Consider the following 45,170-nt stretch of genomic DNA (forward strand, 5'->3'; position numbering starts at 1 on the left):
GCCGTAGCCGTTCATCTCCCGCAGGCTCTTGGGGATGCCGCGATCGCTGAACAGTATGGTGACCTGATGCAGGGATTCCGGATGGCGTGACCAGAAGTCCCAGGCGGCGGTGGCGCTGCGCAGGTTGGTGCGCGGATCCCGCTTCTGGGTGTGGATGAAGTCAGGGAATTTCAGCGGATCGCGGATGAAAAAGACCGGGGTGTTGTTGCCCACCAGATCCCAGTTGCCCTGCTCGGTATAGAACTTGAGAGCGAAGCCGCGCACGTCGCGTTCGGCATCGGCGGCGCCTTTCTCACCGGCCACGGTGGAGAAGCGCAGGAAGATCGGGGTCTGCTTACCGATGGCGCTGAACAGATCGGCCTTGCTGAACTGGCTGATGTCGTGGGTCACGGTAAAGGTGCCGTAGGCGCCCGAGCCCTTAGCGTGAACCACCCGCTCGGGAATGCGCTCGCGGTCGAAGTGGGCGAGTTTCTCCATCAACCAGATATCTTGCATCAGGATGGGGCCGCGCGGGCCGGCGGTGAGGCTGTTGTTGTTGTCGACGACGGGGGCGCCGTTGGCGCTGTGCAGGGTCTTGTCAGTCATGGCTTCTCTCCTTTTGTTGATATGGGGTCAGCCTACGGATCTGCGCCGTGCTCGGCCAATGGGCCTTTCCTCGCCCTTTGATAGGCAAGACAAATGGGTGTTGCTGGGGGATGTGTAACCGCGCCGGATATTGCATGATGGTGGTTTCGAGAAGGAGCCTCATATGCAGATTACTATCCGTCATGCCGAACCCGCTGATGCCCCCGCCTTGCGGGATCTCTATGCCATGCCCAATGCTCAGGCGGGCACTTTGCACCTGCCCACACCTCCCCTTAGCCAGTGGCAGAAGCGGTTGGAGAGCGACAGCGTGGTGGCACTGGTCGCCGACGTTGACGGCCTGCTGGTAGGCCAGCTATCGCTGCTGGTTGAGCCCAATCCGAGACGCAAGCATGTGGCCTGTATCGGCATGGGAGTGCGGGATGACTGGGCTGGCAAGGGGGTTGGCTCTGCCCTGATGGCCGCGGCGCTGGATCTGGCCGATAACTGGCTCAACCTGCATCGGATTGAGCTGACCGTCTATACCGACAATGAGGCCGCACAGGCGCTCTATCGCAAGTTCGGTTTCACGCAGGAGGGGCGGGCCCGTGACTATGCCTTCCGCCAAGGGCGTTATGTGGATGCGCTCTATATGGCCAGAGTTGCGGGGAGCGTCAGTCGCTAACGGCATGGTCGACTATCAGGCCAGATTGCGCCCGGTGATCCGGGCGCTGGAGCAGAATCCCGATCTCTCCATCGAAACGCTGGCAAGCAGTGCCTGCTTGTCTTTCTACCATTTTCACCGGGTGTTTACGGCTGTGGCGGGGGAGACGCCCGGGGAGATGTGTCGTCGTCTGCGCATCCAGCGGGCTGCTTGGCAGCTCTGCTATACCGATGCCAGTGTCACGGCCATTGCGTTGGGGGCGGGGCTCGCCAGCTCCCAGGCGTTTGCCAAGGTATTTCGCCGTTACTATGGTTGCACGCCGGGAGAGTTTCGCCGCGACAAGAGCAAGAATGGACACTTGATGAGCAAGGATGGACACGCACTTGTGCAGCCGAATCCTTATGCTGAGGGTCACTCATCAGCAAGGAGCAATACCATGAAAACCATCGAGATGGACGCCCGTACTCTGGCCTATATGCGTGTCACCGGCCCCTATGGCGAGGGGTATGACCCCGTCTGCCGCCAGCTGCATCAGTGGGCCAGCGCCCGCGGTCTGGAAGGTGGGGAGTGGATCTTCATCTATCACGATAACCCCGAGGTAACCCCGCCAGCCCAGTGTCGCACTGACATCGGGGTAACGGTGCCTGCTGGGACGGTGGGGATGGGAGCGGTCGAGATCCAGCTTATTCCCGCCGGTCGTTACGCCCAGTCCCGTTATCTTATTACCGACCGCAGTCAGTATGGTCCGCGTTGGCAGGAACATATCGGCGACATCGTTGCTGCCGGGCTGGAGTTTGGCAATGGTCCCTGCTTCGAGCTCTATCACAGCATGAGCGATGATCCGGTGCGGGACGATGTCAGCTTTTGCTCCAGCCTGAAGGGGTAGGGCGCAGAAGGGGAAGCAGAGCGGTACATCATGTCGCGCAGAAATTAGAGAGCCGGACAGTGTCCGGCTCTTTTGCATCTGGCTGCTGGGCGGCGGTTAGCGCTGGAACCCCTTCTGGGCGAACTTGGGTCTGGCATTCATGATCTGCTCCACCTGCTCGTCGCTCATCTTGCCACGCGACAGCCCCAGCACCTTGTAGGTGAGCAGCGGTCGGGCGGGCAGGGCGATCATCAGGGCGCGGATCTGGTTCTCGTCCTCTTTCTCGCGCGTCGGTTTGCCGTAGGCGTAAGTGAGGACGCCGGCATCCATCAGGTTTTTGACGGCGGGCTCGGTGATCGGCAGGTTTATGACGCTTTTGCGCTGCAGTACGAACTCGCGCAGCACCGCCTTCTCGTTGAAATCGAGGAAGCTGATCATCTGGGCCAACTGATCCTGCTGGCGGCGTGCCTGCCACTCGTCACAGGCCCACTCCCAGGCGATCAGGAAGCCCTGACTGCAGAAGTAGGAGATGGCGATCAACATGCCGACACCCAGCCAGGCCGCGTGGGTCGTGGCCCACTGGCTGACTGCACCCTTCATCAGTCCGGCCGGAAACAGCAAAATGATGCTGCAACAGAGCAACAACCAGACCATCATCCAGTTGAGGCGGTTCAGTTGATAGAAATGTTGGATCCACCGTTTCATTGTTCATCCTTCCCAAACTGTTGTGGATAGTGAACTACCTACAGCAATCGGTGTGCCAACAGCGCAATGGCAGCGGGGAGGGGAGGCTGGCGAGGTTACATTCCCTTACAACTTATTGAATAAGTTGTCATTAATTTGCCTTGTGAGGCGGCGGTCGAGTTGGTAAAACGTCCCCTCAGTCATTGGGGAGTAGCAACCCGCCCGCATTCCGGGCCGGGCCCATGTCAACACTCTTGGATCCTCGTATCCATGGCATGGGCGGCGATAGGCACTATCGCTCTGCAAGACCTTTGGCCTCGATATGCACGCCAGCCGGGCGAGCCATGTCGGGTCCATCGGTTATTCTGCTCGCCTGGCGGTATCTGTTATGTTGATTACCCTGCTGTTATTTCTCGTCTCTGCGGTCACCATCTACCTTGCCTGCGAATACTTCGTCAACGGCATCGAGTGGACCGGCCACCACTTCAAACTCTCCCAAAGCGCCACCGGCTCCCTGCTGGCGGCACTGGGTACGGCACTGCCCGAGTGCATCGTCACCCTGACCGCCCTGCTGATGGGCAACACGACCGCCCAGCAGGAGATCGGCATTGGCGCCGCCCTTGGCGGGCCGCTGGTGCTGGCGACCATCGGCTATGCAGCGGTCGGCCTCACCCTGCTGCTTTGCATGGGGCGTACCGAACGCGCCATCGACGGCGAGGTGCAGCGCGAGATTGGTCGGGATCAGCGCTGGTTTATCGGCATCTTTCTGGTGGCAACCGCGCTGGGGCTGGTCGCTTTCACCGGCAAGAGCTGGCTGGCACCGTTCTTCCTGCTGGTCTACCTCGTCTATGTAAGGCGTGAGCTGAAACAGGCGGACAGCCACGAAGTCGAATTGCCGGAGCCCCTCAAGCTCGCCCCAGATGCGGGGATCCCGCCCCTTGGCAAGGTGTTGCTGCAGACACTGGTTGCGTTGGTGGTGGTGGCGTTGGCGGCCCAGCTGTTTGTTCATCAGCTTGAGAGCATGGGCGAACTGTTTGGCCTCTCGCCGGTGCTGGCGGCCCTGCTGTTGAGTCCGGTGGCGACCGAGATGCCGGAGCTGATGAACGTGCTGATCTGGGTGCGGCAGGGCAAGAACCGGCTGGCGCTGGCCAATATCTCCGGGGCCATGATGATCCAGGGCACCATCCCCAAGGCGTTCTGCTTGCTCTTTACCCCCTGGCTGCTGGATGGCGCCATGATGGCCTCCTCGCTGGTGACGTTGCTGGCGGTGGGGTTGCTCTGGTGGTGGTTCAGAAAGGGAGCCATGACCGCCGGACGGCTGGCGCTGGTCGGTCTGCTCTATCTCGGTTTCTGCGGCTGGCTGCTGGTGAGCTGAAGCGGGAAGCGTGGATATGAAAAAGCCCCCTTGGCAGGGGGCTTTGTTGTATCGGTTGGGGCGGTGCTTACAGCGCGGCGATCTCGGCCTGCTGGGCTTCCAGCTTGGTCAGCTGGAGACGGTAATCTTCCAGCTTCTCGCGCTCTTTGGCGATGACCGCTTCCGGCGCCTTGGCGACGAAGGCTTCGTTGCCGAGCTTGCCTTCGATCCGGCCGCACTCGCCCACCAGACGGGCAACCTCTTTGGCCAGACGGGCCAGTTCGGCATCCTTGTCGATGAGACCGGCCATCGGGATCATCAGCTCGGTCGCACCGATCAGCTTCTTCACTGACAGCGGGGCGGTTTCACCGTCCGCCAGTACGCGGATGGACTCCAGACGGGCCAGCGACTTGAGGAAGGCCTCGTTGTCAGCGGCGCGCTGGGCATCCTTGGCATCGCACTGGAGCAGCACGTTGAGGGGGACGCTCGGGGCCACGTTCATCTCGGCGCGGATGTTGCGGATGCTGACGATGAACTCCTTCACCCACTCCTGATCCGCCATCGCGGCTTCGTCCACCTTGGCGGCGTCGAACTCCGGGAAGGCCTGAATCATGATGGTGTCGGCGTGTACGCCAGCCAGCGGAGCGACCGATTTCCAGATGGTCTCGGTGATGAACGGGATGATCGGGTGTGCCAGACGCAGCAGGGTCTCGAGGACGCTGACGAGCGTGTGGCGGGCAGCGCGCTGCTCGGCCTCGGAGCCCTTGGTCAGCACCGGCTTGGTCAGCTCCAGATACCAGTCACAGAACTGGTTCCAGATAAATTCGTACAGCACGCCAGCCGCGATGTCGAAGCGGTAGGTATCGAGGGCGGTACGGAAGTCACGGATGGCCACTTGCAGCTGGGACTGGATCCAGCGATCCGCCAGACTGAACTGCATCTCGCCGCCGTTGAAGCCACAATCCTGATCTTCGGTGTTCATCAGCACATAGCGGGAGGCGTTCCACAGCTTGTTGCAGAAGTTGTTGTAGCCGTCCAGGCGCTTCATGTCCCAGTTGATGTCACGACCGGTAGAGGCCAGCGCGGCCAGAGTGAAGCGCAGGGCGTCGGTGCCGTGGGCATCGATCCCTTCCGGGAACTGCTTGGCGGTACGCTTGGCGATCTTCTCGGCCATCTGCGGCTGCATCATATTGCCGGTGCGTTTCTCCAGCAGATCTTCCAGCGAGATGCCGTCGATCATGTCGAGCGGGTCCAGCACGTTGCCCTTGGACTTGGACATCTTCTGGCCCTCTTCGTCACGGATAAGGCCAGTGATGTAGACGGTCTTGAACGGGACTTGCGGCTGGCCGTTTTCGTCCTTGATAAAGTGCATGGTCATCATGATCATCCGGGCAATCCAGAAGAAGATGATGTCGAAGCCGCTCATCAGCACGTCGGTCGGGTGGAAGGTCTTGAGTGCCTCGGTGTTGTTCGGCCAGCCCAGGGTGGAGAAGGTCCACAGGGCGGAGCTGAACCAGGTGTCGAGCACGTCTTCGTCCTGACGCAGGGTAGCCACGGACGGGATGCTGTGCTTGGCGCGCACTTCGTCTTCGCTGCGGCCAACGTAGACGTTGCCGGCATCGTCATACCATGCCGGGATGCGGTGACCCCACCACAGCTGACGGGAGACGCACCAGTCCTGAATGTCGCGCATCCAGGAGAAGTACATGTTTTCGTACTGCTTCGGCACGAACTGGATGCGGCCATCTTCCACCGCTTCGATAGCGGTCTTGGCCATCGGTGCCACGCGCACGTACCACTGGTCGGTCAGCATCGGCTCGATGGGCACGCCACCGCGATCGCCGTAAGGCTGTTGCAGCACGTGATCCTTGATCTCGTCCAGCAGACCCAGCTCTTCCAGCTTGGCCAGAATCGCCTTGCGGGCAGCGAAACGCTCCAGACCGGCGAACTCGGCCGGCAGGGCGGCGTCGTAGGCAGTGCTCGGGTTGCCGTTGGTATCGACCACTTCGGCCTCGGCACGCACGTGGGCGTCCAGGGTGAAGATGTTGATCATCGGCAGGCTGTGGCGCTTGCCCACTTCGTTATCGTTGAAGTCGTGGGCCGGGGTGATCTTCACGCAACCGGTGCCCTTCTCCATGTCGGCGTGTTCGTCGGCGACGATGGGGATCAGACGGTTCACCAACGGCAGCAGGATGTGCTGGCCGATCAGCGCCTTGTAGCGCGGGTCTTCCGGGTTCACGGCCACGGCGGTATCGCCCAGCATGGTCTCCGGACGGGTGGTGGCGACGATCAGGTAATCTTTGCCTTCGGCGGTCTTGGCGCCGTTGGCAAGCGGATAGCGAAGGTGCCACATGTGGCCCTTGATCTCGCGGTTCTCCACTTCCAGATCGGAGATGGCTGTGTTGAGTTTCGGATCCCAGTTCACCAGACGCTTGCCGCGGTACATCAGGCCATCTTCGTAAAGACGGACAAACACTTCCTGCACGGCGGCGGAGAGACCCTCATCCATGGTGAAGCGCTCGCGCTCCCAATCCACGGAGTCGCCCAGACGGCGCATCTGGCGGGTGATGGTACCGCCAGACTCTTCCTTCCACTGCCAAATCTTGTCGATGAAGGCATCACGGCCGTAATCGTGGCGCGTCTTGCCCTCTTCTGCCGCGATCTTGCGCTCAACCACCATCTGGGTGGCGATACCGGCGTGGTCGGTACCTGCCTGCCACAGGGTGTTTTTGCCCTGCATGCGGTTGTAGCGGATCAGAGTGTCCATCAGGGTCTGCTGGAAGGCGTGACCCATGTGCAGGCTGCCGGTGACGTTCGGCGGCGGGATCATGATGCAGAAGGAGTCTTTGCTGGTGTCGCCGTGGGGCTTGAAGTAGCCCTGAGCTTCCCAGTGCTGGTAGAGCGCCTGTTCGATGGCGTTGTGATTAAAAGTCTTTTCCATGGTCTCGCCGTAATCTGGATGGATGGATTCTGATGTTGATTCGTCGTGGATCACAGGCGGCGCAGTCAGGGCTGCGCCGGATCCGGTGCGGCAAGGACGGGCTGATCCCTCATCTCGAGGGCATGGCCTGCCTGGCGATAGTGCTTGTAGCGCTCGCGGGCTTGCTGCTTTTGTGTTTCGTCAGTGGGGACAAAATCTACCACTTGAGCGAAGTGTCCTGCAAACAAAGGTGTCTGTTTGGCCAGATTGATGAGGCGGGCGTAGCGCCGGCGTGGCGGCTGGTGGCCGATTTCCACCGGCGCCTGACCGCTTTCGCCCTGCAGCTGGTGCGGCACGAAGCGCTCCGGCGGCTGCTGCCACAGCAGCTCGTCGAGGCGCAGAGCCTGAGCCTCATCGTCGCAGAACAGGTAGATATGGCCCGCCCCCCAGCTATCGGCTACGAGCTGGCAGGCGAGCCGTTCGATTGCCGAAGCCTGCGCGTCATCCTGTTCACTCATCAGGTAAAAGGTCACTTGGCTCATCAGGTTGATCCCGTGTTGCAGTGACGGACTATTGACCGCCTCATGAGGCTTGCGGGGTGTTTCCCCACTTGCAACTCACTGATTCAAGAATGAAACAAGGAAGAGGCGGGCCTCTTCCTTGTGATTCAGGGTAACGCCAACCCCGTTGATGCACGCATCAGACAGGGCGAAAGGGTTACTCTTTCTCTTCGATATCCACGCCAGCCCTGTTCAGCAGGAACTGGGTCAGCAGGGGCACCGGACGACCGGTGGAGCCTTTATCCTTGCCACTCTTCCAGGCGGTCCCGGCGATATCCAGGTGGGCCCAGTTGTACTTCTTGGTGAAGCGTGACAGGAAGGCGGCGGCGGTGATGGTACCGGCCGGACGACCGCCGATGTTGGCCATGTCGGCGAACGGGCTGTCGATCTGCTCCTGATACTCGTCGAACAGCGGCAGACGCCATGCGCGATCACCCGCCTGCTCGGAGGCGTTGAGCAGCTCGTGGGCCAGCGGGTTGTGGTTAGCCAGCAGACCCGAGGTGTGGTGACCCAGCGCGATGACGCAGGCACCGGTCAGGGTTGCCACGTCGATCACGGTATCCGGCTCGAAGCGATCCACATAGGTGAGGGCATCGCACAGCACCAGACGACCTTCCGCATCGGTGTTGAGCACTTCGATGGTCTGGCCGGACATGGAGGTGAGGATGTCACCCGGACGATAGGCGTTACCACCCGGCATATTCTCGCAGCCTGCCAGCACGCCAACCACGTTGATCGGCAATTGCAACAGGGCCAGCGCATGCATGGTACCGAGCACGGAGGCGGCGCCGCCCATGTCGTACTTCATCTCGTCCATGCCGTCGGCCGGCTTGATGGAGATGCCGCCGGAATCAAAGGTCAGACCCTTGCCGACCAGCACGATGGGCTTGGCATCCGGATGGCCCTTGTATTCGATGATGGCCATCATGGCTTCGTTGTCGGAACCGCGAGCCACCGCCAGATAGGAGTTCATGCCGAGCTCAGCCATCTCCTGCTCACCCACCACCTTGGTGGTGATGTTGTCGTAGGCATCGGCCAGACGACGGGCCTGAGAGGCGAGATAGGCAGGATTGCAGACGTTGGGCGGCATGTTGGCCACGTCGCGGCAGACCCGCACACCCTTGGCCACGGCCAGACCGTGAGCGATGGCTTTTTCACCAATGGTCAGTTCCCGACGCGTCGGCACGTTGAATACCAGCTTGCGCAGCGGGCGACGTGGCTCGGCCTTGTTGGTCTTGAACTGATCAAAGCTGTAGAGGCCCGCCTTGGTGGTTTCTACCGCCTGGCGCACCTTCCAATAGGTATCCCGACCCTTGACGTGCAGCTCGGTCAGGAAGCAGACCGCTTCCATGGAGCCGGTTTCGTTCAGGGTGGTGATGGTCTTGTTGATGATCTGCTTGTACTGGCGTTCGTCGAGTTCCCGCTCCTTGCCGCATCCGACCAGCAGTACGCGCTCACTGAGCACGCCCGGTACTTGATGCAGCAGCAGCATCTGGCCTGGTTTCCCTTCCAGGTCGCCACGGCGCAGCAGCGAACTGATATAGCCATCGCTGATCTTGTCCAGTTGTTCGGCAACCGGAGAGAGGCGACGAGGCTCAAATACGCCGACTACGACGCAGGCGCTCCGTTGCTTCTCTGGACTGCCACTCTTTACACTGAACTCCATGGAATCTCCTACATCCTAAAGACAAAAGGCACCTTTTATTGAATAATGCGGTGCTTGTTGGGGTATCAGAGGCGGAGCGAACAGCCACAGGCTCCGCAGTTCAAACTGGTAAAAATCCAATATACGGCCCTATTTTTCAGGCATTCGACTAAAAACACAAGTTTACTTGGGAATGACTGTGATCGTTTTCCGATATTTGTTCAGGGAAACCCTGAAAACCCAGCTGGCAGTGTTATTCGTATTGCTGCTTATCTTTGTCAGCCAACAATTTATCAAGATCATCGGCGACGCCGCCGATGGCGAGGTGCCGACACGTCTGGTCTCCACCCTGCTGTTGCTCAACTTGCCCAATATGGCGCTGTTGATGCTGCCTATCAGCCTCTTTTTAGCCATTTTGTTTGCCCATGGTCGCCTCTACGCCGAAAGCGAGATGACGGTGATGCATGCGGTCGGCTTCAGCCACCATTTCGTGATGCGCAGCGCCATGTTGCTGGCCTTGCTGACGGCGGTGGTCGCGGCGTTCAACACCGGCTGGATCGCCCCGCAAGCCAAGGAGCGCGAGTATCAGGTGATCGACGAGTTCAAGGCGGACCCGGGTATCTCCTTCCTGCAGGCGGGCCGCTTTATGGATCTCGATAAGGGGCGTCTGGTTGCCTATATCCAGGATTTGAACGACAACGGCTCAAAACTGCAAAAGATCTTCGTGCTGCAGCGGGCGGAGGGGAACAATCCTCCCTCGGTGGTGGTGGCGACCGAAGGGGTGGTGACGGTCGACGAGAATGGTCTGCAGTGGCTGACCCTGATGGATGGCTCCCGCTACGAAGGGAACTTCTCCGGCAAGCAGTTCCAGATCTCCGATTTTCGCGAATATGGTCTGGTGATCCGCCAGCAAGAGATGGAGCGTTCCAACCGCAAGGCGGCGGCCAAGCCGACCATGGAACTGTTCGGTACCCAGGACAACGCCATGATGGCGGAATTGCAGTGGCGTATCTCGCTGCCTCTCTCCATTCCGGTGCTCACCCTGCTGGTGGTACCGCTGGCGCGGGTCAATCCCCGTCAGGGGCGCTACGCCAAGCTGTTGCCGGCCATCATGCTCTATCTCTCCTACTTCCTGCTGCTCAGCGCCGCCCGTTCGGCTATCGATAGCGGTCGGCTGCCCTACTGGCCGGGGATGTTCCTGGTGCCGCTCGGTTACCTGCTGTTTATCGGCCTGCCCCTCAATCTGCAGGGCACCAGCTGGTGGAACGGGGTGAAAGGGCGATATTTCAACAGAAAATCAGCATGATGCTGCAACATAGGAACTTCTGCTGATGTTTGGCATTCTCGATAGATATATCGGTAGGGTCATCTTTATGTCGATCCTGCTGTGTGAAATCACGCTCGTTGGTCTGGCGGGGCTCATCAAGTATGTGGAGCAGCTCAAGTCGGTCGGTGACGGCAACTACGACATGATCAACGCCCTCTACTATGTGCTGCTCTCCATGCCCAAGGAGGCGGTGCTCTTCTTCCCGCTGGCCGCGCTGCTGGGTGGCCTGATTGGTCTGGGTCAGCTGGCGACCAGCTCCGAGCTGGTGGTGATGCAGGCGGCGGGTCGCTCCAAGATCAGTATTGTAATGGCGGCGCTCAAGACGGCGATCCCGCTGATGATCATGGTGGGGCTGATGGGGGAGTATGTGGCCCCCATCGCCAAGCGGATGGCCGAAGATATTAGAGCTGGTGCGATTTCCGAAGGACGTCTGACTATCTCTGTTTATGGGGTGTGGGCTCGCGATGGCAACAACTTCGTCAATATCAACGGGGTGCGTAACGATGGCGCCCTCACCGGCATCACCCTCTATCGCTTCACCCCCGAGCGCAAGCTGATCGATGTGGTGCAGGCGCAGGAGGGTGTGTTCGAGCGCCACCACTGGCTGCTCAAGCAGACTCAGGTTACCCGCTTCGACGACCCGGCGCAGATCCGCAGCGAACAGCATGACAAGATGGAGTGGAGCTCAGAGTTGACGCCCAAACAGCTGGGGGTGGTGAGTATCGACCCCGAAAACCTCTCGGTCTCCGGTCTGCTCGATTACATCGGCTATCTCGATGCCAACAAGCAGGATGCCGGTCGCTACAAGCTGGAGATGTGGCGCAAGCTGCTGTCACCGCTCTCGGTGGTGGCGATGATCCTGCTGGCCTCCTCCTTCATCTTCGGCCCGCTACGCTCGGTGAGCATGGGGGCACGGATGCTGATGGGGATCATGACCGGCTTCGCCGTCTACGTGAGTGATCGGGTGTTTGGCCCCATCAGTCTGGTCTATGCGGTACCGCCCATTCTGGCGGCTATCGCGCCCAGCCTGCTGTTTGGCGGTATCTCCTTCTACATCCTCAGCCGCAAGCAGTAATCCACACGAGGTTATGAGGAAATGCAAAGAGGGCACCTGTTGGTGCCCTCTTTCGTTATTGCATTGATCCGGGATTACTTGTTCAACAATTCCAGATTTGCCTCTTTGCTCAGCACAATCACTTCGCACTCGGCCCAGATATCCTGAAACGCCCGCGGGCGCTGGCGGTTGAACAGGCACATCAGGTTGCCCAGACCAAAGGCGGCAGTGGCGAGACGGATCAGCGCCTGGGTAACGCGGATGTGGCTGCCATCCTCGTTCTGAATGAGCAGCCGCCAGGCGCGCATACCGACGGTCTGGCCAGCGCGGGTCCAGAACCAGGTGTAGAAACCGCAGATGACGAAGGCGAGCCACAGGGTGTAGATCAGGCTCAGGTGGTGGCGGGTCAGCAACCAGACGGTATCTTCACCCGCCGGTACGCTGGCCATGCCGGTGACCAGCAACAGCTTGGCGACACCCATGCCGATAAAGCCGGCGATGATCAGCAGCGAAGTCACCACCAGCGCATCATAGATCAGGGCGCCGAGGCGACGCAGCAGACCCGCTGACGGGTATGGCTGAGTGGCGGGAGAGGGGGATTTTTGTTGGACTTTTTTAGGCTTGGCCATCGTTTTTATTCCATTAAGATGATGGCGGCATTCTATGTAACTGGCCCCGCATCGGCAAGGCGTTGAATAAATGAACAAACGGGAGTGTTCAATCGAAAAACACCTTGCATGGCATCGCGCCATTCGTATAATCCCTCGCAGTTGCCCGGGTGGCGAAATCGGTAGACGCAGCGGATTCAAAATCCGCCGGTGAATAACCGTGTCGGTTCGAGTCCGACCCCGGGCACCATTAGAATTCAATGACTTAAGGCCATCCTAGCGGATGGCCTTTTGTTTTTCTGGTGGTGAGTGGCGACAGAGTGGCGACAGCGATTCTGGTGATCGGTTTCCTTCGGTGTTCGCTCCATCAACCGTGACCGGACACAAACAGTTAAAAACCGCTTTTCCGTGGCGCGCTCGTCTCCGCTCCCTCCCTGCTCAGAGCCGTTTCAATATTTCAGTTTCCATAATGATTTAGCCTGAGTCTAACCAACTGAAATAATAGAGATTTTGCAAAGAATGCCGCGCTCCACGAGATCCCCCTAGATCGTCCCAATCTCCACGGAAAACACGCACATCCAAGCAAAATCAACATCTTACATTTCTTCACCTGCTTAAATCCGGTGGCGATAACTGCAAAACAGTGAAAAAAAGATCCTTCTTTGCAGATCCTCAACGCTCCCGAGATCCTTTATCTGGCGCGGCCTGGGCATATGGTTTTGCGGTAATCCACTTTTGCAAAAAATTTATTTGATGAGCCGCGCAGGCGGGAGCGGAAGAGCGCGGATTCCGTGACGCAGACGCCGCCGTGGGCTTCTCCGTCACGCGCTGGCGGCTGTGCGAGGCCATGTGCTTCACGTATGCTGTGCGCCTGCCTGATGGCGCCCCTAACATGCGGCGCCCTTCCCTGGCCATGCTCAGGCGCTGTCAGGCAGATATAAGAAGGCCCCGCATGTGCGGGGCCTTCTTCGCTTTGTTGTCCGGTTGGCTATTCGATGATGGGTGAGAGGGTTGCAGCCAGCTCTGCGGCCTGCTGGCTCTGGCTGCTGAATGCGGTGGCATTGGTTGGCCCTGGTCCACCGTGGTTGTGACTGGAGGCAGAGGCGGCCAGCTGCTCCACCAGGTTCATCAGCTGGAGCAGCAGCCCGAAGATGTTCACCCCCTCGCTGCCCATCCACGAACGTGGCGCCTCGAAGTGCTGGAGCTCACCAGCCACACTGCGCCGCAGTTGCCCGATCACCTCCACCAGATCACCGGCAGCGGTGTTGCTCATGTTACCCAGGCACCCCGTCATCAAGTCATCACCGGCCAGCAGCTCGATGGCCCCGAGCGCCTCGATGCGCTTCATCGCCCCGATCTGCTCCACGCTGTGTTGATGTGTGGTGAGGCGGTGCTGGCCGAACTCGCCCAGGTAGTCATCCGCCTCGCGGTGCATCAGCATCGCCTTGTCATGCTGGCGGCGGTCGGTATGGCGGATCTGGTTGCCCACGGTATCGGTGCGGCTGAACACTTCGGCCCGCAGCTGCTGGAGCTGTTCACCCGGGGCGATGTCCGGCAGCGGCCAGCCGGTACCCAGCACGGTGCGAATGAATGGCCGGTCAGCGCGACCGAAGGCGAACCCCAGCTCCACGATCGTTCCCTCGATGGGGAATTGCATCATCCCCTGCTCTGGCCCGCCGAACGTCACCGGCAGCGGCACGGCGCGATAGAGTGGGGCGGCCTTGTCCGGCTGGCCATCTTCGCCCAGTAGTTGCACGTCCACCGCATAGCGCGGTCGAAACGGATCATTGAGCTGGCCAGCGGCCGCGCTGTCGCTGATTGCCTCGACCCGCCCGAACTTGGGTAGGTGCATCTTGTCGGCCAGCTCCGGGAACTCTCCCTCCATCTTGCGCCGCTCCGGCGACTTCACCGGTTTACCTGGTGTCGCCGTGGTGAGGGTCATCTCGTCACCCTTCAGGCGTACCCGCTCCACCCGCTTGCCGTTGACGAGTGCTCCCGGGCGCATGGCCGGGATCGGCGCGGTAGTGATGGTGTTGCCCGCCTGACGGCCAGAGAAAGCCGGATCCAGCTCCACTGGCTTATCCGCCCAACGGCTATGGGCATGACTGCCCACGAAGATGGCGCCATCCGGTTGCTGATGCCAGATGAAGTCCGGCACCGCGAAGGCGCGACCCGCGTTGTTCAGCAACTGATATCCGGTACCAGCGCTGGTGAAGTTGGGGATCGGCTTGTCGGTATAGTCGACCCCATCCGGCAGCAAAAAGGTGAGCTTGGTCTGGTCGCTCAACCAGGCCAGCAGACCTCGCAGGGTGGCATGCTGAAGGCTTACTGGAAATGCACTCCCCAGAATACCGGCCAGCTCGCGGCACATTAGCTTGCTGGCGCCATTGCTGGCTGGCTGCACGTCATAGACATATCCGGTAAACCAGCGCCGCAGCTCGCCGTTGTAGCCCAGATCTATTGTCAGGGTTTGTCCCTTCTTTGCGGCTCCCTCTATGGTGATGGCGGCACGACCTCCAGCGGAGATATCAAGCACGATATCGTGGTCGATGAGGCTTGCCGGTTGCCCGCCCAGGGTGAGATTGGTCGATAGTTTCACGCCATCACGTCTCCCAGTTTGTCATCAAGTCCCTTGATGGCCTGCTCCCATGAGCTCAGCTGTTCCTGCTCGGAGGCTGGGGCACTCTCTGATGGCTTGGCCGGTTTGGTGTTGGCGTTGCCCTGGCCCACGGTGGCGGGTGCCTTTGGCATCCGCTGTTCCCGCTTTTCGGGTACCGAGTTGTGCTCGCGCAGGGTGAACTGCACTTGCCACGCCAGCAGCCCCTCTTGTTCGCTGGCGGTAATGCGGCCGGCGAACTTGGCCTGGCGCACCTTAACCGACTTGGCCAGGAGCGCCCCGACCCTGTAGATGTGGCGCTTGCCGCCATCCCCTTTGGCATCGGCCAGCTCAAACAGCCGGCTCAGGGTGCGCTCATCATTAAATGGAACAAGGCCAGAGATATCGAGCTCCTTGGCTTTGGCCCCTTGCTCCGAGCTGCTGGTCGAGCTGGTTTGGCCGCTGCTGTCCTTGTCCTGAAACTGCATCGATACAGAGATCCGCATCGACTTCATCACAATCGGCTCACCGTCCAGGGTGAGCATGGCGGTTTGGCTCATCGGGTTAACTCCTGCCAGAAGGTGAGCGGGGAGGGGGAGAGCAGCAGGGCGCCGACCGTCACGCTGTGGCTATGGTCTGGCGGGCTGCTCTGGCCCAGTTGTGCGGCTAGGCTTGCAGCATCACCTTGTGCTTGCCAGTGCCACAGCTGGCCACTGATGGCCGTCAGCTTTCCCAGTGCCTGTTCGAGCTCGGTCAGTCTGGCAGAGCGTCGTTCTGCCAGGGTGGCCAGTTGGGCGATCGGGGTGGTGGTCCCCTGTGCCAGGCTCTCCAGCTGGGCGATCTCGGCCCCAAGCAGTGAGCGCGCCGAGCGCAGCGGATCCCATACCAGCGGTTCATCTGCTTTCCAGCGTGGCACCTTGGCGGCGGTGGGTTTGCTCATGGCATCGTTGTTGGCTGTGAGGCGGCGCAGGGCGGCGCACCACTCCGGCAACGGCAGGATGGTACAAAGCGGCGCCAACGCATTGGCCAGTGCGGTCTCGCTGTTACCGGTGACCAGCCAGGCTATGGCGTGCAGCTGGCCAGTCGGCAGCAAGGGATCGGCCCCGTCCTGCAACTTGGCGGCAAGGGTGGCCACCGCATTGGGGGCAGAGAGGCTGTACTGGTTGCCCTGGTGCTGGCCCACCCCATGCAGATAGGGGGTAACCGTCAGGCAGCGACCGGTGACCAGCAGCCGGTCTAGCTCGGCCCGCAGCCCTGTCAGCGCGGCAGCGGCTTGGCTGATAGGCGTGGGACGGTATTGCGCCCTGGGGGTCAGGGCTTGCAAGCGGGCCACCGCGCCAGCCTGGCTGTCTGGCAGTTGGCCAAGCACCCCGCAGGCGCGGGTGTGTATCGCCTCGCTTCTGGCTGGCCAGTGCAGCGCCCCTTGCGTCCAACTCACTGCGGTTTCTCCGGCCACTCGATCGGGGTTAAAGTCAAGTCGAGGCGGGTCAGCTCTACTCGATAGCGCCGCCATGCGTTATAGGAGGCCTGTTCATCCGCTGTTGCCATTCCCAAATCAACCGCATCACTTAACACTGCGATATGTTGGTTTGCCTCTGCCATTAGGACTTGGCGAGTTGCCGTTGCGGCAGCCAGCGCGGCTGCAGCTTCAGCATCAGGATCTGGCAGCCACTTATCACCGGCCCACACATCATACGGAGATGCTGGAGGCTGCAGTGTTTCGTTCTCCTGTAGCGCTCCAAGTTCAGTGATCATCCGGGGGGTCTTAGTTTGCGTGTTGAACGCAGTCTGACCACGGAGGTCATGCAGGATCAGCCACGGCTGACTATTGTCAAGTCGGCTCGGCCAAAACCCCTCAGCATGCTGCGGTGGTGCATCGAGATAGGCATGCGCTGGCAGACCAGCATTTATCGATACATATACCTCCTGCAGTCCTATATATGCGCCGTCTTGCTGACAGCAATGGCATTGTTCCCAGCCGGATTCCATAGCAAACCCAAACTCGTCATACTGTAGATTGCTCATCTCACCCCCTCATTGTGATCATGTGATATGCCAAGTTGGAAGCGCGGAACTCGCCAGCTGTATTGTTCGGCAAAGCCAGCGCAGAGTCGAATTTCAATAAAACTGGTGCAGTCATTCCTGAAGGACCACTATTTTTAGATGTATTACTCGACTCATTTTCAGCTATAAATGCGCCTGATATGTCTGTGTACGCCTCTCTGTAGTTGTGACCTATTGCTACAGAGCCAGTTATCCGGCGGCCAGCGTCGCCTTGATGACTTAACAATGCTCGGCCCGTGTCGACTCCACGCCCGTTATCCCATCCCCGTATGACGTCGGCGCGGGCATCAGGCAAGCGACCTGATGGATATCTGGCGGCTAGCAGGGGGTCTGAAACTGGATTGATGGCTTGCCCAGACAAGCTAATGCCCCATGCTGGCGGTTCTGGAAGCATCCATGGGATAGGGACTCCAACAAACATCTGCTTGAGCATCTCTTTGACTGCATCTGCGACGTTCTTGGCAGACATCACTGCGTCAATCGACTCACCAAGTCGCGCCTCTTCGTCAGTAGCCTTGCGCACCATCCCTTTTTCGGTGGTGGTTGCATACGGGTGATCTCGTCCTTTGGCATGGTTTTGCAGCGCGTCCCAAAGGTTGGAAGATTCATTGACGATTCGCTTGTCCGTGACAGTTGCGTTGGCTTCGACAACCCCCAGCTTGGCCACATAGTGTCGATAGCCGTTGCTGTCGGTGTAATCAGTCAGCTCTGTGGTGCTGGTCTTGAACTCGATATGGTTATCCCAGCGGCTCAGGATGGTGCCGGCGTGATGCACATCCACCCACACTCCGACCGGCTTGGCCCCAACCGTCACAGCCTGTTCTGCATCCAGCTGAATACGCAGGCCGCCGACCATGGCCACCCCCGGCTGCACCTTGTAGCTGCCCGCCTTGTTGAGCAGCTTGAAGCCGTCGCCAAAGAAGGCCGATGACCCGAAGCATGCGATCGCTTGCAGGCGCAGCTGTTCGTCCATGCCGAGCAGGCGGGCGGAGTAGTCAATCTGCCAGGTGCCTGCCTCGACTGTGGTCACGGTGGCGGTGGCCGCCTGGTCGTACTCCATCAACATGGATTTCACCAGGCTGTTGCCGGTGGTACCTGTCGTCTGGTCAGTCTTGGTTTTGGTCTCTCGCCCCTTGTAAACAATCATCCCGACCATGCCGCTGGCCTTGTTGATGAGGTACATGGCATTGAATGAGAAGTTGCCCACTGTGGTATCCATCACGATGGAATACGCCACGGCGTTGTTGTTGATGCGGCCGCGCTGATCCACCGGATGGCGATGGACAATCTGCGCCTGCGGCGGCAGGCCGGCATTCGGGTCGATGGGGGCGGTGATATCCAGATTGGGAATATCCGCCAGCACGACCTCATCGAGCACCACTGGCACCTGATCGGTGAGGCAGCCTTGCCAATAGGTCTCGAATGCGTTGGTGATGACTTGGCTCATCGGGTCTCCTTGGTTTTCAGCGTTGCGCCATAGACGTGCTGGATCATCTGGATGTGTCCAGGTGCCAGCCGATATCTGGCTTTGTGCGGGGTGAGGCTGGCGGCAAAGACCTCCTGACTCATATCAAACTGGCCATAGCCGATGTGACCGGCGACCGGGTAAACCACCTGAAAGCGATAGCGGCGGCAGGTGCGGCCATAGTGCTGGATCAGCGTCTCCATCAGCTTCTGGTTGTTGGCGATGCTGCTATCGGTCACCTCGATGGTGATGACGTCCCACGGCGCACCGGCTTGCCGTTCGTGGATGTCACACCAGCCGATGCCCAGGCGCTCGAATATGCGCTTGAATCCGGCGACCTCTCCAGAGTCACGGGCATTCACAAAGGCGAACTTGACCCGCTTGCGAAACAGCTCCAGCGGCTCAGATTCAAAGCGGGCAATGTCCCGCTCCCATGCCAGCAGTGCCAGCAGGGACTCCGAGCAGGTCAGCGGGTCTTGCTCTGCCAGCGGCGCCAGCAACCAGCGCCGGATCGACTGCCAGAACGCCATGATGCCGCGCGCCAAAAAGGCGGGTTCCTTCACGCCATCGGTGATGGTCTGGCCATCTTCCCACCACGGGGCTGACGCCTTTGGCATGGCAGGTGCAGTGGCGTTGTGATCGATGCGGGGTGAATCAGTCATGCAGGGTGACCTCCAGCGCGGTCAGACGCGGGATGGAGATCCCCGAGACGATATCCTCCTGCCCAAACTTGAGGCTCAGCAGCTGCGGGAACTGGCTATGCAGCTCTTTGCCCAGTTGTGAAATGGAGAATCTGGCCTGTGGCCACGTTCTGGTCACGGCCGGAAAATCCGCCGACTGACGAAATGCCGCTTTGACCAGTGATTCAGCGCCCCGCTTGAGATCGGCTTTCTGCTCATCGGTGAGGTTGGCCACCGGCCACAGCTCCAGTGTGAGGCTGTGCTGGGTCTCCGGCATCGCCATCACGAACAGATCATCGCCGTGGCCATGGTTGCCCTGGCGGCCCACGTAGTCGTTAAGCTGGGCAATCAGGCTGGCTGGGGTAGCGCCCACCTCCAGCAGGATGTAAGCGTTGGCGGTGCCTGGCCCCCGCGGCGCCTCATGCTCGAAGAAGATGTGATCGGCGCGAATGCCGGCGACGCTCGCCAGCATCGAGCGATAGATGGCGTCGATGTGATAGCGGCCCACTGCCGAGAACTGGTTCTGAATACGCAGCCCCAGCGCATCATTGCTCTCGGCATCGGCGCCCTGGGTGGTGATCCACTCCTTGTCATCGTTGCGGGCCGACAAGATGCCGGTAACCGGTTCGCTCATCAGGTTGTAATAGCCAGGGGCCAGATTCCAGGCTGCGCCCGCGAACTCTGCCTCGCACACCACGCGAGCCACCGCTTCACCTGCAGGGCTCACCACCGCTTGCAGCGGCTTGACCCGATAGATGGTGCCGTTGATGCGCTCGGTGCTGATCCAGATATCGGCCGGGATGGTGGCGGCTTCGCTCGGATTGGCCTTGACGAAGTTGATCACCCCGCGGGTCTTCTGGGCCCCCTTGCGGGTCAAGTCCACATCCCACGCCTTGAGGTCGAGATAGGCATCGGTGGCGGTAGCGGCAAAGGTGTTGGGCAGCACGTGACCTGCCAGGAGAGTGCGGATAAGCCAGAGCGCCGGGGTAATCACCACGCCGCGTACCAGCCGCCAGAAGGGGCTCACATCGCTGTCGTTGGTGATAAGAGATCCGGCGGCCTCGACCTCCTTCTTGAGCTCGGCCTCCATGGCCTGCTCGGTGGTCGGCACGCCGGTATCGGCCAGCAGGGTCATAAAATCCACGTTGGGGCGCAAGTTCAAAGGGTTACCTCCAGATCGCCAAATTCATAGGTGCGGGCGGTGACCAGCACCCGTTCTGGGGCTTCTTCGCTGATCACGATGGTGCCGGGCACCAGTCGCTCGTCGTTTTCAACCAGCAGCTCGATCTCGGTCATCACATCGGCGCGCAGGGTGGGGCTGCGCTCGCCAATGAGCTTGCGGGCCAGCCCTGACTCCATGATCCGGTGCTTGATGTCCTGACCGATGCTGTGGCGGTCTTTGGTGTAGCGGGGTTGACCACCGGCATCCAGCTGCCATGCGCCGTCTACCACCCAAATATCGATGTACTTGGCATCACTCATCACGGGGTCTCCAGCCAGGCGTTTTCGGCCATCTGCTCCGGTGTCATCGGGTTCTGGAAGTGGTTATGAACTTCCCCGATGCTCAGAGCTTTTGCCGGTTTCTGGTTGGCGCTGGTCGCGGCGGCGTTGGCCTGGATCAGCTGCTGCCCCAGCCCACCTGAAGGAACTCCTGAGCCATTGCTCCCTTCGCGATAGCGAGCGAGCGGGGCGTTGATGTTGGCAGGGTTCTGCAGGTTCAAGTCTGGCATCGATCCCGCTTCGATGTTGACGCCCGGGATCATGTTCAGCTTATCGATCAGCCAGTCGATGGACTTGCCAAGCAGCTGGAACACGCCCCAGTCAGAGAAGGTCTTTTTCAGGTCGTCCCAGTAGTAGATGACCGCTGCCACCGCACCGATCAGCAGTACAATACCCGCCACGATCAGCCCAACAGGGTTGGCATACATGGCGATGTTGACGGCCAGCATGATGGCGCGAAACGATGCAAGTCCCGCTTTTAGCAGGTTGAGCGGGGCAATGATGATTGACCATGCGATGCCAAGGCCCAAGGTGGCCAGCTTGGCGATACCTGCAACCAGCATCCAAGTGCCGGTAACCATGCTCAGCCCCACGATTGCCAGCGCGGCATAGCTGATCAGCTTGGTCAGGTTCGGGAAGAGGTGCGTCCAGCGCAGCACGTCGTTGGCGCCATCGGCAAAGGCGCCCACCACGGCATTGATGGCGGGTAGCACTACCCCGAACGCGGCGGCACGGATGGCAAACCAGGCTTGCTCTACCCGCTGCCACTGGTCGGTCATTGCGGCGGCCATCTGTTCGGCCTTGCCCATGCCGTGGGTGTTGGCCAGCGCGTTGATGTTGGTGGCGAGTCCCTTGGTGTTGGTCATCAGGAGCTTGATCATGCTGACCGCCTCATCCGAGCCGAATGCCTTCTTGAGCTCGTCACCCTCGGCCACGCTCAGGGTTTCGCCATAGCGTGCCTTGAGTTTGTCCAGCACGGTGAGCACCGGCAGCATGTTTCCCGCTGCATCGGTGAATTGCAGACCCAGAGCCTTCTGGGCACCGCCCACACCAGCCAGAAACGCCTTGAACTTGGTACCGGCCTCGCCGCCGCTCATGGTGGCTTGCAGCTGGCCGAGCACGGCGAACTGTTCATCCATCGAGATCCCGGCGGCGGTGGCGTTGGCGCCAATTGCCCCGAACGCGTCGGCCATGCCCTGGCCTGTGGTCTTGAACATCTGCACCGCTGTAGCGGTCTTGCCTGCCAAGTCTTCCACCCAGTTGGCTTTACCCATCATCTTGGCCTGCTGCTCGAAGATGCCGTACATGGTGCCCATGTAGTTGGTGATGGTGGCGGTGTCGGCCTTGGTCGCCTTGGCCAAGGTGGTGGAGGCGCGGGTAAAGGCGGGCAACTCGTTACCCTCCAGCCCCGCGATCGCGGATTGGATATCGTAGGAGGAACGGACAATCTCGGTTGCCGATTCGCCGTACTTCACCGATAGGGCCAGAGCTTCGCGCCCCAACGCCCCGAGCACATCCTTTTTCACATCGAGCGAGGCCACTTCACCCAGCGCCCGATCCATTTCGATGGCTGGGCCCAGAGCAGACTGGATCGCCATGCCACCGGCGGCCACCGTGGTGGCCCCCATTGCCATGCTGCTCCAGCCCTGACGGCCTGCCTTGCTGACCTTGTCCATCTGGGCATTGATGCCAGCAAGGGGCTTGGTGACTTGATCCACCAAAGCCACCTGCATCATCAATTTTTCCATCCAGGCCATAGGTCGTTGTTATCCGTTGAATGCTTTGGCGATGCCCTCGGCCACGGCGGCGGCGTTGGACTCTCTTGCGTTTCTGTCTAACCAGATGGCGCGTGCCAGGCTGTCGATATCGTCATCTTCGTGGGGCAGGTAGTGGCGCCGCAGCGCCAGCACCTGCTCCAGTTGGTTGCGCTCGATGGCCTCGGCGCGCGCCGTCAGTTTTTTACGGTGATCTCCAGAGCAGGGGCGAACTGCTGGTTAATGGCGCCAGCCAGCTGCAACGCAGCACCCGGGCGCTTGAGCAGCTCATCGAGCGCCTCTTTGCTTTCCTGGCAGACGATCTTTTTCAGGTAGTTGTGGGCCGGTGCCACCTTGTCGCTCGGCATCATGTCGTTGATAAAACCGTTGTAGGCCACCATGGTGGGGGCGAATTTCAGCTCTTTACCGGCTACTTCAAGGGTGATGATCGGGTTTGCCATTAGTTGTTTTCCTCTTGTTCAATCCAGTGGTTCAGGGTGTTGATTTGGGTTTGGCAGCGGCGCATTGCCGTCTGCATGGTGGGGATAAACCGCACGGCATCGCCGTAGGTCGTCCCCGTGAATTCAGGTTCCGGGCAGTGAGGCACCAGCCCCGGCGGCGGTAGACGCTTGATGACCTGCGTTTTCACCACGGTTGTTGGCTTGCTGGAGCAGGCGCAGAGCGCCAACAGGCAGAGGCTCACTAGCACAGTTCGGGCGGCCTTCCGGTGGCGTGGCCAAGGCTTGTTCCAGTTCATATGCTGTCTTCCTGTTCTGTTGGTCGAGATCGGCCAAGGCGGCGTTCTGGGTACCCAGCAACGTGCGCATCCCTTCTGCATCGCGCTGTAGTGTCACCAGCTGGCTGGCCTGCTGCTCGTTGGTCTGCTGCAGGGTGCTGATGGTCTCGTTGGCGGTAGCGAGCGCCTTGCCACGGTTCTCCAGCATCCGGCTGCCAAGAAACAGGGCGGCACCCATCACCAGCACCAGTACCAGCAGCACGTTGGAGAACAGCTCCTTGAGTGTGTTCATGCCAGCACCCCGCCGAACTCGGTGAATTTGGCCAGTAGGTCAGCCAGCTTGTGCTCGCGCTGGCCGTAACCGGCGCCCGGCAAGCTGGCCCAGATGTTGGCGCACTTGGCGATCGCCTGGCTGATGTGTCCCTTGAGCACATCGTCCAGTGCCTTGCGCTCGCGGATCAGCTGGATTGCCCAGGCATCTTGCGACTCGGGGCCAAAGTCCGGCAGGCCGAGCTGATCGCGGTAGTGGGCCCAGTGCTTTGACAGGTGCTGATAGCGGCCCGCAGCGGTGCTTTTCAGGGTTGGATTGACCTGCACCAGCACGTTCGGGTGGGTGGCGTAGCTGTCAAAGAACCCTGCCGGATTGACCAGCTTGTTGTACCCGTCATCGCCCCGGCCCTTGGTGCCCTCTGAAAAGGCGATCATGTCGAGAAAGGCAGCCACCTGCGGGTGGCATTTACTGCGCGGCATTGCTGTCTCCCTTCTTGTTGAACACCAACTTGGCCCGCTCGCGGATGATGTCTACCCCGAGCAGCCCCACCACACCGCCGATAAACGGGGCCGCCTCATAGGGGACGCCGAGCAGGGTGGTGCCGGATGCGGCGGCCAAGGTGATCAGGCCGCACATGGTTGATTCGATCAGACGTCGGCGCCCGCTGCCGCCGTCATAGGTGATGCGCATAAATGAAATGCTCAACGCCAGCAGAGCCCCGGAAACGGCGGGCCAGTTATCCATCAACCAGGCCAGCAGGGCGGCCCAGAGGGTGGGGTCTTTGTTTGGCATAGGGTTCATATCCCGTTCTCGTTATTGCCCGCGCCGTTCTGCGCGGCTCTTGCAGCTGACACACAGGCGCACACCCGGCACATGCAGGCGGCGCGCTTCCGGGATCGGATCTCCGCACTCCTCGCAGTGGTGCAGGCTCTCGCCCAGGTGGTGGCTGCGGCCTAGCTGGTTATCCAGCTGGGCCGCCAGCATCCGCTCGGCGTGTTGGGTGGCACGGTCGATCAGATCCATCCGTTAGCCCTTCATGTGGCGTGTGTCGTCTTCGGAGAGGTACGGCACGCCATTGATGTGAACGAAGTCGGGTGAGGTGACGAAACCCTTGATCTTGTGCACCCCCTTGCTGCCCCCCTTGGGGTCAACATCCAGCAGGTCAGAGATCTGTAGCTTCACGCCGAAGGCCTCTACCTTCATGGTTTCGTCACCGGTGTCGGCGTAGAACAGCACATCGTCAGGCTTCATCCCGCGCCAGCTACCGGCCCGCTTGGCCGCATCGCACAGCAGGGTGAAGTTCTTGGCATCGAGCTCGAACTCCAGCTCTGCGGCCACATCCCCATCGACATAGCCGTCAGGAATGCCACGGGTTTGCGCCACTGCGCTGTTGTCGGTGATGGAGAGGCTGGCCTTCTCGACGTGCACCATGGCGCCCATCAGTTCGGTATCGAAGCTCTGGCCTGAAATACGTCTGGTCATGGGTTAGCCCTCCCCGTTGTTGAGGCTCAAATCGAGCATGATGTTGACGGTGATCCCCTTGGGGCAGTCCACGGTGCGCACCACCACATAGATGGAGACCAAGTTCTTGGCCGTCCACTTGATGGTGATATCGCCATCCTTTGGTGAGGCGATATCGCCCGGGAACAGCTGGCCGTTGATGGTGACGGCCTTGGCCATCTCGCGCAGGTCTTTGCCGAAGTACATGATGGCGGCGGCGGTGCTGCCCGGGGTGGAGTTGAAGGAGCGATCGGCGACGCGGGCAATGGCGCGCAGGCGCATCCGGCGGGCAACCTTGTAGACCACCCGCAGGTTTTCGATCACCTGGTAGTCGCCGCCCTCGGCGTCCAGGGTGCGGCCATCGGCCCAATAGATGCCGTCATAGTCCGGGTACCACATCGGCACCGAATAGCGGTTCTGTTCCAGGGTTTGCAGGGTGGCCAGCGGCAGCTCGGTACCGTCTTTATCCTTCGGCTTGTTGCCAAGGCCCACCATGGCGCCGGTTTTCACCCTGGCTGGGCTGTCGGCGATGCTCACCGCACGGTTGCACAGGCGACCGGCATAGGCCCCGGCGAGGTTGGGCCACAGCTGCGGCAGCAGGGTGACGGATTCCGCCTTGATGCCATCTTGCAGCGCGACCAGTTTGGCCTCGTATTCGCTCCAGTCCTGGCCACCTTCGAGGGTAGTGACGATGCCCGCCACGACCAGCAGCATGAACTGCCAGCGCCCCATCTTGGCGATCAGCTCCTGGTTGAGGGCGTGGGCGGCGTTGATCTTCTCCTCGTCCCACTCCGGACCCAGTACCACACAGCCCTCAAAGGATTGGGTTTTCTGGGCCTCGCGGACGGCATCTTTCCAGTCCATGTCGGTTGGCAGCACAAAAGCGGCAGCCGTCCAGTTCTGACCGGCGTTGACCATGGCGGCTTGCAGGTTGGTTTTCAGCTCGCTGTCGGCCTCGCCCAGCAGCTTGTCGAAGTCGCTCTGGGTGTTGAGCGAAAGCAGCTTGCCGGTGTTGGTCGGCGCGGTTCCGATGAACAGCAGGTGGCGCTCGACTTCCGTCACGGGCCCCTGCATCTGGTTCAAGTTGTTGATCTGTACATAAGGCCACATGGCGTTATTTCCTCTTCATCTCTTGCTTGTTGACGTCCCAGCCGTAGTTGATGCTTTGCAGGGCGCGGGCAAAGGCTTGCTCTCGTTGCTTGGTATTGGCGCCGAGGAACGGGCGGGCTGGCAGCTCAATCTCCCAGCTCTCTTTCACCGGCTCGTCCTTGAGCTTCTTGATCAGCAACCCTGCTTGCGCGTAGTTGAGATTGCCGGTAATCCAGCCGAGCGAGGCAGAGCGGTATGCCCGCTTGCGCTTGCCTGGACGCTTGAACCCCAGCTCCCGCAGCTTGCGGGCCTGCGCCTTGCTTGCCTGCTTGTTCTTGCCGCCATCGCTGGCGGCGATACGGCGCCGACTAGCCGCGGTCACCTTGTAGGTGTGTCCCTTCTGGTGGGTGTTGGCGACTACCCCGGCATGAACATTCATCGAGCCCTTTTTGAACCCGAGTTCAGCCACGTCCTGGCTTGGCTCATGGATCACCAGCAGCTTTGGCAGGCCGCGCAGCATCTTGCGCTTGCCCCGCTTGCGGGGTGCCCAGGCATTGCCGTTGGGGTCTTGCTGCTGGCGCACGTTGCGGGCGGCCAGCTTCTTCATCTCGTTGGCGGCTCGCCACACCAGCCGCTGGCGCTTCTTTGGTGGCAGGGCCAGCAGGTTGAGCTGGTCTTTGCTGCGCTGGGTGTCGAGTGTGATGGTGATCATGACGGGTCACCGATCTGGTGATGGCCGGTGTCACCGACGTTCATATCGATGTGGTCGGCCACCCAGATTTCATACGGGGCTACGTTCCAGCGTTTGCCCATCCAGTTGATGGGGCCCTTGGGGTGTTCGATCAGGCGCAGCGGCTCGGTAAAGGCGAGCTGGATCTCGAGATCGGCGGTCTTCTCATCGTTCGGGGTGACGGCGTACTCGGGATCGGCCAGCTCGAACTGCTCGCGAAAATCGTCATGCTCCTGCACCCAGGCGGCCACCGAGGCCAGCACGATGGCCGGATCCAGCTCGCGAAACGGCAGTTGCTCGACGGTGAACACCGCCTGATAGGTGAGCCATGCCACATCTACCCCTGTGGGGCCCATGTTCTTTGGCTCCAGCCGGATGGTGCCGTTCTCCATCCAGCTATCCAGATGCTTGTGGCACTTGGCTGGCAGCACCCGCAGGATCTCGGCGTGGAGAGCATGGAGGAAATAGCCCTGGGCCTGCTGTTCGTTCATGCCTTCACTCATATCAAGGACACCCCCGCACGGCGCTTGCCCTTGATGCTGCGCACCAGTTGCTGACTCTCGGCCAGCAGCTGGGCGCGTTGGTCTGGTGAGCGCTCCACCTGGTTGTTTGCTGCGGCCCGTTCGGTGACGCTGGCGAACTCCGGCAGCAAGGCCGCTTTGGCACGGGCAAACACGGCGGCCAGATACTGCTCTGTCAGGGCATTGGTGCCGCCCTCAAGGCTCGGCCCCGGCACCTCTGCGGCGCTGGCGTAGCCCTCGGCCATCAGCGCGGCCTGACGCATCGCCAGTTGCAGGTTGATTTCAGAGACGGCAGCCAGCAGGGCTGCGCCTGTGGTCTGTTGGTCGAGGTCGGCAGGCAGGGCGCGGCGGCGCTCGAAGTCGGCCACGGCCACATCAGGCCAAAACCCGTCATTGCGGATAGTGGCTGCGCTGTAGTCGATATCCTTGCCTGCAAACATCTCTGACCCTCTGTCGATTCTTGCCAATGTGAACACCACTTCCCCGATCACTCAGGTCGCCGATGACGCGGCGAGAAAAGGTGCACCCCTGAAGCCACGGATCACAGGATTCGGCGGTGGCCTTGCGGCTTGCCTATCCTCCCCGCCGGGGTGCGGTGGCGCGGATAGTCTTATTGCTCCGGATTGAGCGCCCGCAGGCGCATGGCAATTTTGAGCAGCAGGGTGTTTACCCCCGCTTTGCGGTGCAGCTTCTCGGCCTGGAGCAGCCAGTGGGCGGCCTGTTCCAGGGTGGCGCTGTCACCCACTGCACTCGGTCGTGGCTGGCCGTCCTGGTCGCGCAGCAGCAGGCAACCCGCAGCCTTGAACCACTTGGCGGTCAGTTTCTCGTTGAGGCGCCACTCGTTGCGCACCTTGTCGAACACCCGGGAGAACCATGGCTCGACGGCATGGCCTTCGGCGGCGTTCTTCTCGGCCCACTCCAGCACGGTGTCGGCCACGAAGGTGGCCCAGTCGCGCTTGAAGTTGTTCGGGGTGCGTTGACCCTGCTTGATGGCGAGCTCTGCCCAGGCGATCCCGGTGTCGAAGTCACCAACGTCAAAGGCCCAGATCACCAGTCTTTGAAACAGCTCGTTCTGGTAGGACTGGCCGGACTCGGCCACGCTGGCCAGATACCGCTCCACATAGGGGCGGTATTTGGGCATCAGCTCGTCGCGTTTCATGTTCACCCGATCCCCAATGCGGGCCAGCTTGCGCAGGCGAACGATGTCCTGTTCCAGGGCAATCATTTGCAGGTGCAGGCTGTCAGCCACCGCACCGGTGGCCACGCCAGTGCAGGCGGCCTGTTCGGCCCCCTGCATGGCTTGCACGCGCTGCTTGTGACGTTGACCGGGTGAGCTCATGGTTTACGCCTCTGGCTCTTGCTCAGGCGCGGCGAGTGTTGCAACCGCTGCCGGATCGGCACCGATCACGATGTCCGCCTCTTCAAAGCCTCCATAGGCCTTGTGCTCTCCCAGGGCATAGCCTTCCATCCGCCAGTACTGGTTATCGAAGCATTTGTCGTCCTGGTTATCGTCGGCCTTGCGCTTGCGTGTTCCGCGCTGGGTCAGGATTTGCAGGTTATCGAGGGTGGTGACCACCATCCGTTTGCCCGGGAAGAACGGGGGGATGTAAGCCTTGCGACCGGCAATGGACTTGGCCAGCTGCTGGGCGGCGATCTGTTCGCTCGGCTTGGTGGCTTCGCTGTAGAGCTTGGCCTGAGCCGCAGCCACCAGATCGGTACCTACCAGCACCACCAGACGCGGGTCTTGCTGGAACAACGGATCGATGGTGGCGTTAATCAGGTCGGATGCCATTTCATCCATGGTCTTGTAATCGCCCTTGCCGTCCGGGTCGAAATAGATCTTCTCACCCGCTTTCGCTTTGATGATCTGGCTGCCACCGTTCCACTCGCGGGCGATCTGGTGCCAGCCTTTGTTGACGTCTTCGCCGAGCGGGTTCTTCTCCGGATCGGTGGTGTCAGCAGCTGATACACCGTTCCAGCCAACACGCAGCATATCGAGAGCGAACGCGGTGTTGACGAACTTGCCAACCAGCTGGATGAACTCGCCTTCGCTACCGGCATTTGCCCAAGTGCAGAGGGTGGCCCAAGAGAGAGAGGCGCAGGAGTCGGTCTCTTTCAGCTCGTAGGTGTTGCCATCAACGCCCACTTCGCCCTTGAAGCGGCCACCTTTTTTACGACCTGTATAGAGCTGGCCGACGCCGACCTGGACAACCTGGCCGGTGGGGTGGTCTACATCCATACAGGTGATCAGGCCAAGGAACTCGACAGATGCCAGGATGGCTTTGCGCAGCGTGGTTTCCATTGGGCCAACGACACTGAACATCTTGGCCAGTGCAGGCTGTTCAACCTGATAGGCCTTTGCCAGTTCGCTGCAGAATTTGTTCAGGCTTTTTTCGGCATGAACGGTAAGGGTTTGGCTCACATTCGCTCCTTAGCAAACTTGATAGGTGGAGTCGTCACCGCCCAATGGGCTCGGACGCTGATCCGGCATCTCAACGGAGAACTTGTCGATCTGGCCTTTCAGCTCGCTGACGGTGGCTACCAGGCCAGTGATGGTCTCGTTCAGCTTGCTGAACTTGTCGTCTTCTTCTTTCGGCTCAATAACCGGATCGGGCGTTACCTCCGGCTTTGCTTCCAGCTTTGCGCTAAAGCCTTCGATCTTGGTGCCAAGGCCGGTGACGGCTCCCAGCAACTGGTCGAACTGTTCTTTGGTCATTTCCTCATCCTCTGGATGGCTGGGGGTGGGTTTGGTTTCCTGTTCACCATGGCTGGCCAAGAAGCTGAAAAACTTGGTGATCAGACCGTCGGCTTTTTCGTTCTTTGGCAGTTTGAAGGTGGAGAGATCCAGCGGCTCACTGGTGCCAATCAGGCGAGATTTGCCACTCTTGTCTTTGAACTTCAGGTGGGTGGTGCCGGTGCTGGCTGGTTCATCGGTAACGCCGAGGCCGCGCAGGTAGGTGCGGCCCAGATCGGCAAATTGCTCTTGCGGCTCGATGGAACAGAATTGGTATTGGCCAACCTGGTTGTAATAAACCAGATCACGGGTCGGGCTCAGGATGGCGAACAGCTTGAGCTTGCCATCCACGACTTCTGTCTTCAGTTCCTGTACATAGCCGAAGTTCGACCAGCGGTCATGATCAGGCCAAATCAGTGCGGTGTAGTATTCCGGATCGTAGGTCTCGGCCATGTCAGTCAGCCAAGCGGCGGTAATCTCCCGACCATCGACGGTTGTGCCTTCGGTGGCGATGCAGACCCAGCCAGTTCTCAAGGTTGATGTGTTCATGCCTGCTCCCAATTGATACGGGCTCAGGCTATCGGGTCGGCAAGGGGTATTCATCCGGTTGTGTTCAAGGCGATTCGGATCCATGGGAATATCCGAATTGCTTTGAACATCAGGGCGATAAGTGGGGGCTGGGGGCTGGCTATGATGGCGCCATCATTCACAAGATGGAGGCGCCGTGGCGTATCCCGAAGAGATCCGCAATGCTGCGCGGGGGCTTTATCTTAAGCGCTGGACACCCCAGGAGATCAAGGACGAACTTGGCCTTAACTCCTGCAGGGTAGTCTACTTCTGGGCCGAGAAGTACGGCTGGCGTGACCTGTTGACCGAAGAAGCGGTAGAGGATGCCATTGCCCGCCGCCTGCACTCTCTGCTGGGCCGAGAGAAGAAAACCCCCGAAGAACTCGACGAAATCGACCGACTGGTCGGGCACCATGTCAGCCTGAAAGAGAAGGCACTCAAATGGGCCGAGCGCCAGCAGACGCTGACCGCCCGCCGTGAATCCGGTGACGAGCCTGCCCCCGACCGTTCCGCGCGCAGCAGGGGCGGGCATGATGGCGGTGGCCGCAAAGGGAAGGGCGGCAAGAAGGCCAAGAACGAGATCGGCCACCTCACCGAGGCAGACTTTGCCGAGTGGCTTGGTACCCTGTTCGGCTATCAGCTGCGTTGCCGCGAGGCCAAGAACGACCCGGCACTGCCGCGCACCCGTAACATCCTGAAATCCCGTCAGGTCGGCATGACCTACTACTTCGCCGGTGAGGCGCTGGAAGATGCGGTACTGACCGGCGGCAATCAGATATTCCTGTCAGCCACCCGCGCTCAGGCAGAGGTGTTCCGCTCCTACATCTGCAAGATTGCCCAGACCTTCCTCGGTGTCACCCTGACCGGTAACCCCATTGTGCTGTCGAACGGGGCCGAGCTGCACTTCTGCTCGACCAACTCCAACAGCGCCCAGTCCCGTTCCGGCAACGTCTACATCGACGAGTATTTCTGGATCCCCAACTTCGAGAAGCTCTCGGATGTGGCCAGCGCCATGGCGACCCAGAGCCGCTGGCGCAAGACCTACTTTTCAACGCCATCGAGCAAGGTTCACGAAGCGTACCGGTTCTGGACGGGGGATCGCTGGAAGGGCCAGCGCCCGAGCCGGGTGGCCATCGATTTCCCTGGTGAAGATGATCTGCGCGACGGCGGCCGCATCTGCCCCGATCGGCAGTGGCGTTACGTCATCACCATCGAGGATGCCATTCGCCTTGGCTGCAACCTCATCGACATCGAGGAGCTCAAGGACGAGTACCCCGAAGAGGTGTTCGATCGCCTCTACATGTGCCGGTTTATCGATGATGCCCTGTCGGTGTTCAAGTTCCAGGATATGGAGCGGGCAGGGGTGGACCCGAGTCGGTGGGAGGACTACAAGCCCGGGCGGCCTGACCCGTTCGGCCGGCGCGAGGTGTGGATGGGCTACGACCCGAGCCGCACCCGCGACAACGCCACCCTGGTGGTGGTTGCCCCGCCCATGGTCGCCGGTGAGCGGTTCCGTGTGTTGGAAAAGCACTACTGGCGCGGCCTCAACTTCCAGTTTCAGGCGCAGGAGATCGAGCGCATCGCCAAGAAGTTTCGGGTCACCTATCTCGGGGTCGATGTCTCCGGCATCGGCTCCGGGGTGTTTGACCTGTTGAAGCCCACCTTCAAAGGGGTGTGCCACCCCATCAACTACAGCATCGAGAGCAAATCGCGGCTGGTACTCAAGATGATCGATGTGGTGGAGGCGAACCGCATCGAGTGGGACGGCTCAGATCGGGATATCCCGCTGGCGTTCCTCGCCATCAAGCGCAGCACCACCGGCGGCGGCCAGATGACGTTCCGTGCCGCTCGGGACAATGTGACCGGACACGCTGACGTGTTTTTTGCCATCGCCCACGCCGTGGCCAACGAGCCGCTCGATACCAACCGCAAACGTAAATCCACCTGGGTAACCAGCCAGCAGAAGAAGGCAGCATGACCAAACGACAGCAAAAACAGGCCCAGCAGGTGGCCACCTCATCCCCTCGGCCATCTGTGATGTTCAGCACGGCTGAGGCCATCGACCCCACGGCCTGGATGACCGATTACACCGGGGTGTTCTTCAATCCCTATGGGGAATATTACCAACCTCCCATCGACCGCAAGGGGCTGGCCAAGGTGGCGCGGGCCAACGCTCACCACGGGGCGATCCTGATGGCGCGCCGCAATATGGTGGCGGGTCGCTTCACCACCCAGCGCAATGTCATCACCGCCTATGTGCACAACTACGTGCAATTCGGTGACGGCGGCCTGCTCAAGCTGCGCAACGGCTTTGGCCAGGTGGTGGGGCTGCACCCGCTTTCCAGCGTTTATCTGCGCCGCCGGGCTGACGGGTGCTTTGTCTACCTGCAGCAGGGCAAGCCTAACCTGGTTTATCGGCCCGAGGATGTGATTTGGCTGGCCCAGTATGATCCAGAGCAGCAGGTCTATGGCATGCCCGACTATCTGGGCGGCTTGCAGTCGGCCCTGCTCAACCAGGATGCCACCCTGTTCCGCCGCAAATACTTCCTCAACGGCGCCCACATGGGGTTCATCTTCTACACCACCGACCCGAACATGGACGATGAAACCGAGGAGGAGATGAAGCAGATGATTGCCAACTCCAAGGGGGTTGGTAACTTCCGCTCGATGTTCGTGAACATCCCTGAAGGCAAGCCGGACGGTATCAAGCTGATCCCGGTGGGGGATATCGCGACCAAAGACGAGTTCGCAGCCATCAAGGGGATCACCGCCCAGGATGTGCTGACGGCGCACCGGTACCCGCCCGCGCTGGCCGGTATCATTCCGACCAATGGCGGCGGCGGCTTGGGTGACCCTGATAAGTATGACGCTACCTATGCCCGCAACGAGGTGCTGCCACTGTGCGAACTGATCAAGGACTCCATCAACAGTGCCGGGCTGCCCCGCGCGCTGTGGGTCGATTTTCGGGAAACTATCGGGTCGGCTGTATAAAAAACCAGTCCTTTTGGGGTAAGATGCAATCTATTGATTGAATGTTTGATTTATCGGGAGGGGTGATGCGGGTTTATTGCAAAGTGTGTGGCCAACGGGGCCGCATTACCAAAACCAACAAGCTGAGCGATGACGTCTCTGATCTGTATTGCCAGTGCACTGATGCAGAGTGCGGCCACTCCTGGGTGGCGTGTCTGTCGTTCACCCATACACTGAGCCCGTCAGCCAAGACGGCGAACCAGCTGGTGCTGAGCCTGATGGGGTCGCTGACGCCAGAGGGGCGGCAGATGGTACTGGAAGGACTGGGGGCGCAATAGCGCCCCCCTTTAATCTCTTAATCCCTGCTCTGGTCGTGCTCTGTCACGACTCTTTTTTATTGGTCTCTTTATGCTGGATCAGCTGCTCACCCAGATCGCATAGGGTGATGATGGCCCCGCACATCCCTTCCCGATCCTCTACCCTCAGGTCTGGTGTGACCCGCGCGATATCCCTGATAGACCTGTAGATTTCACTTTCTATACCAGACTGCACATTAAACTCCTTACCCATTACTGGTTAGACCTGATCATTTTATCTGTGACTGAATTGCATTTCTCGACAGTCGCCAGCTAGATTTTTCATATATCGTTAGTCTTACCTGTCAAATCTGACAGTAACCGCGATCCCGAGCACGGGCACCTAACGGAGGCGCCCCATGAAGAGAAAGAAAAATGCCGCTCGGGTCTATGTGATTCGAGCAAAAGGCACTACCAGATCCATTTTGAAACGCCATGGTCTGACGAACACGGCGACAGGCAAGATCATCGATGTGGCCCCTGCGACAGTTGGCCGCTGGCTTGATGGTCGGCACCGTGCTTTTTTCGATCTGGAGCACGCCGTTGCCATTTGTATTTACCTCGGAATCCCTGTGTCTCACATGTTGCCCCCCAGTGATTGGCTGATAGGAAGTCACCACAGCCAGCAGCGGGATCAACTGATGGCTCTGAGCGAGGATGAGATCGAATGGCTGCTCGCTGTTCGGGCCGGTGCGATGGCCTGTTATCGGTGATGTCATCGGTGCTCCTGGTTGTGGTTGTGGTTGTTGTTTCCATCATAAGGCACTGGTTAAGGCTCCCCAAGGTGGGCTCGTATGCGACCAAAAAATGGTAATAACATTCCCTCCAGCATGGCTGGATTGTTGTTTAATGGATTGGCTAGGCGGCATGGTATCCATGCGTAAAGCAGCAGGTCAATATATTTTTATCCTGATTTACAATCAGGGTTTCCTCGTTTGCTTACGGCACTTATTTTTATTAAAAATAAAGCTATCTCAACGAGTTACACAGCCTTGAACATCCTAACAAACTTGCTGAATATATCCATTAGGGATAGTTGAACTTAAGTCAACCTATAATCTCAGCGCTGCATTCCTTTCGGTATCAATATTCAGAATGAAGCATGACTTATTAACTTTAATTCACTTTGAATTTAACCGGAGTTTACTTTCAAGTATCACGCCATATGATCTTGTCTTTTTAAAATATATAAAGCCTCATTTTCATGAGGCTCTTTTGATTCCTTTACAACGCTATTTCTTTTTCTCCTGACGTGAGCCAGCAGGCATGCTCACCCTTGTATGTCCCGCCACATCCGCCAGGTAGTTTGTTGTCGCAGTGCTGGCAGGTCTTCTTTTTCAGCTCGGCCTCCTGCTCCAGCCACTTCTCCCAGTCTCGCCGGATCAGGGTGCTGATGTACTCATCTGCTGAATATTGCTCACCGCTGCCAGCCCTGGCTATGCGTAGGTGGTCCAGCTGCTGGCGCTCCAGCTCGGAGAGCGCCACCTCTACCCGCTTGATACCGAGAGCTGCCCGTCTGGCCCGCTGGGCCTGCTTGCGTTTGGTGGCGTCATTCATCCCTTGCCCCCTTCTGTATTCCCCATCTGCAACGGCGCCACAAGTCCGGAATGACGAGCAGATAAAACAGCACGTGGCCGATCAGCCATATGATGCCGAGCGGGTCGATATGGTCGCTCATGCCGCGCCCTCCCTTACCACCATGGCATCCTGCTTGGCCCACGCCCGCCAGCTGGCGATGGTGGCCTCGGTCTCTGGCAGGTCAACCGCAGGATGGCGGTACACCACATGGGTGACGGTGCCGCGGTCGTTCTGCTTGGTGGCCGTCACTTCCCTGGTGGTACCGAAGCGGGTGATCACATCACCCGGTACCGGATTTTTGCGGGGGTCTCTCATGCCTCACCCCCTACTTTTTCCTGCAACCACGCCTTGGCCATAGCGATCACCAGCTCATCGGTATCGCCTTCCTTCCCCACAACCGGCAACCGGATATCACCAATGCAAGCCCGTGCCACTGGCGTCAATTCAACGATATCGATCATGGTGCTGATCTCTTGCTGAAGCAGGTATTTGGCCCGCTCCTGTATGGTTTCCAGTGCCAGATATACGTTCATGTCCATGGTTATTCCCCTGCTTCTACATGTTGGCGATGGTCAGCCACTACCTGGTGCATGGTTGGCTGGTATGTTGGGTTGAGCTTGTCGGCTGCGCCCGGGTTGGCTCGGTCGATGGGGCTTCCCGGTGCGATAAAGAGGGTGCGGCCGGTGACGGCGCAGCGGATGGTGCCGCTCTGGTCGATGGCCACGGGGGTGAGACCGTCCACGATATGACGGCGGCCAACAGAGCGGCCATCGGTTGTCAGCACCGGCACGGTTGGGCGGTTGGCTCTGGCCTGATACGGTGCCGGCACCTCTGGGGCGACGGCTGGCAGGGCCAGCAGCGCGGGGCGAGGGTGGCGGCGGCGCAGGATGGCGCATGCCACGGACTGCTGTTTACCCTTGAGCAGCCCCACCCACTGGTTGATTTCGTTGGCTGGCCAGCGCTGCTGGAGAATGCAGGTCACCCGATTATCCAGGCGGCGGTACTCTTCGCGGCTGACAGTCTTTGTGTTGTTCATACCCACTCCTCGCTGTAGTCGTTCTGTTCTTGCAGCCACTCCGGGGTGTCCAGCTTCTCCAGCTCGGCCCACATGTGTGACTGGTAGGGCTCCGGCAGCATCTCGATCCAGCTGAATGCCCCGGCATGGCCCTGTGCCTGGTAAACCTTGCCGCACAGCTCAACCAGCATCGGCCAGTCCTCATCGCCTTCCGGCAGCGCGTACTCATCCGGCTGGCCCTGTTCGGTTGGCCGCTGGCCCTCTGGCTGCCAATCCGGCTCGCTCGGGATCGCTCGGCCCGATTGCACCTGACCGTTCTCCAGCCAGAGGCTGAAACCGTCCACGCTGACGCTGGCGCCTGAGCGCAAACGACCTATGGAGAAGGGCGATAAACCCCATTGCTCTGCCATTAACTGATCCGCGAACGCCTCAGGATCCGGCTGCGTACAGTTATTGTCAGAGCTCCAAGGTGCCGGGCTGTCGCCCGTCTTAACCCCAACACCCCCAGCCGAAACTCTGGCGGCTTTGGTGGCCTCATAGGTGCCTGCTGGTACCACTTCCCACCCTTGCAGGCGGGTCTTGATACCCAAGCGCGCGGTGTGCAATCCCATCAGGCGCTTGATGTCTTCGCCGTAGCTGTTGGCCTGCTCCTCGATGAGGTGGGCCAGCTTGATGGGATGTTCTGAGCGGGTTGCCAGTGCGCCGCCCATGGCTTCGAGGTAGCAACGAAAGATGGCGTTATCGGCGGCATAGCGGGCTGCCTCAAAGCGCGGGTCTTGCAACACCGGCTTGGGTGGCCCCACCAGGTCGCCATTCTTCTTGGCGTTGCTGATGCGGCGCAGCTCGCGCCATACCCCGACCGGGGCGCCGCCGATCTGCTGGAAGGTGCGGATCCCCCACCAACTAGCCCACGCGCAGGCATGCAGTGCGCCCTGGTCTGCTGGGGTGTTCGCTTCTTCGTCGTCACCGACATAGGCGCCGTCGATGTTCTTGGCGATGTATTTGGCGAGATAGCCGGTTGCATCACCCTTGGTCGGGTCGATCATCTTCCAGTCGAACCGGGGCGTGATATCGGTAAAGGTGGGGGCGGCCATGGGTACCCGCACCAGCTCGCTCTTGTCGTCGGTCAGTGCGTAGTGCTGCAAGGTGCTGATCACCTTGTTGCGATCGCTCGAGCGCATAAACAGCAGCATGTGCCAGTGCGGGGTGCCGTCATGGTGCGGTTCGCAGACCCGAAAACCATAAACAGGGGTGCTGTTTCTCTTCAGTGCTGCGCGGGTCAGGCTCCACAGCTTGGCAAGGTATGAGCAGGTCTCACGCGGGGTAGCCCCTTCATAATTTTTGTTATCGACGGTCTTGCCGTTGCGGCCCGTCTTCCAGGCGTGAAAGCGGCTCGGGGCTGTCCAGGTGAAGAACACGCCCACATGGCCCTGCTGCTCGGCGTAGTCTTCAAAGCCACGCATGCGGGTCATCATCTCGTTACGGCGGTTGACCGGGTTGGAGACGCTTGCCTCCCAGCAATCCTTCATCGAGATCACCAGATCATGCTGGCCGTTCATCACTTCCGACTCTGCCAGCCAGCGCATCATGGCCCGCTTGCGCTCGCGCACCACCTTCATGGTGGAGTTTGAGACGTAGGCAGAAACGCCCTTGCGCACCTTGCCCAGCAGAATGGCGATGTGCTCCTGTAGCCGATCCCAGCAGCGGTTTACTCGCTTCTCCCACCACTTGGCAGAGAGCAGGCGCACCATCACGCTCAAGATCCAGTTATCCCGCGCCTCTTTGGTTTGGAATTTCGGTATCTTGCCGATGAATCCCCACTGGTCGGCAGGCTGCTTGATGGCTTCCCATGTCTCCATCAGATCCAGTTCACCGGCATTTGCACTCTGCTCGATGTTTTTCCAGATTGCCGCCGTCTGGTTGGCGAACTGGTGAGCGACACGCTTGCGGCCGTCATCATCGCGCAGGTGTTGAGCATCGACCGGCAGCACCATTACCAGAGAGCGAACCCACTTCACCCGCTCCCGCAACCAGATGTTGGCGCTGCGGCAGTTGCTAGCGGTGCCATCTTTGCGTCTGCGCACGTACTGCTTGAACAGCACCTGGGTAAATTGTTGAGAGAGGCCATCGAGCATCTGCACCGCCCATACCAGATCGTATTCACCAGGGGCACCGATAAAGGCGGCCTCTAGTTTGGTGCCCGGCATCGAGTTGGCGAGCGCATCGATGCGCGAGCGCAGGGCCTTTTTAGACAGCGGCAGCTGGTTTAGCTTTGGCGTTGGCAGGCGAGAGATGGCAAAACCAAGTTGGCCAGCCTCGGCGGCTGGCCCTTTGTCGTTCTGGTTGGTCATTGGAGATTGTTACCCGACAGTTCTTTGATGTTGCTTCTGCAGGACGCCAGTGCTCTGCTGGCATGATTCATCATCTTCCTGGCTGCTGCGCACTGGCGCAGGGTCAGGGTGATGCTGTTATGCGGGCGCGGTGAGAAGCGGCGCATCTCCAGCAGGTTGCGCTGGTAGTAGCGCAGGCGGGCGGCGTCATCGAGCATTGTTTCGCGCCATCTATCGACGCGGGTTTGCAGTTCAGAGATCAGGCGGTAGCTCATCTGATGGTCTCCCCCAGTCCGTGGAGTGGTTCGCATTCTTCCCACCACTCGGCAATCTCTTTAGCCAGCGCCAGCTCGGCACTGGCTACGGCTAGCCAGTACACGGCGCGGATGGCCCCCAGAGCCAGCAGTTCTTTGGTCACTTGGCGGTTGCGCATGGCATCGCTACCAGCGCTAATGAATTCGCCCTGGGCAACTTCCCAGTGCTTGGTCAGCTTGCTAACAGGCTCAGGCGCCCGCAGGTGAGCTGGGCCCGACTCGGTTTCAGCCAGCTCATCAACTGGCGGCTCCAGTTCAAACAGGTCGCTCATTCCTCGTCCCCCATCACTGAGTCGTCATCGAGCAGATCTGCAGGGCGGCTGGTCACGACCAGCTGCACCTGGATGTACTCATCCCCCGAGTAGAGATCGCCCAGGGCGATCCGGTTTTCCTGTTCGCCACTGGCCAGCAGCTCGGTGAGCAGCGGCAGCACGGCCTGTTCGGCGCGTTTGGCGATATGGATTGCATCGATGCTCATGCGCCAGCCCTCCCGTTCATCGAGCGAAACACGGTGAGCCAGCGCAGCTGGCGGCGGGCCTGTTCGCGCAGATTGCGGCCCTCAGGGCCGCGCCGGGTGCTGTAGGTGCTTGCCTTGATGCGGTGTGGCAGGTCAGCCAAATCAGCCACGGCGGCCTGCTTGGTGATGGGGTGAAACAGCTTTTTCATGCCACCCCCTCGATGATGCGGATAGAACCAGAGGTCAGGCGCTCCATACGGGCATACCCGTTCTGTCCTCTCAGCCAAGTGGTGCCGCAGTTGGTGTAACCCTGCTGCACTAGATAGGCGCTGGCGGCCTTGATGTTTGGAACGGTGTGGCGAGTGATAACGGCTGCCATGGTTATGCCCCCTGCTGCTGGTTGGCATTGATGCCAGTCATCAGCCAGCCCGTGTACTGGGTCAGCCCCGGATGGTTGGCGATCAGCAGAAGCAGGCCACCGCCGATCTCGCGGTATCCCAGCTCGTAGTTCTTGAGCGTGGTGGGCGGAATGCCCAGCAGGTCGGCAAACTTCGGGCGGCTCAAGTTCAGCTGCTCCCGCAACTGGCGCAGGCGCTTGGCGGCGCGGTGGTTCAGCAGATTGATCTCGGTCATTGGCGCGTTCATGTCAGGCTCCTTGTGAAGTGGTGCAGGGGGTGATGCAACTGAACAGGGAGGCCCATGCCAGCGCAGTGGAGCGCTCGATAAGCGCCACACCGTCCGGATGTTGGCTAAGACGGGAGCCATAACGGCCCACAAGCTTACGTTGTTGGATTCGAAGGTTGCGCATAGCGCAGGGGATCGCTAAAGTTTGCATGTCGATTCTTCCTATGGATTGATTACTGAAGGCCCGCTTGGAGTTACCGCTCCGTTAAGCGGGCTTTTTATTGCCCGATCGCTCGCGGACCTTGTTGGCTCATCGCGATGCCCGCCGCAATGGCGCGCCGTTGTTGCAGCCGTGCTGCCCGTTCCTTTTTCAGTCTTTCGATATCTCCTGTTGGGGTGGTCACCGGTGCCGGATGCCACATCTTGCTGTCACAGCCGCAGCGAAACTCCCCCTGATAATCCAGCTCCTGCACGGCCAGGCGGATCGCCTCGCGCTGCGCATGGGGCAGGGTGGACAGGGTTGCAGTCATCAGCTGGCCGCGTGGCTGGCGGGCTATGGTGCAGATCGCTGCCTTTTTGGCGGCGCTGATGGCCAGCCAGTCTGTGTCCAGACTGCTGCGGGTCTTGCCGAACAGTTCGCGCACCAGCATTAATCCGGCGGTGTTCAGCGCGGCCTGTTCTTCTGGCAGCAGGCCAGCCAAATTGCGTTGTTCATGGTCAATGCGTTGTGTTTGCATGGGTTTCCCCTTACATGGTCATGGTTTGCATCAGGATGTCTGATGCGCAGGCGACAGTCGGCACAGCCTGAAAGCGGGCTTCGATGTCGTGGATAAGCAGTGCCAACGACCCCATTGCAGAGGTGGCCACACTGACGATGGTGTTGCGTTCGGTGCGCGACACTCGTCCCCGTTCGGACAGCTCCAGCGCCCGCTGGCCAATGCTGGCCACCTTGGCATTGAGGTCGATTGCTTGATGGGGGAGGGATGGCGCCCGTTCCGCTGATGGGATGGCGATGGCGGTCAGCCCGCATTCCAGCAGCATGCCGTCGAACAGGGTTTCGTCCCCTTCGGTGGCGTGGTACAGCGCGATGATGTCAGTGATCTTGAGCTGGTGTTCTTGTTCAGGGTTTAACTTGTTCCTTAAATCCTGAGCATCCATGCCAGCAGCCGCAGCAACTTTGCTGATCGTGTATTTCTCGCGAAAGCGGCTGCATGCAGATTCAAAGTGCGGATGTTTGCATTCGTCACCGATAAACATGGTTCTCTCTCCATTGAGTGCCATAGTTATCAGGAGATTGCGGGCTGGTACGCCGCGGCGGCTGCTTGTTGGTACAGCGCGACCATGTTGATCAGGACGCGGTGCTTTGGACCAGCCTTTGGCATGATCTGCAGTTCACCTCGCTGAACCATCTTTTTTACTTGGCCAACAGGAAGGCCAGAGTCTGCGGCATAGCGCTCGATGGTTTTAACCGGTGTGTCGATCTTGAGTGCAATCTCTGACATGATAGATCCCCTTAAACGTTGCTCGATACGGCTCGATATAACTCTTAAGCCACAATTCAACTCTACAAAGCGAATTGTTGATCTAAAAAGTTACTCGGTCAAGCCTTAAGGGTATTCATTGTTCAATAAAGTTCTATAAGGTGCTTTATGACTACGGAGAGAACTTTGAAAGTTGATTTCGACCAGTCATCTTTCGTGGATCGACTTAAAAAAGTGATTGGCAATGAGCCCCTTCGATCATTTGCTCGAAGAGCTGACATGAGCGATAGCGGTGTCAAACGTTATTTGAATGAAGGTACGGTTCCTCCTATCGATCGCGCTTTAAATCTGGCGCGTGCAGGAGGCGTTACGTTTGACTGGCTGGTGTTTGGGATAGGCGATGCAGCGAACCATCCTCGGGTAAGTCAGACCAATGAGGCTATCTCAGATACTCACGGCTCCTATCTGGCTGATGAGTTCACCACCATTCCTGCCTATCAAGTGTTTGCGAGTGCAGGCCATGGCGCCACTATTACTGATGAGCCGTTGGCCGAGCCGATGGCCTTCCGTTCTGACTGGCTACGCCGTGAAGGGTTCGACCCTGCAAAGATGGCGGTAATCAGAGCCAAAGGTGACTCGATGGAGCCGACCATCAATGACGGTGATGTGATCCTTATCCGCTTGAAGAATGGGGAAGCGCCGCGCGATGGCCTCTATGTGTTGCGCCTATCTGATGGCCTGTTCGTCAAGCGGCTGCAATTCGATCTCGGCGGGGTTCGCATCATCTCTGACAACCCACTGTATAAATCCCGTGACCTTAGCAAGGAAGAACTTGCCGAGCTGGATCTGGTTGGCCGTGTTGTCTGGGCTGGCAAAAAGTTTTAAGGAATTCGCATGTTTTCGTTGATGGCTGCTTTGGCGGCCCTTTTGTGTTTGTTGCTGACTGTGGCCGGCTTGTTCAAACCTGCTTTGCTTGGCCAGAAGCGCCGCCTGAATGCGTTTTTTATCGGCCTCTATGGAGCCCTTGGGTTCTTGATTATCGGCATGGTATCTGATGGCCAGATCGAGCTGTCTGGCGGGCTGGTGCTATTGGCCTTGCTGGCGGCTGCTCATAGTATCCTGCTGTTCATCAGCCATTCGCGGGCCATGCTCAAGATGAGCAAAGAGGAGCGGGCGCAGGTTCGCCCAGGAAAAGCCGCTGGCGGAGTGGTGCTGTTGTTCCTTGCTGCGGGCGCCGGCGCGTGGTTGTCCCGTCCAGCTCCGCTTGATGCTCCTATGCCGCCGGCAGAGAGCGCAAATAAACAGATAGAGCAACAACCATCCGTGCAGCGCCCCGCCACGGCATTGCGGGCACTGTCCCTCGCTGAGCAGTGCCGACTTGAGCAGGATATCTATCAGCAGATGAACAAGGTCACTGACGGTGTGATGGCTCGCTTTGGTGGCCTGCTCGATGGCCAGCAGATCGACTATCACCAGTTCGCAGAGTACCGGTTCAGCACAGTCACTCCTGCGATATCTGCGGCCAGCGATTCGATGAACGGCCTTCGTACCAGCCATATGGATGAGGATGTGGTTATTCGACATGCGGCTTCCTTGGTGCAACGCACTTATTCGTTTGTTGGCCAGCTCTATACCGCCGCCAGAACTGGCGATGATGTTGCGTTGAAGTCAGCGCGTGACCAGCTGGCGCAGGCCATTGCATCCCACAAGCAAGCCCGGGCGGTGTGCGGTCATGTCGGTTCGTAAAACAGATCACAAAACCAAACCATGGTTATCCGAGACTTACCCCGAGGGGCGTGATGGGCCACGCAAGCGCAAGCGCTTTGCCACAAAAGGGGAGGCCTTGGCGTGGGAGGCTCACTTGCTCACCGCCAAGCCATGGCAGGCAAAGGAAGAGGATGCAGGGGATCAGCGGCGCCTGTCTGATCTTGTCTCGGCATGGTTTGGGCGGCACGGTCAGACACTGGCTGATGGAGAACGGCGGCGCGACAAGCTGGTTTGGCTGTGCGAGGCACTGGATAACCCGCTGGCCAGCGCGTTCACCTCCGAGATGTTCTCGGCATACAGAGAGCGGCGGCTGGCCGGTGAGCTTTATGTACCAGGGCAGCGCAAGCAGGTCACCCCGACAACAATCAACCGTGAACAGCTATACCTGCAGGCCGTGTTCAATGAGCTGTCCCGCCTCGGTGTCTGGCACGGCGGCAACCCGCTTTCTGATTTGCGTCAGTACAAAGTGCAAGAGAGCGAGCTGGCTTATCTTTCCCAGGATGAGATCGAGCAGCTGCTCGATGCCTGCAAGGGGCTGCGGGATCTTTGGCTGGTCGTCATGCTTTGCCTTTCGACCGGGGCGCGCTGGAGCGAGATCGAGAAGTTGACGCGCTCCCAAGTTGGCATGGGGCGTATCACCTTCACAAAGACCAAGGGCAAGCGGAACCGGACGGTCCCTGTCGCCCCCTGGTTGTTGGCTATGTTGCCCAAGCGAACTGGCCGCCTGTTTGATGATTGCTATGCCGAGTTTGAAAAGGCCATCAGGCGAGCAGGCATCAAGCTGCCCGCTGGCCAGAGCACCCACGTGCTGCGCCATACCTTCTCCAGCCACTTCATGATGCGCGGGGGCAACATTCTGGTGTTGCAGCGAATCCTCGGCCACACGGATATCAAGATGACGATGCGTTATGCCCACTTCGCCCCCGATCACCTGGAAGATGCGGTACGGCTTAACCCCATCACAGCCCTAAAAAGTGGCGACAAAGTGGCGGCAGAGGCGGCCCACCATGACCCACTATGACCCTCCATGAACTTGTAAATATCTGTTTTTGGCGTAATTCATTGATATTAAAGGGCTGGGGTTGGATTCAAAATCCGCCGGTGAATAACCGTGTCGGTTCGAGTCCGACCCCGGGCACCATTCTTTTCCCTGTTTGGTCAACAGGTTACAGCGCTCCTGCTCAAAGTTTCTGCGGTTGATAACTCTTATTCATGTGCAAATATGTGCAAGAGGTTTCAACCAATGGCAAGCATCCAAGTTCTCACTCGAAAAATCGGCAAGTCCTATCGCGTTCAGTTCATGCGTAACGGCAACCGTGTATCCAAAGTTTTTATCCGCAAAAAAGACGCAGAGCAGTTCCTGGCTCAGATTACTGTATCTGACGAGCTGGCAGATGCCTTAACCAACGTCACCCTCACCAGTACCACCATTCCACAAGCTATCCATGAGTACCTTGAATCGCCCCGGCTTCTCTAGACACTTTCGAGCCGCTCGAAATATTGCTTTTCACACTCTACTGGCGATAGCCCATTGTTGAAACTGTGCCGGCGCTTGGGGTTGTAAAACATTTCAATGTAATCGAACACATCCTGCCGGGCTTCCTCGCGATCCGCATAGGTTTTACGTCGGATCCGCTCGCGTTTTAGGAGCTGGAAGAAACTCTCCGCCACCGCGTTATCATGACAATTGCCACGTCTGCTCATGCTGGCCTTAAGCCGATGATCCCGCAAAAAATCCTGCCAGTCATAGCTGCTAAACTGGCTCCCTTGGTCGGAATGGACCAGCACTTCCTGCTCCGGTCGCCGTCGCCACACCGCCATCAGTAACG

60 protein-coding genes, 1 tRNA gene and 1 riboswitch are annotated in these 45,170 nt (G+C 59.6%); of the genes, 13 read left to right on the plus strand and 48 right to left on the minus strand.

The window, feature by feature from the left end; translation table 11 throughout:
- A partial coding sequence (locus tag AB5Y92_RS20875) for a catalase (RefSeq protein WP_368227578.1) occupies positions 1 to 585 on the minus strand: 585 nt, incomplete at its 3' end.
- Between the two features lie 163 nt (positions 586 to 748).
- Between AB5Y92_RS20875 and AB5Y92_RS20880 the strand changes: the two genes are divergently transcribed.
- The gene (locus tag AB5Y92_RS20880; protein WP_368227580.1) at positions 749 to 1,246 is read left to right on the plus strand and encodes a GNAT family N-acetyltransferase; all 498 of its coding nucleotides are present in this window, start codon (positions 749 to 751) and stop codon (positions 1,244 to 1,246) included.
- A gap of 4 nt (positions 1,247 to 1,250) precedes the next feature.
- The gene (locus tag AB5Y92_RS20885) at positions 1,251 to 2,111 is read left to right on the plus strand and encodes a GyrI-like domain-containing protein (RefSeq protein ID WP_368227677.1); all 861 of its coding nucleotides are present in this window, start codon (positions 1,251 to 1,253) and stop codon (positions 2,109 to 2,111) included.
- 96 nt (positions 2,112 to 2,207) lie between these two features.
- Here AB5Y92_RS20885 and AB5Y92_RS20890 read toward each other — a convergent pair whose 3' ends face one another.
- The gene (locus AB5Y92_RS20890) at positions 2,208 to 2,795 is read right to left on the minus strand and encodes a superinfection exclusion B family protein (RefSeq protein ID WP_033115503.1); all 588 of its coding nucleotides are present in this window, start codon (positions 2,793 to 2,795) and stop codon (positions 2,208 to 2,210) included.
- Positions 2,796 to 2,967: 172 nt separating this feature from the next.
- Positions 2,968 to 3,074, plus strand: a riboswitch (yybP-ykoY riboswitch).
- A gap of 88 nt (positions 3,075 to 3,162) precedes the next feature.
- Between AB5Y92_RS20890 and AB5Y92_RS20895 the strand changes: the two genes are divergently transcribed.
- Positions 3,163 to 4,149: a sodium:calcium antiporter gene (locus AB5Y92_RS20895; RefSeq protein WP_368227582.1), complete on the plus strand. Its 987-nt coding sequence runs from the start codon at positions 3,163 to 3,165 to the stop codon at positions 4,147 to 4,149.
- 67 nt (positions 4,150 to 4,216) lie between these two features.
- Here AB5Y92_RS20895 and AB5Y92_RS20900 read toward each other — a convergent pair whose 3' ends face one another.
- The 3 genes from AB5Y92_RS20900 to pepA all read right to left on the minus strand — a co-directional run bounded on the left by AB5Y92_RS20900 (position 4,217) and on the right by pepA (position 9,274).
- Positions 4,217 to 7,069 (minus strand): valine--tRNA ligase, encoded by a 2,853-nt coding sequence (locus AB5Y92_RS20900; RefSeq protein WP_368227585.1) that lies wholly within the window; start codon positions 7,067 to 7,069, stop codon positions 4,217 to 4,219.
- 65 nt (positions 7,070 to 7,134) lie between these two features.
- Positions 7,135 to 7,590 carry a DNA polymerase III subunit chi gene (locus tag AB5Y92_RS20905; protein WP_368227588.1) on the minus strand — a complete coding sequence of 152 codons (456 nt, stop codon included), beginning with the start codon at positions 7,588 to 7,590 and terminating at the stop codon, positions 7,135 to 7,137.
- A 175-nt stretch (positions 7,591 to 7,765) separates the two neighbouring features.
- Positions 7,766 to 9,274 (minus strand): leucyl aminopeptidase, encoded by a 1,509-nt coding sequence (gene pepA, locus AB5Y92_RS20910; RefSeq protein WP_033115499.1) that lies wholly within the window; start codon positions 9,272 to 9,274, stop codon positions 7,766 to 7,768.
- A 172-nt stretch (positions 9,275 to 9,446) separates the two neighbouring features.
- Between pepA and lptF the strand changes: the two genes are divergently transcribed.
- Together lptF and lptG are read left to right on the plus strand one after the other, a co-directional pair.
- Complete coding sequence (lptF, locus tag AB5Y92_RS20915) at positions 9,447 to 10,559, plus strand: LPS export ABC transporter permease LptF (protein ID WP_368227592.1); 1,113 nt, start codon at positions 9,447 to 9,449, stop codon at positions 10,557 to 10,559.
- 25 nt (positions 10,560 to 10,584) lie between these two features.
- Positions 10,585 to 11,655: an LPS export ABC transporter permease LptG gene (lptG, locus tag AB5Y92_RS20920; RefSeq protein WP_164535868.1), complete on the plus strand. Its 1,071-nt coding sequence runs from the start codon at positions 10,585 to 10,587 to the stop codon at positions 11,653 to 11,655.
- A 74-nt stretch (positions 11,656 to 11,729) separates the two neighbouring features.
- On the opposite strand, the gene AB5Y92_RS20925 is transcribed toward lptG, so the two are convergent.
- Positions 11,730 to 12,263 carry an RDD family protein gene (locus tag AB5Y92_RS20925; protein WP_164535869.1) on the minus strand — a complete coding sequence of 178 codons (534 nt, stop codon included), beginning with the start codon at positions 12,261 to 12,263 and terminating at the stop codon, positions 11,730 to 11,732.
- Positions 12,264 to 12,406: 143 nt separating this feature from the next.
- Between AB5Y92_RS20925 and AB5Y92_RS20930 the strand changes: the two genes are divergently transcribed.
- Positions 12,407 to 12,492: transfer RNA gene (locus AB5Y92_RS20930), tRNA-Leu, on the plus strand.
- Between the two features lie 738 nt (positions 12,493 to 13,230).
- Here the strand turns inward: AB5Y92_RS20930 and AB5Y92_RS20935 are convergent.
- The 24 genes from AB5Y92_RS20935 to AB5Y92_RS21050 all read right to left on the minus strand — a co-directional run bounded on the left by AB5Y92_RS20935 (position 13,231) and on the right by AB5Y92_RS21050 (position 30,431).
- On the minus strand, positions 13,231 to 14,841 hold the full coding sequence (locus AB5Y92_RS20935) for a hypothetical protein (RefSeq protein ID WP_368227597.1): 1,611 nt from the start codon (positions 14,839 to 14,841) through the stop codon (positions 13,231 to 13,233).
- Positions 14,838 to 15,398 carry a hypothetical protein gene (locus AB5Y92_RS20940; RefSeq protein ID WP_368227598.1) on the minus strand — a complete coding sequence of 187 codons (561 nt, stop codon included), beginning with the start codon at positions 15,396 to 15,398 and terminating at the stop codon, positions 14,838 to 14,840. Before AB5Y92_RS20940 ends, AB5Y92_RS20935 begins: the two co-directional genes overlap by 4 nt.
- Positions 15,395 to 16,276, minus strand: a complete 882-nt coding sequence (locus AB5Y92_RS20945) for a hypothetical protein (protein ID WP_368227601.1) — start codon at positions 16,274 to 16,276, stop codon at positions 15,395 to 15,397. Before AB5Y92_RS20945 ends, AB5Y92_RS20940 begins: the two co-directional genes overlap by 4 nt.
- Positions 16,273 to 16,863 (minus strand): tail fiber assembly protein, encoded by a 591-nt coding sequence (locus tag AB5Y92_RS20950; RefSeq protein WP_368227603.1) that lies wholly within the window; start codon positions 16,861 to 16,863, stop codon positions 16,273 to 16,275. The genes AB5Y92_RS20945 and AB5Y92_RS20950 overlap by 4 nt, the downstream gene beginning before the upstream one ends.
- 1 nt (position 16,864) lies before the next feature.
- On the minus strand, positions 16,865 to 18,349 hold the full coding sequence (locus AB5Y92_RS20955; RefSeq protein ID WP_368227605.1) for a phage tail protein: 1,485 nt from the start codon (positions 18,347 to 18,349) through the stop codon (positions 16,865 to 16,867).
- Positions 18,346 to 19,029 carry a phage tail protein gene (locus tag AB5Y92_RS20960; RefSeq protein ID WP_368227607.1) on the minus strand — a complete coding sequence of 228 codons (684 nt, stop codon included), beginning with the start codon at positions 19,027 to 19,029 and terminating at the stop codon, positions 18,346 to 18,348. The genes AB5Y92_RS20955 and AB5Y92_RS20960 overlap by 4 nt, the downstream gene beginning before the upstream one ends.
- On the minus strand, positions 19,022 to 20,209 hold the full coding sequence (locus tag AB5Y92_RS20965) for a baseplate J/gp47 family protein (protein ID WP_368227608.1): 1,188 nt from the start codon (positions 20,207 to 20,209) through the stop codon (positions 19,022 to 19,024). Before AB5Y92_RS20965 ends, AB5Y92_RS20960 begins: the two co-directional genes overlap by 8 nt.
- Positions 20,206 to 20,529, minus strand: a complete 324-nt coding sequence (locus AB5Y92_RS20970; RefSeq protein ID WP_368227609.1) for a DUF2590 family protein — start codon at positions 20,527 to 20,529, stop codon at positions 20,206 to 20,208. The genes AB5Y92_RS20965 and AB5Y92_RS20970 overlap by 4 nt, the downstream gene beginning before the upstream one ends.
- Positions 20,529 to 22,304 carry a phage tail tape measure protein gene (locus tag AB5Y92_RS20975; protein ID WP_368227612.1) on the minus strand — a complete coding sequence of 592 codons (1,776 nt, stop codon included), beginning with the start codon at positions 22,302 to 22,304 and terminating at the stop codon, positions 20,529 to 20,531. The genes AB5Y92_RS20970 and AB5Y92_RS20975 overlap by 1 nt, the downstream gene beginning before the upstream one ends.
- A 9-nt stretch (positions 22,305 to 22,313) precedes the next feature.
- Positions 22,314 to 22,457 carry a hypothetical protein gene (locus tag AB5Y92_RS20980; RefSeq protein ID WP_198037996.1) on the minus strand — a complete coding sequence of 48 codons (144 nt, stop codon included), beginning with the start codon at positions 22,455 to 22,457 and terminating at the stop codon, positions 22,314 to 22,316.
- Positions 22,458 to 22,498: 41 nt separating this feature from the next.
- Positions 22,499 to 22,762: a putative phage tail assembly chaperone gene (locus AB5Y92_RS20985; protein WP_368227615.1), complete on the minus strand. Its 264-nt coding sequence runs from the start codon at positions 22,760 to 22,762 to the stop codon at positions 22,499 to 22,501.
- On the minus strand, positions 22,762 to 23,004 hold the full coding sequence (gene lysC / locus AB5Y92_RS20990; RefSeq protein ID WP_368227617.1) for an Rz1-like lysis system protein LysC: 243 nt from the start codon (positions 23,002 to 23,004) through the stop codon (positions 22,762 to 22,764). The genes AB5Y92_RS20985 and lysC overlap by 1 nt, the downstream gene beginning before the upstream one ends.
- Positions 22,886 to 23,329 carry a hypothetical protein gene (locus tag AB5Y92_RS20995; protein ID WP_368227619.1) on the minus strand — a complete coding sequence of 148 codons (444 nt, stop codon included), beginning with the start codon at positions 23,327 to 23,329 and terminating at the stop codon, positions 22,886 to 22,888. Before AB5Y92_RS20995 ends, lysC begins: the two co-directional genes overlap by 119 nt.
- Positions 23,326 to 23,787, minus strand: coding sequence for a glycoside hydrolase family 104 protein (locus AB5Y92_RS21000; RefSeq protein WP_368227622.1), 462 nt, complete (start codon positions 23,785 to 23,787; stop codon positions 23,326 to 23,328). Before AB5Y92_RS21000 ends, AB5Y92_RS20995 begins: the two co-directional genes overlap by 4 nt.
- Complete coding sequence (locus tag AB5Y92_RS21005) at positions 23,774 to 24,100, minus strand: phage holin, lambda family (protein ID WP_019838947.1); 327 nt, start codon at positions 24,098 to 24,100, stop codon at positions 23,774 to 23,776. Before AB5Y92_RS21005 ends, AB5Y92_RS21000 begins: the two co-directional genes overlap by 14 nt.
- 21 nt (positions 24,101 to 24,121) lie before the next feature.
- Complete coding sequence (locus tag AB5Y92_RS21010; protein ID WP_368227625.1) at positions 24,122 to 24,331, minus strand: TraR/DksA family transcriptional regulator; 210 nt, start codon at positions 24,329 to 24,331, stop codon at positions 24,122 to 24,124.
- 3 nt (positions 24,332 to 24,334) lie between these two features.
- On the minus strand, positions 24,335 to 24,790 hold the full coding sequence (locus tag AB5Y92_RS21015; protein ID WP_017782571.1) for a phage protein: 456 nt from the start codon (positions 24,788 to 24,790) through the stop codon (positions 24,335 to 24,337).
- A gap of 3 nt (positions 24,791 to 24,793) precedes the next feature.
- Positions 24,794 to 25,918, minus strand: a complete 1,125-nt coding sequence (locus tag AB5Y92_RS21020; protein ID WP_368227628.1) for a DUF2586 domain-containing protein — start codon at positions 25,916 to 25,918, stop codon at positions 24,794 to 24,796.
- A 4-nt stretch (positions 25,919 to 25,922) separates the two neighbouring features.
- On the minus strand, positions 25,923 to 26,609 hold the full coding sequence (locus AB5Y92_RS21025) for a phage virion morphogenesis protein (RefSeq protein ID WP_368227631.1): 687 nt from the start codon (positions 26,607 to 26,609) through the stop codon (positions 25,923 to 25,925).
- Positions 26,606 to 27,130: a phage tail protein gene (locus AB5Y92_RS21030; RefSeq protein ID WP_172401207.1), complete on the minus strand. Its 525-nt coding sequence runs from the start codon at positions 27,128 to 27,130 to the stop codon at positions 26,606 to 26,608. The genes AB5Y92_RS21025 and AB5Y92_RS21030 overlap by 4 nt, the downstream gene beginning before the upstream one ends.
- Positions 27,127 to 27,588 (minus strand): head completion/stabilization protein, encoded by a 462-nt coding sequence (locus tag AB5Y92_RS21035; RefSeq protein WP_139708465.1) that lies wholly within the window; start codon positions 27,586 to 27,588, stop codon positions 27,127 to 27,129. Before AB5Y92_RS21035 ends, AB5Y92_RS21030 begins: the two co-directional genes overlap by 4 nt.
- A gap of 170 nt (positions 27,589 to 27,758) precedes the next feature.
- Entirely contained in the window at positions 27,759 to 28,487 is a 729-nt protein-coding gene (locus tag AB5Y92_RS21040) for a terminase endonuclease subunit (protein ID WP_049045778.1), read from the minus strand.
- Positions 28,488 to 28,490: 3 nt separating this feature from the next.
- The gene (locus AB5Y92_RS21045) at positions 28,491 to 29,570 is read right to left on the minus strand and encodes a phage major capsid protein, P2 family (RefSeq protein ID WP_368227635.1); all 1,080 of its coding nucleotides are present in this window, start codon (positions 29,568 to 29,570) and stop codon (positions 28,491 to 28,493) included.
- 9 nt (positions 29,571 to 29,579) lie between these two features.
- Positions 29,580 to 30,431: a GPO family capsid scaffolding protein gene (locus AB5Y92_RS21050; protein ID WP_368227637.1), complete on the minus strand. Its 852-nt coding sequence runs from the start codon at positions 30,429 to 30,431 to the stop codon at positions 29,580 to 29,582.
- Between the two features lie 175 nt (positions 30,432 to 30,606).
- Between AB5Y92_RS21050 and AB5Y92_RS21055 the strand changes: the two genes are divergently transcribed.
- From AB5Y92_RS21055 to AB5Y92_RS21065, 3 genes are all read left to right on the plus strand, one after another.
- Positions 30,607 to 32,427, plus strand: a complete 1,821-nt coding sequence (locus AB5Y92_RS21055) for a terminase family protein (protein ID WP_368227639.1) — start codon at positions 30,607 to 30,609, stop codon at positions 32,425 to 32,427.
- Complete coding sequence (locus AB5Y92_RS21060) at positions 32,424 to 33,440, plus strand: phage portal protein (protein WP_156853789.1); 1,017 nt, start codon at positions 32,424 to 32,426, stop codon at positions 33,438 to 33,440. Before AB5Y92_RS21055 ends, AB5Y92_RS21060 begins: the two co-directional genes overlap by 4 nt.
- A gap of 65 nt (positions 33,441 to 33,505) precedes the next feature.
- Positions 33,506 to 33,757 carry an ogr/Delta-like zinc finger family protein gene (locus tag AB5Y92_RS21065; protein ID WP_049045784.1) on the plus strand — a complete coding sequence of 84 codons (252 nt, stop codon included), beginning with the start codon at positions 33,506 to 33,508 and terminating at the stop codon, positions 33,755 to 33,757.
- 43 nt (positions 33,758 to 33,800) lie between these two features.
- Here AB5Y92_RS21065 and AB5Y92_RS21070 read toward each other — a convergent pair whose 3' ends face one another.
- The gene (locus AB5Y92_RS21070; RefSeq protein WP_155728637.1) at positions 33,801 to 33,971 is read right to left on the minus strand and encodes a hypothetical protein; all 171 of its coding nucleotides are present in this window, start codon (positions 33,969 to 33,971) and stop codon (positions 33,801 to 33,803) included.
- Positions 33,972 to 34,134: 163 nt separating this feature from the next.
- Here AB5Y92_RS21070 and AB5Y92_RS21075 point away from each other — a divergent pair, with 163 nt between their 5' ends.
- Positions 34,135 to 34,488: an XRE family transcriptional regulator gene (locus AB5Y92_RS21075; protein WP_368227642.1), complete on the plus strand. Its 354-nt coding sequence runs from the start codon at positions 34,135 to 34,137 to the stop codon at positions 34,486 to 34,488.
- Between the two features lie 511 nt (positions 34,489 to 34,999).
- Here the strand turns inward: AB5Y92_RS21075 and AB5Y92_RS21080 are convergent.
- The 15 genes from AB5Y92_RS21080 to AB5Y92_RS21150 all read right to left on the minus strand — a co-directional run bounded on the left by AB5Y92_RS21080 (position 35,000) and on the right by AB5Y92_RS21150 (position 41,595).
- Positions 35,000 to 35,332, minus strand: coding sequence for a hypothetical protein (locus AB5Y92_RS21080; RefSeq protein WP_368227645.1), 333 nt, complete (start codon positions 35,330 to 35,332; stop codon positions 35,000 to 35,002).
- Positions 35,325 to 35,453 carry a hypothetical protein gene (locus AB5Y92_RS21085; protein WP_368227648.1) on the minus strand — a complete coding sequence of 43 codons (129 nt, stop codon included), beginning with the start codon at positions 35,451 to 35,453 and terminating at the stop codon, positions 35,325 to 35,327. The genes AB5Y92_RS21080 and AB5Y92_RS21085 overlap by 8 nt, the downstream gene beginning before the upstream one ends.
- Positions 35,450 to 35,668, minus strand: a complete 219-nt coding sequence (locus AB5Y92_RS21090) for a hypothetical protein (protein ID WP_184154794.1) — start codon at positions 35,666 to 35,668, stop codon at positions 35,450 to 35,452. The genes AB5Y92_RS21085 and AB5Y92_RS21090 overlap by 4 nt, the downstream gene beginning before the upstream one ends.
- A complete protein-coding gene (locus tag AB5Y92_RS21095; RefSeq protein ID WP_368227651.1) occupies positions 35,665 to 35,892 on the minus strand; it encodes a hypothetical protein in 228 nt (75 codons plus the stop codon). Before AB5Y92_RS21095 ends, AB5Y92_RS21090 begins: the two co-directional genes overlap by 4 nt.
- 2 nt (positions 35,893 to 35,894) lie before the next feature.
- On the minus strand, positions 35,895 to 36,389 hold the full coding sequence (locus AB5Y92_RS21100) for a hypothetical protein (protein ID WP_368227654.1): 495 nt from the start codon (positions 36,387 to 36,389) through the stop codon (positions 35,895 to 35,897).
- The gene (locus AB5Y92_RS21105; protein WP_368227678.1) at positions 36,386 to 38,575 is read right to left on the minus strand and encodes a replication endonuclease; all 2,190 of its coding nucleotides are present in this window, start codon (positions 38,573 to 38,575) and stop codon (positions 36,386 to 36,388) included. The genes AB5Y92_RS21100 and AB5Y92_RS21105 overlap by 4 nt, the downstream gene beginning before the upstream one ends.
- A gap of 140 nt (positions 38,576 to 38,715) precedes the next feature.
- Positions 38,716 to 38,973, minus strand: coding sequence for a hypothetical protein (locus AB5Y92_RS21110; RefSeq protein WP_049045794.1), 258 nt, complete (start codon positions 38,971 to 38,973; stop codon positions 38,716 to 38,718).
- A complete protein-coding gene (locus AB5Y92_RS21115; RefSeq protein WP_368227657.1) occupies positions 38,970 to 39,284 on the minus strand; it encodes a hypothetical protein in 315 nt (104 codons plus the stop codon). The genes AB5Y92_RS21110 and AB5Y92_RS21115 overlap by 4 nt, the downstream gene beginning before the upstream one ends.
- Positions 39,281 to 39,490, minus strand: a complete 210-nt coding sequence (locus tag AB5Y92_RS21120; protein WP_017782593.1) for a hypothetical protein — start codon at positions 39,488 to 39,490, stop codon at positions 39,281 to 39,283. Before AB5Y92_RS21120 ends, AB5Y92_RS21115 begins: the two co-directional genes overlap by 4 nt.
- Positions 39,487 to 39,678 (minus strand): hypothetical protein, encoded by a 192-nt coding sequence (locus AB5Y92_RS21125; RefSeq protein WP_368227660.1) that lies wholly within the window; start codon positions 39,676 to 39,678, stop codon positions 39,487 to 39,489. Before AB5Y92_RS21125 ends, AB5Y92_RS21120 begins: the two co-directional genes overlap by 4 nt.
- Positions 39,675 to 39,848 (minus strand): hypothetical protein, encoded by a 174-nt coding sequence (locus AB5Y92_RS21130; protein ID WP_368227663.1) that lies wholly within the window; start codon positions 39,846 to 39,848, stop codon positions 39,675 to 39,677. The genes AB5Y92_RS21125 and AB5Y92_RS21130 overlap by 4 nt, the downstream gene beginning before the upstream one ends.
- Before the next feature lie 2 nt (positions 39,849 to 39,850).
- The gene (locus AB5Y92_RS21135) at positions 39,851 to 40,114 is read right to left on the minus strand and encodes a DNA-binding transcriptional regulator (protein ID WP_043119419.1); all 264 of its coding nucleotides are present in this window, start codon (positions 40,112 to 40,114) and stop codon (positions 39,851 to 39,853) included.
- Positions 40,115 to 40,371: 257 nt separating this feature from the next.
- Positions 40,372 to 40,830, minus strand: a complete 459-nt coding sequence (locus tag AB5Y92_RS21140) for a hypothetical protein (protein WP_368227666.1) — start codon at positions 40,828 to 40,830, stop codon at positions 40,372 to 40,374.
- Between the two features lie 10 nt (positions 40,831 to 40,840).
- A complete protein-coding gene (locus AB5Y92_RS21145) occupies positions 40,841 to 41,350 on the minus strand; it encodes a phage regulatory CII family protein (protein WP_368227669.1) in 510 nt (169 codons plus the stop codon).
- 29 nt (positions 41,351 to 41,379) lie between these two features.
- Positions 41,380 to 41,595, minus strand: coding sequence for a hypothetical protein (locus AB5Y92_RS21150; RefSeq protein ID WP_184154753.1), 216 nt, complete (start codon positions 41,593 to 41,595; stop codon positions 41,380 to 41,382).
- A gap of 165 nt (positions 41,596 to 41,760) precedes the next feature.
- Here AB5Y92_RS21150 and AB5Y92_RS21155 point away from each other — a divergent pair, with 165 nt between their 5' ends.
- Complete coding sequence (locus tag AB5Y92_RS21155) at positions 41,761 to 42,459, plus strand: helix-turn-helix transcriptional regulator (RefSeq protein WP_368227671.1); 699 nt, start codon at positions 41,761 to 41,763, stop codon at positions 42,457 to 42,459.
- A 201-nt stretch (positions 42,460 to 42,660) separates the two neighbouring features.
- On the opposite strand, the gene AB5Y92_RS21160 is transcribed toward AB5Y92_RS21155, so the two are convergent.
- On the minus strand, positions 42,661 to 43,158 hold the full coding sequence (locus AB5Y92_RS21160; protein ID WP_368227673.1) for a GlyGly-CTERM sorting domain-containing protein: 498 nt from the start codon (positions 43,156 to 43,158) through the stop codon (positions 42,661 to 42,663).
- Between the two features lie 148 nt (positions 43,159 to 43,306).
- On the opposite strand from AB5Y92_RS21160, the gene AB5Y92_RS21165 reads away from it, so the two are divergent.
- Together AB5Y92_RS21165 and AB5Y92_RS21170 are read left to right on the plus strand one after the other, a co-directional pair.
- Positions 43,307 to 44,362: a site-specific integrase gene (locus AB5Y92_RS21165; protein WP_368227674.1), complete on the plus strand. Its 1,056-nt coding sequence runs from the start codon at positions 43,307 to 43,309 to the stop codon at positions 44,360 to 44,362.
- Positions 44,363 to 44,584: 222 nt separating this feature from the next.
- Positions 44,585 to 44,818: a hypothetical protein gene (locus tag AB5Y92_RS21170; RefSeq protein ID WP_164535870.1), complete on the plus strand. Its 234-nt coding sequence runs from the start codon at positions 44,585 to 44,587 to the stop codon at positions 44,816 to 44,818.
- On the opposite strand, the gene AB5Y92_RS21175 is transcribed toward AB5Y92_RS21170, so the two are convergent.
- On the minus strand, positions 44,815 to 45,170 hold a 356-nt coding region (locus tag AB5Y92_RS21175; RefSeq protein WP_368227383.1), incomplete at its 5' end, for an IS3 family transposase. The two genes, AB5Y92_RS21170 and AB5Y92_RS21175, sit on opposite strands and share 4 nt — an antisense overlap.

Origin of the sequence: Aeromonas sp. R1-1 (assembly GCF_040908495.1) — a bacterium.
Lineage (GTDB): Bacteria > Pseudomonadota > Gammaproteobacteria > Enterobacterales > Aeromonadaceae > Aeromonas > Aeromonas veronii.

Excerpts from the sequence above, each read along its gene's own strand:
- AB5Y92_RS20880 (WP_368227580.1), top strand. The coding sequence starts at position 749 with ATGCAGATTACTATCCGTCATGCCGAACCCGCTGATGCCCCCGCCTTG.
- AB5Y92_RS20885 (WP_368227677.1), top strand. The coding sequence starts at position 1,251 with ATGGTCGACTATCAGGCCAGATTGCGCCCGGTGATCCGGGCGCTGGAG.
- AB5Y92_RS20890 (WP_033115503.1), bottom strand. The coding sequence starts at position 2,795 with ATGAAACGGTGGATCCAACATTTCTATCAACTGAACCGCCTCAACTGG.
- AB5Y92_RS20895 (WP_368227582.1), top strand. The coding sequence starts at position 3,163 with ATGTTGATTACCCTGCTGTTATTTCTCGTCTCTGCGGTCACCATCTAC.
- AB5Y92_RS20900 (WP_368227585.1), bottom strand. The coding sequence starts at position 7,069 with ATGGAAAAGACTTTTAATCACAACGCCATCGAACAGGCGCTCTACCAG.
- AB5Y92_RS20905 (WP_368227588.1), bottom strand. The coding sequence starts at position 7,590 with ATGAGCCAAGTGACCTTTTACCTGATGAGTGAACAGGATGACGCGCAG.
- pepA (WP_033115499.1), bottom strand. The coding sequence starts at position 9,274 with ATGGAGTTCAGTGTAAAGAGTGGCAGTCCAGAGAAGCAACGGAGCGCC.
- lptF (WP_368227592.1), top strand. The coding sequence starts at position 9,447 with ATGACTGTGATCGTTTTCCGATATTTGTTCAGGGAAACCCTGAAAACC.
- lptG (WP_164535868.1), top strand. The coding sequence starts at position 10,585 with ATGTTTGGCATTCTCGATAGATATATCGGTAGGGTCATCTTTATGTCG.
- AB5Y92_RS20925 (WP_164535869.1), bottom strand. The coding sequence starts at position 12,263 with ATGGCCAAGCCTAAAAAAGTCCAACAAAAATCCCCCTCTCCCGCCACT.
- AB5Y92_RS20940 (WP_368227598.1), bottom strand. The coding sequence starts at position 15,398 with ATGAGCCAAACCGCCATGCTCACCCTGGACGGTGAGCCGATTGTGATG.
- AB5Y92_RS20950 (WP_368227603.1), bottom strand. The coding sequence starts at position 16,863 with ATGAGCAATCTACAGTATGACGAGTTTGGGTTTGCTATGGAATCCGGC.
- AB5Y92_RS20955 (WP_368227605.1), bottom strand. The coding sequence starts at position 18,349 with ATGAGCCAAGTCATCACCAACGCATTCGAGACCTATTGGCAAGGCTGC.
- AB5Y92_RS20960 (WP_368227607.1), bottom strand. The coding sequence starts at position 19,029 with ATGACTGATTCACCCCGCATCGATCACAACGCCACTGCACCTGCCATG.
- AB5Y92_RS20970 (WP_368227609.1), bottom strand. The coding sequence starts at position 20,529 with ATGAGTGATGCCAAGTACATCGATATTTGGGTGGTAGACGGCGCATGG.
- AB5Y92_RS20975 (WP_368227612.1), bottom strand. The coding sequence starts at position 22,304 with ATGGCCTGGATGGAAAAATTGATGATGCAGGTGGCTTTGGTGGATCAA.
- AB5Y92_RS20985 (WP_368227615.1), bottom strand. The coding sequence starts at position 22,762 with ATGGCAAACCCGATCATCACCCTTGAAGTAGCCGGTAAAGAGCTGAAA.
- AB5Y92_RS20995 (WP_368227619.1), bottom strand. The coding sequence starts at position 23,329 with ATGAACACACTCAAGGAGCTGTTCTCCAACGTGCTGCTGGTACTGGTG.
- AB5Y92_RS21000 (WP_368227622.1), bottom strand. The coding sequence starts at position 23,787 with ATGCCGCGCAGTAAATGCCACCCGCAGGTGGCTGCCTTTCTCGACATG.
- AB5Y92_RS21005 (WP_019838947.1), bottom strand. The coding sequence starts at position 24,100 with ATGCCAAACAAAGACCCCACCCTCTGGGCCGCCCTGCTGGCCTGGTTG.
- AB5Y92_RS21010 (WP_368227625.1), bottom strand. The coding sequence starts at position 24,331 with ATGGATCTGATCGACCGTGCCACCCAACACGCCGAGCGGATGCTGGCG.
- AB5Y92_RS21015 (WP_017782571.1), bottom strand. The coding sequence starts at position 24,790 with ATGACCAGACGTATTTCAGGCCAGAGCTTCGATACCGAACTGATGGGC.
- AB5Y92_RS21020 (WP_368227628.1), bottom strand. The coding sequence starts at position 25,918 with ATGTGGCCTTATGTACAGATCAACAACTTGAACCAGATGCAGGGGCCC.
- AB5Y92_RS21025 (WP_368227631.1), bottom strand. The coding sequence starts at position 26,609 with ATGATCACCATCACACTCGACACCCAGCGCAGCAAAGACCAGCTCAAC.
- AB5Y92_RS21030 (WP_172401207.1), bottom strand. The coding sequence starts at position 27,130 with ATGAGTGAAGGCATGAACGAACAGCAGGCCCAGGGCTATTTCCTCCAT.
- AB5Y92_RS21035 (WP_139708465.1), bottom strand. The coding sequence starts at position 27,588 with ATGTTTGCAGGCAAGGATATCGACTACAGCGCAGCCACTATCCGCAAT.
- AB5Y92_RS21040 (WP_049045778.1), bottom strand. The coding sequence starts at position 28,487 with ATGAGCTCACCCGGTCAACGTCACAAGCAGCGCGTGCAAGCCATGCAG.
- AB5Y92_RS21050 (WP_368227637.1), bottom strand. The coding sequence starts at position 30,431 with ATGAACACATCAACCTTGAGAACTGGCTGGGTCTGCATCGCCACCGAA.
- AB5Y92_RS21060 (WP_156853789.1), top strand. The coding sequence starts at position 32,424 with ATGACCAAACGACAGCAAAAACAGGCCCAGCAGGTGGCCACCTCATCC.
- AB5Y92_RS21065 (WP_049045784.1), top strand. The coding sequence starts at position 33,506 with ATGCGGGTTTATTGCAAAGTGTGTGGCCAACGGGGCCGCATTACCAAA.
- AB5Y92_RS21075 (WP_368227642.1), top strand. The coding sequence starts at position 34,135 with ATGAAGAGAAAGAAAAATGCCGCTCGGGTCTATGTGATTCGAGCAAAA.
- AB5Y92_RS21080 (WP_368227645.1), bottom strand. The coding sequence starts at position 35,332 with ATGAATGACGCCACCAAACGCAAGCAGGCCCAGCGGGCCAGACGGGCA.
- AB5Y92_RS21085 (WP_368227648.1), bottom strand. The coding sequence starts at position 35,453 with ATGAGCGACCATATCGACCCGCTCGGCATCATATGGCTGATCGGCCAC.
- AB5Y92_RS21090 (WP_184154794.1), bottom strand. The coding sequence starts at position 35,668 with ATGAGAGACCCCCGCAAAAATCCGGTACCGGGTGATGTGATCACCCGC.
- AB5Y92_RS21095 (WP_368227651.1), bottom strand. The coding sequence starts at position 35,892 with ATGGACATGAACGTATATCTGGCACTGGAAACCATACAGGAGCGGGCC.
- AB5Y92_RS21100 (WP_368227654.1), bottom strand. The coding sequence starts at position 36,389 with ATGAACAACACAAAGACTGTCAGCCGCGAAGAGTACCGCCGCCTGGAT.
- AB5Y92_RS21105 (WP_368227678.1), bottom strand. The coding sequence starts at position 38,575 with ATGCCGGGCACCAAACTAGAGGCCGCCTTTATCGGTGCCCCTGGTGAA.
- AB5Y92_RS21110 (WP_049045794.1), bottom strand. The coding sequence starts at position 38,973 with ATGAGCTACCGCCTGATCTCTGAACTGCAAACCCGCGTCGATAGATGG.
- AB5Y92_RS21115 (WP_368227657.1), bottom strand. The coding sequence starts at position 39,284 with ATGAGCGACCTGTTTGAACTGGAGCCGCCAGTTGATGAGCTGGCTGAA.
- AB5Y92_RS21120 (WP_017782593.1), bottom strand. The coding sequence starts at position 39,490 with ATGAGCATCGATGCAATCCATATCGCCAAACGCGCCGAACAGGCCGTG.
- AB5Y92_RS21125 (WP_368227660.1), bottom strand. The coding sequence starts at position 39,678 with ATGAAAAAGCTGTTTCACCCCATCACCAAGCAGGCCGCCGTGGCTGAT.
- AB5Y92_RS21130 (WP_368227663.1), bottom strand. The coding sequence starts at position 39,848 with ATGGCAGCCGTTATCACTCGCCACACCGTTCCAAACATCAAGGCCGCC.
- AB5Y92_RS21135 (WP_043119419.1), bottom strand. The coding sequence starts at position 40,114 with ATGAACGCGCCAATGACCGAGATCAATCTGCTGAACCACCGCGCCGCC.
- AB5Y92_RS21140 (WP_368227666.1), bottom strand. The coding sequence starts at position 40,830 with ATGCAAACACAACGCATTGACCATGAACAACGCAATTTGGCTGGCCTG.
- AB5Y92_RS21145 (WP_368227669.1), bottom strand. The coding sequence starts at position 41,350 with ATGTTTATCGGTGACGAATGCAAACATCCGCACTTTGAATCTGCATGC.
- AB5Y92_RS21150 (WP_184154753.1), bottom strand. The coding sequence starts at position 41,595 with ATGTCAGAGATTGCACTCAAGATCGACACACCGGTTAAAACCATCGAG.
- AB5Y92_RS21160 (WP_368227673.1), bottom strand. The coding sequence starts at position 43,158 with ATGTCGAATAACCACATCCTCATCCATATGGCTGGTACGAAGGCCGTT.
- AB5Y92_RS21165 (WP_368227674.1), top strand. The coding sequence starts at position 43,307 with ATGTCGGTTCGTAAAACAGATCACAAAACCAAACCATGGTTATCCGAG.
- AB5Y92_RS21170 (WP_164535870.1), top strand. The coding sequence starts at position 44,585 with ATGGCAAGCATCCAAGTTCTCACTCGAAAAATCGGCAAGTCCTATCGC.